Raw genomic sequence first — 57,435 nt, 5'->3', positions numbered from 1 at the left:
TGCTCGCGGTGTGGGAAGTCGCCGACCGCTACCGCCTGTTGCTCTCCCTCGCGCAGCGCAGCGTCACGATGGAGGGCATCCGCGAACGCCTCGGCGCCGTCCACGCGTCCGGCGTGGAGGTCTTCCGACGCGGCCTGGACGACGGCACGTTCGCCTCGCCGCTGCCGCCGAAGGCCTTGAGCTACGTGCTCGAAGGGGTGCTGTTCTCCGTGATGGAGGCCGTCAACGACGGCGTCCTGGAAGCGGAGGAGGCGGGCAGGTCCACCGCGATCACGTTCCTGACCGCGGCGGGCCTGCCCGCCTCGAAGGCCACCGAGCTGGTGGCGGGGCTGGCCGCCCGAAGGCGGGGGCCCGGCTAGAGCGCCCCGAAGGGGCGCGGGGAACTGCGCGGACAACCACGACGCACCCGCGGTCGCCATCCGATCGCCACACGTACGGCGATCCGATCCCCTCTCAGAACACTCACGACACTCACGCGGTCAAGGACTTCTCCCCGGCCCCCGCCTGCTCCGGCACCCCATCCTCGTCGTCCCGCGACGACCCCCCGTGCCCGTCGTCCACCAACGTCCGCTCGTCGAACGGCAGTCGGCCGGCGAGGACCTCCGCGACCCGCTCCTTGTCGACCTCCTTGGTCCACGTCCCGATCAGCAGCGTGGCGACCGCGTTGCCCGCGAAGTTGGTGAGGGCGCGCGCCTCGCTCATGAAGCGGTCGACGCCGATGATCAGGCCGACGCCGTCGACCAGGCCCGGCTTGTGCGACTGCAGACCGCTCGCGAGGACCGCGATGCCCGAACCGGACACGCCCGCCGCGCCCTTGGACGCGATCATCATGAAGAGCAGCAGCGAGATCTGCTCGCCGACACCGAGCGGCTGGTCCATCGCCTCGGCGATGAACAGCGAGGCCATGGTCAGGTAGATCATCGTGCCGTCGAGGTTGAAGGAGTAGCCCGTCGGGACGGTGATGCCGACGACCGGCCGGCTGACTCCCAGGTGCTCCATCTTCGCGATGAGCCGCGGCAGCGCGGACTCGGACGAGGAGGTGGAGAGGATCAGCAGGAACTCTCGGCCCAGGTACCTGAGCAGCTGGAAGAGGTTGACCCCGGCCACCAGCTTCACCAGCGTGCCCAGCACGATCACGATGAACAGCGCGCAGGTGACGTAGAACCCGATCATGATCGTGGCCAGCGCCTTGAGCGCGTCGACGCCGGTCTCGCCGATGACGGCCGCCATCGCGCCGAACGCGCCCACCGGAGCGGCCCACATGATCATGGACAGGATCCGGAAGACCAGCTTCTGGATGTGCCCGATGCCGCGCAGGATCGGCTCCCCCGAGCGGCCCATGGCCTGCAGCGCGAAGCCGACGAGCAGCGCGACGAGCAGCGTCTGGAGCACCTGCTCCTGGGTGAAGGCGGAGACGAGCGTCTTCGGGATGATGCCGAGCAGGAAGTCGACGAGACCCTTGTTCGCCTCCTCGGCCGCGTCGTGGCCCACGCCCTTCTCGGACTCGGTGATGTCCATGCCCGAACCCGGGTGCAGGATGTTGCCGACGATCAGGCCGATGGCGAGCGCGACGACCGACATCGCCACGAAGTAGGCGAGCGCGAGCCCGCCCACCTTGCCGACCTTGGCGGCCTTGCGGACCGAACCGACGCCGAGGACGATCGTGCAGAAGATGATGGGCGAGATCATCATCTTGATCAGGTTCACGAACCCGGTGCCGACCGGCTTCAGTTCCTTGGCGAAGTCGGGCCAGATGAAGCCGACGGCGATGCCGAGCAGGACGGCGCCGATGACGGCGATGTAGAGGTAGTGCGTGCGGTCCCGCTTGGCTGCGGGTGCCGCTTGTGGGTCGGCCGTGCTGGTCACGGGGCCCTCCTTGAACGACGACGTCGGCGTTGTGGTGCCTGTGGTGCGTGCGGCTCACGTCCTGGACGACCGCCTCGTCTCCCGGGCGATCCCGGCGACTATCTCCCGCTCTGTGAGGGCGGTCACCCTTGCGTTCATTTAGTTCGCACTTATACGGCGAGGCAGACTGGCACCATGCCCCGCACCCGACCGTCCCGCCCGCGCCGCCTGCCGCGCAGCCTGGCGGGCCAGCTCTTCGCGATGCAGATCGTGCTGGTCACGGCGGTGGTCGCCGGGTGCGCGCTCTTCACGTATCTGAGCGACAAGCACCAGGCGGAGGAGGGCGCGCGCCGCCAGGCGACCGCGGCGGCGCGGGCGGTCGCGGACTCCCCTTCGGTACGAGAGGCCATACGCGACGGCGACGACCCCTCCGCCCGCCTGCAGCCGTACGCGTCCCGGGTCCAGCGGCACACCGGCGTCGACTTCGTCACGATCATGGACCCGCGCGGCATCCGCTGGACGCACCCCGACGAGCGGCGGATCGGCGAGCGCTTCCTCGGCCACCGGGCGCAGGCGCTGCGCGGCAGGACGTTCGCGGAGACGTACACGGGAACGCTCGGCCCCTCGGTGCGGGTGGTCACACCGATCCGGGCCGGTGCCGCGGACGACGGCGAGATCATCGGCCTGGTCAGCGCGGGCATCACCATCGAGGAGATCACCGCCAAGGCGCGCGGCCAGCTCCTCGCGCTGCTCGGCGTCGCGGCGGCCGCGCTCGTGCTCGGCGGCATCGGTACGTACGTCATCAACGCGCGCCTGCGCCGCAGTACGCACGGCATGAACGCCGCCGAGCTGAGCCGCATGCACGACTACCACGAGGCGGCGCTGCACGCGGTGCGCGAGGGCCTGCTGATGCTGGACGGGCAGCGGCGGATCGCCCTGATCAACGACGGCGGCCGCGAGCTGCTCGGGGTGCCCGACACCCCGGTGATCGGCCGCAACGTAGCCGAACTCGGGTTGCCCGCTCCTCTGACGGGCGCGCTCCTCTCGGCCGAGCCCCGGGTGGACGAACTGCACCTGACCGCCGACCGCGTGGTGGTCGTCAACACCTCGCCCGTGACCGGCGGCGAGCGCCGAGGCACGGTGGTCACGCTGCGGGACCACACCGAACTCCAGGCGCTGACCGGCGAGTTGGACTCCGAGCGCGGCTTCACGCGGGCCCTGCGCTCCCAGGCCCACGAGGCCGCGAACCGGCTCCACACGGTGGTGTCCCTCATCGAACTCGGCCGCGCGGACGAGGCCGTCGACTTCGCCACCGCCGAACTGGAACTGGCGCAGGCCCTGACCGACCAGGTGGTCGCCGCGGTCAGCGAACCCGTCCTTGCGGCGCTCCTCCTCGGCAAGGCCGCGCAGGCGAACGAGCACGGCGTGGAGCTGGTCGTGTCGCAGGACAGCAGCATCGACGACGGCATGCTCCCGCCCTCCCTGCCGGCCCGTGACCTGGTGACGGTCCTCGGCAACCTCGTCGACAACGCGGTCGACGCGGCCCAGGGCTCCCCCTCGGCCCGCGTCACGGTGACGGCCCGCGCGGACGAGGCGGGCCTCCTCCTCCGCGTCTCGGACACGGGCCCCGGGGTGGACCCCGCCCAGCGGGACGCGGTCTTCGAACGGGGCTGGTCGACGAAGGCGGCAACGGGGCGGGGCCTGGGCCTGGCACTGGTCCACCAGACGGTGACGCGCAACGGGGGCGAGCTGACGGTGCGGGAGTCGGCGGAGGGCGGAGCGGAGTTCGAGGTACGCCTCACCACGGCGAACAGCCGCCGGGCCCCTTCACCCACCCCAGCCCTCGCCGCGAGCAACAGTCCCGCTCCCGCTGTGGGCAGGCGTTCCGCACGGCGAGTGGGGTCTCCCCTGCTCGAGCGGAGCCGAGAGCTTGGGGAAGGGCGGGCACAGCCCTTGATGCCGAGTACCGATGAACCAGGCGCCGACCAAGGCACGACTCCAGGCCGGCCGCAGGCTGACGGCACCGGCAAGAGAGGCGCCCAGTGACAATCCGCGTACTCGTAGTCGAAGACGACCCCGTCGCCGCCGACGCCCACGTCCTCTACGTCAACAGGGTCCCCGGCTTCGAGGCCCTGCCCCGCCCCGCCCACTCCGCCGCGGAAGCCCGCCGCGCCCTCGACCGCACCCCCGTCGACCTGATCCTCCTCGACCTCCACCTCCCCGACGGCCACGGCCTCCACCTCGCCCGCTCCCTGCGCGCCGCCGGCAACCCCACGGACGTGATCGCGGTGACGTCGGCCCGCGACCTCGCCGTGGTCCGCGAGGGCGTCTCCCTCGGCGTCGTCCAGTACGTGCTGAAGCCCTTCACCTTCGCCACCCTCCGCGACCGCCTCACCCGTTACGCGGAGTTCCGCACCGCGGCCGCCGAGGGCGAGGCCACCGGGCAGGACGAGGTGGACCGCGCGCTCGCGACCCTGCGCGCCCCGAGCCCCGCCGCCCTCCCGAAGGGCCTCAGCGGCCCCACCCTCGAACGCGTCATCCGCACCCTGCGCGCCGCCCCCGAAGGCCTCACCGCCGCCGCGGCCGCGCAGTCGGCGGGCCTGTCCCGCATCACCGCGCGCCGCTATCTGGAACACCTCGTCGAGACGGCCCGCGCGGCCCGCAGCCCCCAGTACGGCCACGTCGGCCGCCCCGAACTCGTCTACCGCTGGCTCGCCCCGGGCGCCTGAACCGACCGCCTCGGACGACTGAAACCGTGCGCCCGACAACAACGTTGTCACGTTGGTGACAAGCATCAACGCCCAGCCTCCGCACGGGCATTGACCTTGTTCGGAACGCGCCCTTACGTTCACCGGGCAACCCGCGTTGCAGTCCCGTGTTGCAGCCCCGCGTGGCAACCCGGCCGCGTCGGCCAGTAGGAGGTCGTGCCCGTGCGCCCCACCACTCCACTGCTCCTCGCCGCCGCCACCCTGCTCGCCGCCGGCACCCTCACCGCGTGCGGCGGCGGCTCCGGCGACGACCCCGACACCGTGAGGGTCTCCTTCAAGCAGTCCACGGACAACCGGATCAGGGTCATGGACACCTACCTGGCGGACATCAAGAAGCAGTTCGAGAAGGAACACCCCGGCAAGAAGGTCAAGTTGGTGCCGATCAAGGCACCGGACTCCGAGTACTACACCAAGCTGCAGCAGATGATGCGCTCCCCGAAGACCGCGCCCGACCTGGTCTACGAGGACACGTTCCTCATCAACTCGGACATCACCAGCGGCTACCTGAAGCCGCTGGACCCCTACCTGAACAAGTGGAAGGACTGGGACCAGTTCATCGACACCGCCAAGACGGCGGCGAAGGCGGCCGACGGCAAGACGTACGGCGTGCCGGACGGGACGGACACCCGCGGCCTCTGGTTCAGCAAGGCGATCTTCAAGAAGGCGGGCCTGCCCGCGGACTGGCAGCCGAAGAACTGGAACGAGATCCTCGACGCGGCCCGCACCATCAAGAAGAAGGTCCCCGGGGTCACCCCCCTCAACGTCTACACGGGCAAGCCCGCGGGCGAGACGGCCTCGATGCAGGGCTTCCAGATGCTCGCGTACGGCACGGGCAAGGACCCTCTGTACGACCCCGAGTCGAAGAAGTGGGTCACGGGAAGCAAGGGCTTCAAGGACTCGCTCGCCTTCGTGGAGACGGTCTTCAAGGAGAAGCTCGGCCCGGACGTCACGGACGCGCTCGACCCCAACTTCGCCACCCGCGTGCGCGGTGAGCTCCTCCCCGAGGACAAGCTGGGCATCAACCTCGACGGCTCGTGGCTGCCGCAGGACTGGGGCGAGGGCGCGGGCCACGAGTGGCCCCAGTGGTCGGACAAGCTGGGCCTCGCGTACATGCCGACGCAGAACGGCCAGGCCCCCGGCAAGGTGAGCATGTCCGGAGGCTGGACCTGGGCGATCCCGGCCAAGGCGAGCAACCCCGACCTGGCCTTCGACTTCATCAAGACGATGCAGACGACGGACAACGCCAAGAAGTGGTACATCGCCAACTCGGGCATCGCGGTCCGCGAGGACGTCGCGGCCGACCCGTCGTACGTGAAGGCGCAGCCGGGCATCAAGTTCTTCACGGACCTGGTGGCCACGACGCACTACCGCCCGGCGTACCCCGCGTACCCCAAGGTCTCCACCGCGATCCAGGAGGCGATGGAGTCGGTGACGACGGGCGACGCCTCGGTCGACAAGGCGGCCGCCGGCTACGACGAGGAGGTCTCGTCGGCGACGGACGGCGAGGTCACAACCAAGTAGCCCACCACCGTCCCCAAGGGGCGCGAGGACTGCGCGAGCAACCACGACGAACCCGCAGCGACCACCCCACCGCCACCGCCCCAAGGGGCGCGAGGAACTGCGCGACAAGCCCCACCAACCCGCAGACAGGCCCCTCCTCACGCAACCAGAGAGCGAGCACCCGCACGTGACCACCGCATCCCCCGCGGGCCCCGGCGGCGTCGTCAAGACGCCCCCGGGCCCGGCAGGCGGACCGCCGGGCCCGCGGACCCGGCACCGGGTCCGCCGAGGCCTGCTCCGCGCCCTGCCCGTCTCCCCCGCGGTCGTCCTCCTCGCGCTCTTCCTCGCGGGCCCGATCGGCTACTGCGCGTACATCGCCTTCACCGACCTCCAGCTCACCGGCCAGGCCGAGTCGAGCTTCGTGGGCCTGGAGAACTTCCGTACGGCCTTCGGCGACGAGGACTTCCTCAACGCGGTCTGGCTGACCCTCGTCTTCACCGTCCTGTCCTCCCTCGTCGGCCAGAACACCCTGGGCCTCGCCCTCGCCTCACTCATGCAGCGCGCCTCGAAGCCCGTCCGGACCCTCACGGGCGCGATCGTCGTCACGGCCTGGGTCCTGCCCGAGGTCGTCGCCGGCTTCCTCCTGTACGCGTTCTTCCGCCGCGAGGGCACCCTCAACGCCGTCCTGGACTTCCTCCATCTCCCGTCCCAGAACTGGATGTTCACCCTGCCGATCCTCGCGGTGTCGTTCGCGAACGTATGGCGCGGGACGGCGTTCTCGATGCTGGTCTACTCGGCCGCGCTCAACGAGATCCCCAAGGAGATCACCGAGGCCGCCCAGGTCGACGGCGCGAGCGGCTGGCGCCGCATGTGGCACATCACGCTGCCGATGATCCGCCGCTCGATCGGCACGAACCTCATGCTCAACACCCTTCAGACGCTCTCCGTCTTCGGCCTGATCTGGGTGATGACGCGCGGCGGCCCGGGAAACAGGAGCCAGACCCTCCCCCTCTTCATGTACGAGCAGGCCTTCCAGAAGAGCATGATCGGCTACGGCACGGCCGTGGCCCTGCTGCTCCTCCTGGTCGGCTCACTCTTCTCCCTCGTCTACATGCGCCTGCTGCGCACGGAGGTCTGAGTGGCCGTCAACAAGCCTCCACGCACGCTCTATTCGCCCCGCAGGACCCTCCGTTCCCGCCGCGCCGCACGCCGTCTGGCGGCCGACGCGGGCCTGCTGGTCGTGGCCGCGGCGTTCGTCCTCCCGCTGGCCTGGGTGGTCCTGTCGTCCTTCGACCCGAAGGCGGACCTCAGGGTGCGGCTCCCCGACGGCCTCACCCTCGACAACTACGACCAGGTGCTCACCCCGGAGATCACCTTCACGCCGCTTCTGAACAGCCTGCTCCTCTGCGGCGGCGGCACGCTACTCACGGTGGTCTGCGCGGCCCTGGCCGCATACCCCCTGTCCCGCTACCGCTCCCGCCTCAACCGCCCCTTCATGCTGACGATCCTCTTCGCCACGAGCCTGCCGATCACGGCGATCATGGTCCCGGTGTACGCGCTGTTCGTACAGGTCGACCTGATCGACACGATGCAGGGCACGATCTTCTTCTTCGCCGCGTCCCAACTGCCCTTCGCCATCTGGCTGATGAAGAACTTCATGGACGGCGTGCCGAAGGAACTGGAGGAGGCGGCGTGGACGGACGGAGCGTCCCCCTTCCAGTCCCTGCTCCGGATCGTCCTGCCCCTGATGGGCCCGGGCGTGGCGGTGGTGACGGTCTTCTGCTTCGTCATGATGTGGGGCAACTTCTTCGTCCCCTTCATGCTGCTGCTCACGCCGGAACAGATGCCGGCGTCGGTCAGCATCAACGACTTCTTCGGCAACAAGGGAACCGTGATCTACGGCCAGCTGGCGGCGTTCTCGATCATCTACTCGACGCCGGTGATCCTGCTGTACGTCCTCATCTCACGCCGCCTGGGCGGCGGCTTCGCGCTGGGCGGCGCGGTGAAGGGCTGAACGACGCCCGGCGGGACCGGACCCTTTGGCGGACACAGAACTGTGACATGACTTCGCGGAGATACGTCCGCCGCGCCCCATTCATCACCACACATCTCCCTGGTATCAGGCGCGGGCTCGCATTAGCGTGCTGAGCTCGCGCCACTCCCACCTCGCCACCTGCCAGGAGCCGACTGTGAACCGCCCTCTCCGCCTCACAACGGCCGCGCTCGCCACGTCCGCGGCACTGCTGCTGACGTCCTGCGGCAGCGACGACGACAAGTCCAAGGACAGCGACAAGATCGCCGGGGCGGAACAGGGCGACCCGCAGAAGTCGACGGAGCCGAGCAAGCCGACGGATGCGGCCGCCGACCGCCCGAAGATCGAGCTGCCGTCGGACCTGACCATGACTTTCGAGTCGCCCGACACCAGCGACCCGGTGAAGAAGTCCGTACTCGCGGACAACGAACAGCGCATGCGCGCGGTGAACGCGGCGATCACGGGGACCGACCCCAAGAGCAAGGCAGTCGGCTACTACAACACCGGCAAGGCGCTGGGTGCGTCGGTGACATGGGTCGCGAAGTTCAAGGACGCCGGCCTCAGCCTCACGGGGGAAGTGCGCTACTACGACCGCCAGGTGACGCTCAAGGACAAGAAGACGGCCACGCTCTCGTTCTGCGCCGATGAAGGCAAGGGCTTCACCAAGAAGAAGTCGACCCAGAAGATCAACAAGACACCGGTGACGAAGAACAGCTACGTCGCCTACAACACACAGCTGATCAAGAACGCCGACGGAACGTGGCAGACCTCGCAGATCTACTCCGCAAGGGGGGCGGCTCAGTGCCAGCCGTAAGAAGAGCTCAGGCCTTCGCAGCCGTCGTCGCGGGCATCACGCTCGCCACCGGCGGTTCGCCGGCCTGGGCCGACATAGACCCGGGGGACGGTGGCTCCGAGACACAGGTGGACGCCGACGCCGACGAGCAGAAGCTGTCGACCACCGCGGGCGGGATCGTCTACGACCGTTCGAAGAACGGCAAGGGCGGCAGTGCGGGCCCGGTGACTCCAGCCACCAACTGGACGCCGCCGGCGTGCTACTACGTCCCTGCCTACACCCCGGGTCAGCTGCAGAAGAAGCTCGAACCCATCTGGGCCGTGGACTCCACCGGGCACGAATGGGACCTGTCCCAGCGCAACCGCTATGTGAACGGGAAGCCTTACAAGGACTTCAACAAGGAGAAGACCGGCGAGGGCTACTGGTGGGACAGCTACATCCCGGAAGGAAGGGAGAGCGCCCCCGGGGCCTTCGACTGCGACAAGCCTTACTTCTGGGTCGACAAGGGCGAGCCGCCCCCGGCGGACACCCCTGAGGCCGTCACCCCCGAGATCCTCGCGCACCTGGCCTACGCCGAGATCCGCGTCCCCGACACCGAGGTGACCCTCGCCCCCGCCGAGACGACGAAGGTGAACCTGCCGACCTGGGCCTGGCTGGACAAGGCGGAGTTCAAGCCGGTCTCAGTGACGGCCTCGGTACCGGTCCTGAACATCGAGGCAACGGCAACGGCCGTACCGGTCTCCCTCAAGATCGACCCGGGCACGGCGGACGCGGAGACGTACCCTGCTTCCGGCGTCTGCGAGATCGTCGACGGCAGGATCGGCGAACCGTACGCGAAGGGCAAGTCCAAGGAGACCCCGCCCTGTGGCGTGAAGTACCTCCGCTCCTCGGGCGACGGCTCGTACCCGCTGAAGGCGACGGTCACCTGGAAGATCCACTGGACCGGCACGGGCGTGGACGGGGAACAAGGGCTGCCCGACGGCGAGTTCGGCGCGGAACAGGACGTGGTGGTCGAGGAGATCCAGGCCATCAACCGCTAGCCGCAAGGGAGTACGACGCCGTGGTTAGGATCATCGGCGTCGAAGGGGGAACACCGTGCAGGGGCGGTTGCTGAACGGCCGGTACAAGCTGCTCGTACCGATCGGCGCAGGCGGAATGGGCCAGGTCTGGCGGGCCCGCGACACCAGCCTGGACCGTGAGGTCGCGGTCAAGCTGTTCGTGCCGCCGACGTCGGTGCCGATGTCGGGGTCGGCGTCGGCGTCGGCGGACGAGGCCGAGCAAGCCCAACTCCTCGCCCGCTTCCGCCAGGAGGCCCGCGCCGCGGCCGCGCTGGACAGCCCGTACATCGTCGCCGTCCACGACCACGGCGAAGACGACGGCACCGCCTACCTGGTGATGGCCCTGGTGCAGGGCCGCTCGCTCGACCAGGTGCTGCGCGAGCGCGTCCGCGTGCCGGTGGCGGACGCGCTGCGCTGGGCGGCGGACATCTGCCGCGCCCTGGACGTGGCGCACGCGGCGGGGGTCGTGCACCGCGACATCAAGCCGGGCAACGTGATGATCACGGAGGACGGGTCCGCGAAGGTCGTCGACTTCGGCATCGCGACATTCCTGGAGCGCACCGCGGGCGACGCGCGCCTCACCCAGACCGGGCAGATGCCGTTCGGCAGCGTGCCGTACCTGGCGCCGGAACGGTTCCGCCAGGAGCCGGGCGACGGCCGCACCGACCTGTACGCGCTCGGCTGCGTCCTGTACGAACTCCTCGTCGGCAGACCGCCGTTCACCGGCACGGCGGCGGGCGTCATGTACCACCACGTCAACGACGCCCCCCTGCCCCCGAGCCGGGCACGCGCCGAGGTGCAGGCACCGCTGGAACGCCTCGTCCTCGACCTCTTGGCGAAGGCCCCCGCGGACCGCCCGGCGGACGCGGCGACGGCGCTGGACCGCATCCTGGCGGCGGGGTCCCTGCCGCCGGAGACGGAATCGTCGCGGGCACCGGTGAGTCCACCGGAGAACGCCCAAGACGCGGTACCCACCCACTCCGCCTCCTCCGCCTCCTCCACCTCCTTCACCTCCTCCATCAGCAAAGACACCACCACGGCGGTGACCACGACCCCCCGCCGCTCCCGCAACCGCATCCTGCTCCCCGCCGCCCTGATCCTCGCCCTCGGCATCCCGGCGGGCCTGGGCATACGCGCCCTCGCCGCACCGGACACGGACACCACGGCAGACTCACCCTCTTCCACCGACACCGAGCCCGAGGCCGAGACCGCGAACGAGAAGAAGGTCTACGAGATAGGCGTGGCCCACAGCTACCGTCACGTCGGAGCCGACGGTTCCACCGACGAGTACGAGAAGTCGGAGTACGAACAGTTCACGACACAGCAACTCCACACCGTCGAGTCGGCCTTCAAGGAGACGCTCGACGCGAAGAGCCGCAGCCGCTTCCGTCTCGTCCCCGTGACCTCGAACCCGGACACCAGCTCCCGCGAACTCCTCGCCAAGCGCCCGGACATGCTGGCGGTCATCGGCGACACCGTGGACTTCTCCTGGGTGCACGACACAGACGAGGCGTTCCTCCCCGAGATCAGTACGTGCACCGAATACGCGCACCCGGGCGGCGCGTTCGCGATCCCGGCCGACGACGCGCGCCAGGGCGAGGCGATGGCCCGCTACCTCCTCTCGCAGACCACGGCGCGCCGCGTGCTGGTAGCCGAGGACAAGCTCTGGGTGAACCGCGAGGACGGCATCGGCACGGCGCTGCGCAGGGCCGGTGTCACCACGGAGGCCCTGGACGTGGCATCCGACGAGGTGAAGGCGTCGAGCATCCCCTCGCTGGTGGCGTCGGCGCGGGCGGACGCGGTGGTGATCCCCGCCGGCACACCGACGGAGGTATGGGCCAAGAAACTCAAGGCCGACGGCTTCAGGGGCCCGGTGCTCACCCAGGGCGACGCGGAAGGCACCTGCGCCGACTCCAAGGACCGGTCCAACGAGGAGGACGGGGACAAGAACATCCCCGACGGAGTCATCCGCACCCGCAACTACAACGGCGAGCCGGACGACAACCTCCCGGCCAGAGGCAACCAGGAGCTGTACGACGGCGCACTGGCCCTGGCGACGGCCCTCAAGAAACTCCCCACGAACACCACCCCCACCTCGCTCCGCCACACCCTGGACCGCGAGATCCAGAACGTCTCGGTCAACGGCGCCCTGCACGAGGTCTCGTTCGAGAAACGCCGCTCCGCCCGCGGCCGGCCGGTGTGGTTCGACCGCCGCGGCAAAGGCACGTGGAAGGAAGTAGGCAAGCTGGACAAGAAGTTCGAACCGACCCGACAGTAGCCACCGCTCCGACTCGAAGCCCTGACGTCACGGGTCGATGCGCTCGGGCAGATCACAGGCTTCGAGTACGACGCTCTCGGCCGGACCACACCCAAGAATGCCAACGGGCGATGCACAAGCTTTGCTCATGGCCCGGCCGGTCGGCTCATCTCGGCCGTTTCCCCCGACAGCACGGTCGGGAATCAGCGAACCGCCGCGTGGCCCGCGACCCATCCCGGCCATGAAGCCGTCGGCCCCCGGACCTACGTCGGCAGCGGACTCGTCGACGAGCAGGGCGAAATAGCCTGGTGCACACGCAGCACCGTATGGGGCGCCACTGCCTGGAACATCGACTCATCGACCTGCACCCCTCCGATGCCCAGGTCAGTACTACGACCCCGAGTCCGGCCTGCAGTGGGAGAGCAGGCTCGGCAGCGGCTTCCTGGGCGATGTGCGAAAGTCTCGGATGCGGCGGGACTACGGGCTCATCGAGGCCGGGCGCCGGGCTTCCACCGCTCCATGAGCCTCCGTACTTTCCCACCAATCCGCAACCTCGTAGAAACGCACCGTAGTCGCCACACCCCCAGGCGCCTACGGTGTGCCCGTGCAACCCAGCCAACCGCCGCACCAGCCGACGCCCCCCTTCGACTTTCCCGCCGCCCGGCGACTGCGCGAGGCGTTGGGGATGGCGCCCGGGCACGTCGCCTATGGGATGCAGGCCAGTTACGGGCTCACGTACATCACCGCCGACATCATCACCGCCTGGGAGCGGGGGCTCGCCTCCCCCAGCTCCGCCGAACTCACCGCGCTCGCCGCCACCTTGTGGTGCTCGCCGGGTGAACTCATGGGCGCCGCGCGGACGTTGCGCGAGCACCGGCTCGCCCGCGGGCTCGCGCCCGAGGACGTGGCGCGCGGGGCCGGCGTGGAGATCCAGGCGTATCTGCGGATGGAGGAGACCAACTCCTGGCGCGGCAACGAACGGCAGTCCGCCGCCCTCGCCCGGGTGCTCGCGCTCTCCGTGCCCGACTTCGTCACCGTGACCGGACGGTCCGACGCGCTCGCCGAGCTGCTGCGCAACGCCGTGACGACCCGCTGGCAGGGGTACGTGCGCCCCGTCGCCAAGCTGCTCCCCCTGGACCGGCGGCACGTCGAGCGCGCGCTGCGCCGGATGCACGAGGACTACCAGTCACGGATGGCCCGCACGCTGAGCTGGGGCGGCGGGGCGAGCTCGGACGCCTCCGGCGAGGCGGGGCGGGACTTCCTCGACCGCGTCGTCGAGCACTTCTGGACCTTGGTCCGGGAAAGTCGGGCCTGAGGGCCCGACCCTGCCGTGACCAAGGCCACCGCCGCAGCGGCCGAAGTCCCCTAGAAGACCGACTCCGCCTCGTCCATCCGGTCCTTCGGCACCGTCTTCAGCTCCGTCACCGCGTCCGCCAGCGGCACCATCGTGACGTCCGTGCCGCGCAGCGCCGTCATCTTGCCGTACTCCTCGCGGTGCACCGCCTCCACCGCGTGCCAGCCGAAGCGGGTCGCGAGGACGCGGTCGTACGCGGTGGGGGTGCCGCCGCGCTGGACGTGGCCGAGGATGACCGGCTTGGCCTCCTTGCCGAGGCGGGACTCCAGCTCGTACGCGAGGGCCGTGCCGATGCCCTGGAAGCGCTCGTGGCCGAACTGGTCGATCGCGCCCTTGCCGTAGTCCATCGTGCCGTCCTGCGGGTGCGCGCCCTCGGCGACGCAGATCACCGCGAACTTCTTGCCGCGCGCGAACCGCTCCTCGACCATCGCGACCAGGTCGGCGGGGTCGAAGGGCCGCTCGGGCAGGCAGATGCCGTGGGCGCCGCCGGCCATGCCGGACTCCAGGGCGATCCAGCCGGCGTGGCGGCCCATGACCTCCACCACCATCACGCGCTGATGCGATTCGGCGGTGGTCTTGAGGCGGTCCATGGCCTCCGTGGCCACGCCCACCGCGGTGTCGAAGCCGAAGGTGCGGTCCGTGGAGGAGATGTCGTTGTCGATGGTCTTGGGGACGCCGACGACCGGCACACCCGCGTCGGACAGCATCCGTGCCGCCGTCAGGGTGCCCTCGCCGCCGATCGGGATGAGCGCGTCGAAGCCGCTCTTCTCGATGAGCTCCTTGGCGTTGTCGCAGGCCGCGCGGAAGCGGGCGCGCTCGAGACGCGAGGAGCCGAGGATCGTGCCGCCGCGGGCCAGGATGCCGCTGACGGCGTTGAGGTCGAGGGGGCGGTAGCGCCCGTCGAGCAGGCCCGCGTAGCCGTCCTCGAAGCCGATGACCTCGTCGCCGTAGTGCGTCACGGCGCGGTGCACGACCGACCGGATCACTGCGTTGAGGCCGGGGCAGTCGCCGCCCGCGGTGAGAATTCCGATACGCATCGCGCTGTGTCTCCTGCTCGCTGCTGGTACTTGTGAGCCGGTCCGATTGTTCCACGGTCGCAAGGGGGTCGCCGCTCACGGATGTGCGACGGATGTGCGTGCGAGGACCGGGCAGGGGCCTTGGTACCCGCCCTGCCAGGCCTTTCGTCCGGCGGGCGACCTAGCCAGCCGCAGAGGTATTGTCAAGAGGGCACAGCCACGATATCGGGTACTTTGTCCAGCTCACCCGGCGCCCCGCGCCGGGCACCCACAGAGCCAGGCATCCACACCACAGGACTGCGAAGCAGGACAGCGAGAAGGGGAGACCACGCGTGACGCGCAGCGTGTACGTGACCGGGATCGACCGGGGCGACGGACGCCAGGTCATCGAGCTGGGAGTGATGGAGCTCCTGACCCGCCGGGTCGACCGGGTCGGCGTCTTCCGGCCGCTCGTCCACGACGGCCCCGACCGCCTCTTCGACCTGCTGCGCGCCCGCTACCGGCTGTCGCAGGACGCCGCGTCGGTGTACGGCATGGACTACCACGAGGCGTCCGCGCTCCAGGCCGAGCAGGGCACCGACGAGCTGGTCTCGCGGCTCGTGGACCGCTTCCACCAGGTGGCCCGTGACTACGAGGTCGTCCTCGTGCTCGGCACGGACTTCGCCGCCACCCAGCTCCCCGACGAGCTCGCGCTCAACGCCCGGCTCGCGAACGAGTTCGGCGCCTCCGTGCTCCCCGTGGTCGGCGGCAAGAACCAGCCCGCCGAGTCGGTGCGCGCCGAGACGCGGAACGCCTACCGCGCCTACGACTCGCTCGGCTGCGACGTCCTCGCGATGGTCACCAACCGCGTGGCCCCCGCCGACCGCGACGAGATCCACGAGCGGCTCGAAGCCCGCCTGCCCGTGCCCTGCTACGTCCTGCCGGACGAGCCCGCGCTCTCCGCGCCGACGGTCGCGCAGATCACCCACGCGCTCGGCGGCCGCGTCCTGCTCGGCGACGACTCGGGGCTCGCCCGCGACGCCCTGGACTTCGTCTTCGGCGGCGCCATGCTGCCGAACTTCCTGAACGCCCTGACCCCGGGCTGCCTGGTGGTCACCCCCGGCGACCGCGCCGACCTCGTGGTGGGCTCGCTCGCCGCGCACAGCGCCGGTACGCCGCCGATAGCGGGCGTCCTGCTGACCCTGAACGAGCAGCCCGGCCAGGAGATCCTCACCCTCGCCGACCGCCTCGCGCCCGGCACCCCGGTGGTCGCGGTCTCCGGCGGCTCCTTCCCGACGGCGGGCGAACTCTTCGCCCTGGAAGGGAAGTTGAACGCGGCGACGCCCCGCAAGGCGGAGACCGCCCTCGGCCTCTTCGAGCGGTACGTGGACACGGCGGACCTCCTCACGCGGGTCTCGGCGCCGAGCAGCGACCGCGTCACGCCGATGATGTTCGAGCACAAGCTCCTGGAGAAGGCCCGCTCGGACCGCCGCCGCGTCGTCCTGCCCGAGGGCACCGAGGAGCGCGTCCTGCGCGCCGCCGACGTCCTGCTGCGCCGCGGCGTCTGCGACCTGACCCTCCTCGGCCCGGTCGAGCAGATCCGCAAGAAGGCCGCGGACCTCGGCGTGGACCTCGCCGACTCCGAGCTCATCGACCCGCAGACCTCCGAGCTGCGGGACCGGTTCGCCGCCGAGTACGCCGAGCTGCGCGCCCACAAGGGCGTCACCGTCGAGCTCGCGTACGACGTGGTGGCCGACGTCAACTACTTCGGCACGCTGATGGTCCAGGAGGGCCTCGCCGACGGCATGGTCTCGGGCTCCGTGCACTCCACGGCCGCCACCATCCGGCCCGCCTTCGAGATCATCAAGACCAAGCCGGACGCCTCGATCGTCTCCTCGGTCTTCTTCATGTGCCTCGCCGACAAGGTCCTCGTGTACGGCGACTGCGCCGTGAACCCGGACCCGAACGCCGAGCAGCTCGCCGACATCGCCGTCCAGGCGGCCGCCACCGCCCAGCAGTTCGGGGTCGAGCCGCGGATCGCGATGCTCTCGTACTCGACGGGCACGTCCGGTTCGGGCGCCGACGTCGACAAGGTGCGCGAGGCGACCGAGCTGGTGCGGGCGAGCCGCGACGACCTGAAGATCGAGGGACCGATCCAGTACGACGCCGCCGTGGAGCCGTCGGTCGCGGCCACCAAGCTGCCCGACTCGGACGTCGCGGGCCAGGCCAGCGTGCTGATCTTCCCGGACCTGAACACCGGCAACAACACCTACAAGGCCGTGCAGCGCTCGGCCGGCGCGATCGCCGTGGGACCGGTCCTGCAGGGCCTGCGCAAGCCGGTCAACGACCTCTCCCGGGGCGCGCTCGTCCAGGACATCGTCAACACCGTCGCCATCACGGCGATCCAGGCCCAGGCCCAGACGCCCACTCCGTAACCCCCCACAGAAAGCGCCTCGATTCAGTGACCGCCACTCGCGTACTCGTCCTCAACTCCGGCTCCTCGTCGGTGAAGTACCAGCTGCTCGACATGCGCGACAGCTCCCGTCTCGCCGTCGGCCTGGTCGAGCGGATCGGCGAGGAGACCTCGCGGCTCAAGCACACCCCCCTGACCGGCGGTGGCGCCGAGTCGCGGGAACGCGAGGAGCCGATCGCCGACCACGAGGCGGCACTGAAGGCCGTCGCCCAGGAGCTGGCCGCCGACGGGCTCGGCCTCGACTCCCCCGAGCTGGCCGCGATCGGTCACCGGGTGGTGCACGGCGGCCTGAAGTTCACCGCGCCGACGGTGATCACCGACGAGGTGCTCGCGGAGATCCAGCGCCTGGTGCCGGTGGCCCCGCTGCACAACCCGGCCAACATCACCGGCATCCGCACCGCCCAGGCCCTGCGCCCCGACCTGCCGCAGGTCGCCGTCTTCGACACCGCGTTCCACACGACGATGCCGGAGTCCGCGGCGCGCTACGCGATGGACGTGAAGACCGCCGACGAGCACCGCGTGCGGCGCTACGGCTTCCACGGCACCTCGCACGCGTACGTCTCGCGCGAGACCGCGAAGCTGCTCGGCAAGGCGCCCGAGGACGTCAACGTCATCGTGCTGCACCTGGGCAACGGCGCGTCGGCGAGCGCCGTGCGGGGCGGCAGGTGCGTCGACACGTCGATGGGGCTGACGCCGCTTGAGGGGCTCGTGATGGGTACCCGCTCCGGTGACATGGACCCCGCGGTCATCTTCCACCTGGCCCGGGTCGGCGGGATGTCCATCGACGAGATCGACGTCCTGCTCAACAAGAAGAGCGGTCTGATCGGGCTCTGCGGCGACAACGACATGCGGGAGATCCGGCGTCGTATCGACGAGGGCGACCAGGAGGCGGCGCTCGCGTTCGACATCTACGTCCACCGCCTGAAGAAGTACATCGGCGCCTACTACGCGGTGCTCGGCCGGGTCGACGCCGTCGCGTTCACGGCGGGCGTCGGCGAGAACGCGGCGCCGGTGCGCGAGGCGGCGGTGGCCGGCCTGGAAGAGCTGGGCCTCGCGGTCGACGGCGCGCTCAATTCCGTACGTTCCGACGAGGCGCGGCTCATCTCGCCGGAGTACGCCCGGGTCGCCGTCGCCGTGGTGCCGACCGACGAGGAGCTGGAGATCGCCGACCAGACCTACGCCCTGGTCGTCGGCCGCAACGCCTGAGCGCACTTCCGCCCATTTGTAGATTCCACCAGACGGAATATTCCGAAGCGAAACAAACCGATAGGATCGCCCCCATGCGCCGTTCCAAAATCGTCTGCACGCTGGGCCCCGCCGTCGACTCCGAAGAGCAGCTCGTCTCGCTGATCGAGGCCGGCATGAACGTGGCCCGCTTCAACTTCAGCCACGGCACGCACGCCGAGCACCAGGGGCGGTACGACCGCGTCCGCTCGGCCGCCGCGAAGACCGGCCGTGCCGTGGGTGTCCTCGCCGACCTGCAGGGCCCGAAGATCCGTCTGGAGACCTTCGCCGAGGGCCCCGTCGAGCTGGTGCGCGGTGACGAGTTCACCATCACCACCGAGGACGTGCCCGGCGACAAGTCGATCTGCGGCACCACCTACAAGGGCCTGCCGGGCGACGTCTCCAAGGGCGACCAGGTCCTGATCAACGACGGCAACGTCGAGCTGCGCGTCGTCGAGGTGGACGGCCCGCGCGTGAAGACGATCGTCGTCGAGGGCGGCGTCATCTCCGACCACAAGGGCATCAACCTGCCCGGCGCGGCCGTGAACGTGCCCGCCCTTTCGGAGAAGGACGTCGAGGACCTGCGCTTCGCCCTGAAGATGGGCTGCGACATGGTCGCCCTGTCCTTCGTGCGCGACGCAGGCGACGTCAAGGACGTCCACAAGGTGATGGACGAGGAGGGCCGCCGGGTCCCCGTCATCGCCAAGGTGGAGAAGCCGCAGGCCGTCGCCAACATGGAGGGCGTCGTCGCGGCGTTCGACGCGGTCATGGTGGCCCGTGGCGACCTGGCCGTCGAGTACCCGCTCGAGAAGGTCCCGATGGTGCAGAAGCGCCTCGTGGAGATGTGCCGCCGCAACGCCAAGCCGGTGATCGTCGCGACCCAGATGATGGAGTCGATGATCACCAACTCCCGCCCCACGCGCGCCGAGGCGTCCGACGTCGCCAACGCGATCCTGGACGGCGCGGACGCGGTCATGCTGTCGGCCGAGTCGAGCGTGGGCGCGTACCCGATCGAGACCGTCAAGACGATGTCGAAGATCGTCAAGGCGGCCGAGGAGGAGCTGCTTTCCAAGGGCCTGCAGCCGCTGGTGCCCGGCAAGAAGCCGCGTACGCAGGGTGGTTCGGTGGCCCGTGCCGCGTGCGAGATCGCGGACTTCCTCGGCGGCGAGGCCCTTGTCGCCTTCACGCAGTCCGGTGACACCGCCCGCCGTCTGTCCCGCTACCGCGCGGCCCAGCCGATCCTGGCCTTCACCACCGACGAGGCCACCCGCAACCAGCTCACCCTGAGCTGGGGCGTGGACACCTACGTCGTGCCGCACGTCGACAACACCGACGCGATGGTCGAGCTCGTCGACGCCGAGCTGATCAAGCTGAACCGCTTCAACAACGGCGACACGGTCGTCATCACGGCGGGCTCGCCCCCCGGGGTTCCCGGCACCACCAACATGGTCCGGGTCCACCACCTGGGCGGCGGGGAGCGCGACTAGTCGCCGGTTCCTGTTCAAGCGCTGAGGGCGCCCCCTGCGGAAGGGGGCGCCCTCAGCGCTTGTTCAGCCCGTGACCGGCCGCTCGGCCGGAGACCGGCCGCTCAGTCGGTGATCGACTGGTGCAGGCCGGGAATGGTGAGGTTCCCGCCGAACTGGCCCGCCTGCTGCACCTTCACGTCCGTGAAGTAGATCAGCGGGATGTTCAGCGGCGGCGGGTGCTCGGGGTCGAAGGTGATCGGGATGAGCCCGAACAGCTTGCCCGAGATCCGCTCGGTGTACATCGTCGTCTCGCCGTCCCGGATGGTGGACGTGGAGCCCTTGGCGGCCTCGACGTGGTACTTCTTGCCGGCCGGGCCGTCGACGATCTGGTGCAGGTCACCGATGTCCGTCTTCTGCACGACGTACTTCAGGGCCTGCTTGGTCTTGCCGTTGGGCATCGTGAGGTTCACGACGCCCTGGTAGTCGGCGCCCTTGAGGGTGAGCGAGCTGGCTTCCAGGTGCCAGGGCTGGTTCGGGATCGGCACGGGCGTCTGCTCGCCCTTGCCGTCGACCTTCTTCTCGACCACGCAGGGGAACGGCTTCTTGCCGTTCTCGTCCGGCGCCATCGGGTCCTCGGCCTCGGCCCCCGCCTCGTCCTTCGCCTTGTCGGTGGCGTCCCGCGCCGCCTTCTCGGCGTCATCCGTGACCTTGCCGGCCTCGTCCTTCGCGTCGTCGGCGCCGTCCTTCAGGCCGTCCTCGACCTTGCCGGCGGTGTCCTTCGCGTCGTCGGCGCGGTCGGTGACCTCGTCCGTCGTGTCCTTGGCCGCGTCCTCGGGGGACGTGGTCTCCTGCGAGGCGTCCGGCTTCGGCTCCGGGGTCTCGGACTCCTTCTCGTCGGGCGTGAAGGCGTCCTTGATGGCGTCGCCGACACCCAGCGGGTCCCAGGGGTTCCTGGTCTCGGTGGGCTCGGGGTCCGGCTCGGACTCCTTCTCGTCCGCGCCGTCGGACGGCTTCGGCGTGGGCTCGTCCTTGTCGCCGGAGTCCGCCCCGTCGCCCGCGGAGGGCGAGGTCGACGGAGTCGGCTCCTTGTCCTCGTCCTTCTTGGCCTCGTCGTTGTCCGCCTCGTCCTCGGCGGCCTTGTCCGCGGCGTCCTTCTTGGCCGCGTCCTCCTTCGCCTTCTCCTCGGCGGCGTCCTTCTCGGCGTCCTCGGCGTCCTTGTCGGGCGCCGTGACACACGGTCCGTCCTGGAAGGGGTTCTCGGGGACACCCGGCTTCGCCTGCGCGAGGGTCGGGGTCAGCCCCATGCCCATGAGCACGGCGGTGGGCATGGCCGCGATGGCTATGGCCTTGCCCGCGGGCACCTGCAGCCGGGTGAGCAGCGGCTTCCTGGGTGCCGCGTGGCGCGGCCCGGTTCTCGCACGAGGCTCCCCCGCGGAGCTCTCGTGGTGCACCTCGTCAGCCGGCACGGTGCCTCCCGTTCGTCCCGTTCGTCGGGCTCGTTCCTGACAGATCGTCCTGGTCGCCGCTCACCCCGCCCGCGGCTGCCGCGGGCTCGGGAGCCCCGTCGCCCACGGGACCGCCGGACTCCTTGGCCGTACGCCCCTTCGCGGGGTCACCGGCGGGCCGTGCGGGCGCCCAGGAGACGCCGAGGGCGCCGCCGATCAGGGCGAGCAGGAAGCCGATGACGAAGCCGCCGAAGTTGGAGACGACGAGCGAGACCAGGGCGAGCAGAATCGCCGCGACGCCCGCGAAGACCCGGGAGTGCGGCTGGAACCACATGGTCAGGCCGAGCACGACCAACAGCACGCCGATGATCAGCGATCCGGCGCCGGCGGTGGTCGCCATCCGGATCGTCATCGTGCCGAGCGTGAGGTTCGCGTACGGGAAATACATGATCGGGATGCCGCCGAGAAGTGTCAGCAGACCACCCCAGAACGGGCGCTGACCGCGCCACCCTCGGAAACGAAGGCGCATCCGGCCGAGCTTGTCGCCCAGTCCCACTTGCGCTTCGGCGCTCATGTCGTACAGCTCCTCGGGAATGGCGTTGGTTCTGTGTGTCGTGCGGATACGGGCACGGGGACGGCTCCGTCATGTGCCGTCGCGCCCCCGCGCCCGGCCGTTTCAGCGCATCGAGTGCGCACCGGGCCGCGAGCGGCCCGCTAGGGAAGCGTCAACTCCCCTAGTAGCACTCGTGCTTGCCCTTCTTGACCGACATGCCCAGGCCAGAGAGCTTGAAGGTGCCGGCGGTGGTCGCCCACGCACGCTGCTTGACGTCGGTGAACCGCACCGACTCCGCCTGCTGCGCGAACGAGTCCGGGGCGTACTTGTCGCCCTTCGCCGGACCCGGGCCCTTGGTGGTCTGGTCGACCGAGACACCGATGTCGACCTTGTTGAAGGTCGCGTTGGCCTTCAGGTCGTCGGCGTCGATGTAGAGCTTCTTGGCCTCTACCCGCGGGCCGCCCTTGGCGCCGGCCTTCAGGACCATCGACACGTCGCCGAAGACCGGGACCGGCACGACCACGGACTGGCAGAGGTTGGTGATCTTCGCCGAATCCATGCCGACGACGGCTACCGGGTGGTTCCCCGACTTGCCGCTGTCCAGGGCTCCGTACTGGATGAACCCCTGACCGTCGATAGAGTCGGCCGTCACCTTGAACTGCTGACCCGACACACTGAACGATGCCGCGAGCGCACCCTGGGACAGGGCGACGCCTATCGCGGCAGTCGCCGCGACGCTCGGCACCATGACCACGGCGAACCGCTTCCATCTGGTTCCGCCACGAGCCACGGACTCCATGACTTTCCTCCTTCTCGGACGTACATCTCCGGCCCTGGCTGCTCCCGTTCGGGCGGCTCAGCCGGGCAGGGATGGGAGAAGTGCTACGTCCTCGGGAAGGAGAGCGCCCGTATCAAAGGCGCGCACATGCGCCCGAATCACCGGCGATCACCCCCGAGCGACAACCACTGGTCGCGCCTGACGCATCACGCACAACCTCGCGGACAGGCCCTGCCGGGACCGGCAGAGACCCCCCTGTCCTAGACCGGCGACGGCGTCACCGGCCTACTCGGTGGGGACCCAGAAACGCCGCTCCCCGATTGGCTGTCGGGGCTGCGGGCTATTGGACCGAGCGTCGCCGATCGTGGTGCATTCTCGGCCCCCGCACAAGGGGGTTCGTTACTGGCTAGTAACGGCCGGATAACCGAACCGCGACCGCGCGGTATCGGCCGACAACAGACGGTGGCTCAACAGGTGGGAGCAGAACGGGACATGAGGGTGTGTAAGCACACAGAAGGATGCCGGTGTCTTACTCCAAGTAACAGTGGCCGCGTTTACCAAGTTTTGGTAAAGCGCGGCCACTGTGGCGTCCTGGGAACAGAGTTTTCACTCCGGCATCACATGCCCCGGCGTTTAGGGACTGGTCAGCCGAGCGGCCGGTGGACGGACCGGCCGGAGGGTCGGCGCAGACGTCAGAAGAGCACCCGGGCGAGCGCCGTGCGCGCCGCCATGACGCGCGGCTCGTCCGCGCCCACCACCTCGAAGAGTTCGAGCAGCCGCACCCGCGCGGCGTCGCGGTCGTCGCCCGCCGTGCGCCGCACCGTTTCGATCAACCGCCCGAAGGCGTCCTCGACGTGACCGCCCACCAGATCCAGGTCGGCGGCGGCGATCTGCGCGGCGACGTCCCCCGGCTTCTCGGCCGCGTCCCTGCGGACCTGCTGCGGGTCGAGACCCTGGACCCTCTGGAGCAGTTCGGCCTGGGCGAGGCCGAGCTTGGCCTCGGTGTTGGCCGGGTCGTCACTGAGTACGTTCTTGTAGGCCTGCACGGCGCCGGGCAGATCCCCCGCGTCCAGCGCCCGGACGGCCGCTTCGAGCGCCGCGTCGTGCGGACCGGCGGGCATCTCGGCGGGCGCGGAGGGCTGCTGCCCCTCGGCCGCCGCGTCGACCACCAGGCCGGTCAGGCCGAAGCGCTCCTCGCCGACCTGGATGAGCTGGTCCAGGGTCTGGCGGATCTGCGCCTCGGGAGCCGCGCCCTGGAAGAGGGGCAGGGCCTGCCCGGCCACCACCGCGAAGACAGCCGGGATCCCCTGGACCCCGAACTGCTGCATCAGCATCTGGTTCGCGTCGACATCGATCTTGGCAAGGAGGAAACGGCCGTTGTACTCCTGCGCGAGGCGCTCCAGGAGAGGACTCAACTGCTTGCACGGCTCGCACCACTCGGCCCAGAAGTCGATGACGACCGGGACCTCGGTGGAGCGCTGCAGGACCTCGCGCTCGAAACCGGCCTCGTCTACGTCGATGACGAGGCTCGAGGGGGAGATCGCGGCGGCCGCCGCTCCCCCGCCCTGCCGGGCCGCTTCGGCGCGCGCCTGCTCCGCCTTCGCCTTGGCCTCCTGGGCCGCCTTCACCGCGGCGAGGTCGACGACTCCGCTCATGGACATGTTCCGTGGCTGCATGAGTACATCCTCCCCCAAGCCGTGCGGGAACCGCCCACCCTTCCCCTCCCGCCGGATTGCGGGACCGCGAAGGGCGCGGTTCGAGGTCCCGAGGAGGACCGGTGTCCGGCTCGGGGTCCCCACCCCGTGCCCGTGGTCGTGCTGTGTGGTCTGTCGCTCGCAGCGCTCGCTCGCGGGCTCCGGAGGTTCGCCGTTCGCCGTGCCCGCCGCGCTTTCGCTACGGGTCGTAGCGTAACTGCCCCGCCCCCGACGTGGGGAGGCCCCCTCGGTGATCTCCCTCACTCGGCACCCCGACCCGCTCCGTACTGGCCGGTATGGTCGCGGGCATGCAGAGCCGCACCACTCCTCCCGCCCGCACCGGCGGCCGCCCGCGCAGCGCGGCCGCCGACGCCGCGATCCTGGAGGCGACCCGGCAGGGGCTCGTCGAGCTCGGCTGGACCAAGCTGACGCTCGGCGCCGTCGCCGCGCGCGCGGGGGTCGCCAAGACCACGCTCTACCGGCGCTGGGCGGGCAAGAGCGAGCTGGTCGTGGACGCGGTGGCCGAGCTCTTCGACGAGCTGGAGCTGCCGGACCGGGGCAGCCTCGCCGCCGACATCGAGGGCGTCGTCCTGCAGTTCGCGGTGCTCCTCGGCCGCCCCGAGACGAAGACGGCGCTCATGGCGGTGGTCGCGGAGTCGACGACGGACGAGCCGCTGCGGGCCCGCATCCGCACGTCCATCGTCGACCGGCAGAAACGTCTTGTCCTCGCCGGACGGGCGCGGGCCCAGGAGCGGGGCGAACTGCCCGCCGAGTCCGACCCCGTGCGCGCGGCCCACACCGCCGACCTCATCTTCGACGTGATCGCGGGGGCGGTGGTGCATCGGGCGCTGGTCAGCGGGGAGCCGGTGGACACCGAGTGGGCCCGCCGCTTCACGTTGCTGCTGCTGGGAGGCTTGGCGGCGGCCGCGGCGCCGTAAGAGACGCCTCCGCGCCCCTAAAGGGGCGCGACCAGCCCCCACAACCCGCACTCGACACTCAGACCTGATACCGCCCAGGCGCAAACAGCTGCGGATTCTCCGCGACCCAGGCCGACGTCAGCTTCAGCCCCTCGGCAAGGGAAACCTCAGGCTGCCACCCCGCCCACTCCCTCGCCCGGGAGTTGTCCGAAAGCAGCCTCTCCACCTCACTGCCCGAAGGCCGAAGCCGCGCGGGGTCCACGACCACAGAGGCCTCGCGGCCCGACGCCGCGATCAACGCCTCCGCCAGATCCCCGATGGAGATCTCCCGGCCGACGCCCAGGTTCACGGAGTGACCGAGCGCCCGGTCGCACACCGCCATCGCCATGAACCCCCGCGCCGTGTCCGTCACGTACGTGAAGTCCCGCGTGGGCGTCAGCGACCCCAGCTTGATCTCCCGTGCGCCCGCGTGCAGTTGGGCGAGGATCGTGGGAATGACCGCGCGGGCCGACTGCCGCGGACCGTAGGTGTTGAAGGGCCGCACCACCGTCACCGGCAGCTCGAAGGCGTGCCAGTGCGACAGCGCCATCATGTCGGCGCCGATCTTCGACGCGGAGTACGGCGACTGCGGCTGCAGCGGGTGCGACTCACTGATCGGCGCGGTCAGCGCCGTCCCGTACACCTCGCTCGTCGACGTGTGGACGAGCCGCCGCACGGAGTGCCGCCGGCAGGCCTCCGCGACGTTCTCGGTGCCGACGACGTTCGTCTGGACGTACGCGCCCGGGGAGTCGTACGAGTACGGGATGCCGATCAGCGCGGCGAGGTGGAAGACGGTGTCGCACCCGGCGACCGCGTCCATCACACGCCCGGGGTCCCGCACGTCGCCCGCGATCATCTCGACCCGCGGGTCACCGATGAGGTGCGCGAGGTGGCCCTTCTCCGCGTACGGCTTGTAGTGCACGAAGGCGCGGACCTTGGCGCCCGCGTCGAGGAGCAGGTCGACCAGCGTCGAGCCGATGAAGCCCTCGGCGCCGGTGACGAGGACGGTGCGGTCCTGCCAGGAGAAGGGGGCCGGGGCGGAGGTGACGGGGGTGCTCATGCGTACTCCAGGTGAGGGGTGATGTGGGCGAGTTCGAGAACCCGTGCGGCGAGCAGGTCGGCGGCGCGGGCGTGCGGCCCGGGGTCCGCGGCGCCGCTCATCGCGGCGAGGCGAGCCGGGTCGGCGAGCAGCGGGCCGAGGAGCTCGGCGAGGCGGTCGGCCGTCGTCTCGGCGTCGGGCAGCAGGAGGCCCGCGCCCGCGTCGGACAGGACCCGGGCGTTGTGGGTCTGGTGGTCGCCCGGAGCGTGCGGGTAGGGCACGAGGACGGCGGGCACGCCGGTGGCGGCGAGCTCGGCGACCGTCGCGGATCCCGCACGGCAGACGACGAGGTCGGCGGCGGCGTAGGAGAGGTCCATGCGGTCGAGGTAGGGCACGGCGCGGGCGACGGCGCTCCCGCCCTCGTACGCGAGCCGGTCCCGGGCGTCGTCGAGCGCCGCGGGCCCCGTCTTGATCAGCAGGTGCACGTCGGGCCGCCCCTGCCAGCGGGCGGCGAGGCCGAGCGCGGCCTCCGTCAGCCGCGCGGCACCGAGGCTGCCGCCGTTGAAGAGCACCAGGCGGGCCCCGTCCGGCACACCGAGCGTGCGCCGGGCCTCGGCGCGCAGCGCGGCCCGGTCGAGCGCGGCGAGCGGCGCGGCGATCGGCATCCCGGTGGTGTGCGCGCGCTCCCCGCCCGGCAGGTGCGCGCGGCTGCGGTCGAAGGCGACCGCGATGTTCGGGGTGAGGCGGGCCGCGAACCGGTTGGCGCGGCCCGGCACGGCGTTGGACTCGTGGATGAGGCTCGGCAGCCCCGCCATGCGGGCGCCCACGATGACGGGGGCGCTGGGGTAGCCGCCCATGCCGACGGCGACCTGCGCGCCCTGCTCGCGCAGGATGGCCCGGCACTGGGCGCCGGACTTCATCAGCGCGGCGGGCAGCAGGTAGCGGCGGGCGCCGAGCGAGGGATCGAAGGGGATCATGTCGACGGTGTGGAGGCGGTAGCCCGCGTCCGGTATCAGCCGGGTCTCCAGGCCGCGTTCGGTGCCGACGAAGGAGATCACCGCGTCCGGCACGGCCCTGCGCAGCGCGTCGGCGAGGGCGAGGCCCGGATAGATGTGGCCACCGGTGCCGCCCGCACCGATCACGACGGAGAGGCGGGAGCGGCCCGGGGGATCCGAGAGATCGGAGTGAGTGGTTCGCATGGCAGTGGAGCATCACGCGAGGGTCTAAGAGGGTTTTAAGAGCCTCGTTTGGCACCTTTGGTGCATGAGCTTCACGAGCGCGACCAGCAAGGGCGGCCCGCCGGGCGCGTCCGACGCGGTGCCCCACAAGATCCTCGTCGTCGACGACGACCCCGAGGTGCGCGCGGCCGTCGAGGACGCCCTGACCGTCGAGGGCCACCGGGTCAGGGGCGCGTCGGACGGCCACCGCGCGCTGCTCGCGGTGGCCCGCTGGCAGCCGGACCTCGTGGTCCTCGACGTCCTGATGCCGGTCATGGACGGCCTCGCCGTCTGCCGCCAGCTGCGCGCGGCGGGCGACCGCACCCCGGTCCTCGTGCTGACCGCCCTGGACTCGGTCAGCGAGCGCGTCGACGGCCTGGACGCGGGCGCCGACGACTACCTGGTCAAGCCGTTCGCCCTGGACGAGCTGGTGGCCCGGGTGCGCGCCCTGCTGCGGCGCGTGACGCCCGAGCAGCCCGCGCGGGACGGCGACGCCCTCTCGTACGGCGACCTCGTCCTGGACGCCACCACCCGCACCGGCCGCCGCGGCGGGCGCACGGTCGAGTTCAGCCGCACCGAGGCCGCGCTCCTGGAGCTGCTCCTGCGCAACGCGGGCCAGGTCCTGCCGCGCGAGCTGATCCAGCGGACGGTGTGGGGCCGCGACTTCGGCCCCGACTCCAACTCCCTTGCCGTGTACGTCGGTTACCTGCGCCGCAAGCTGGAGTCGGACGGCGAGCCGCGCCTGGTCCACACCGTGCACGGCGTCGGCTACCGCCTGGGCTCCCCGTGACCGCGCGGCGCAGGCTCGGCGCGCGGTGGCGGCGCCGCAGGCCGCTGCGCACCCGCCTCGCGGTGGCCGCCGCCGCGGCCGTGGCGGTGGTGGCGATCGGCGTGTGTCTCGCCGCGTTCTTCGTGATCCGCTACAAGCTCTACCAGCAGCTCGACCAGAACCTCGCCCAGTCGGCCACGCTCATCGCCCAGCAGCACCGCGCCGAAGGGCCCGGCGTCATGACGGGCGAGTGCCGCTTCCTGGGCGCGCCCGCCTGCTCGCAGATCGTCCCCGAGGACTCCGCGGACGATCCCGCGAAGCCGTTCCTGCTGCCCGTGACGGCACAGACGCGCGAGGTCGCGGCGGGCCAACACCCCGCGTATTACTCGAACTTCACGCTGCCCGGCGGGAAGCCGGGGCGGATGTACACCACCACGTTCGGCAAGGAAGGCGAGGCCGTGCAGGTCGCCCTGCGCGCCGACATCGCCGAGCGCGGCGTGCGCCAGGCCGCGTCCCTGCTCGCCGCGGTGGGCGGCGCCGGCGTGCTGCTCTCCGCGCTCGGCGGCTACTGGGTCTCGCGCACCGGCCTCGCCCCCATCACCCGCCTCACGGCCACGGCCGAGCGCATCGCGGCCACGCGCGACGCCCGGCACCGCATCGAGCTGCCGCCGGGGCCGCCGGGCCGCGAAGGCCACCAGGACGAAGTCACGCGCCTGGCCGCCACGTTCAACACGATGCTCGCCGAGCTCGAGGAGTCCGTCACGGCCCGCCGCCGCCTGGTCGCCGACGCGTCGCACGAGCTGCGCACACCTCTGACCGCGCTGCGGACGAACGCCGAACTCCTCGCCAGGGCGGACCGGTTGACGGACGCACAGCGCGAGCGGGCCTCGGGCGCGCTCGCCCGCCAGCTGCGCGAAGTCACCGGCCTGGTCAACGACTTGATCGAGCTGGCCAGGGAGGCGGAGCCGCAGCCGCTGCTCGAAGAGGTGCGGCTCGCCCCGCTGGCCGCCCACGCGGTGGACGCGGCCCGCGGCCACTGGCCCGCCGTCCCCTTCACGCTCCAGGTGGCACCGGAGGCGGCGGAGCTCAGCGTGCCCGGCGTACCGGCGCGCCTCTCCCGCCTCCTGACCAACCTCCTCGACAACGCGGCCAAGTTCAGCCCGCAGGGCGCGCCGGTCGAGGTCTCGCTGACCGCCGCGGCCCTGACCGTGCGCGACCACGGCCCCGGCATCGCGGAGGAAGACCTGCCGTACGTCTTCGACCGCTTCTACCGCGCGGAGAGGGCCCGCGCCCTGCCGGGCTCGGGCCTGGGGCTCGCGATGGCACGCCAGATCGCGCACGCGCACGGCGCGGAACTGACGGCGGAGCGGGCGCCGGGCGGCGGCGCCCTGTTCAGACTGACGCTGCCCGCGCCCTAGCCGGCCGCTTCCCGCGCTAGCCGGCCCGCTTCTCCTTCCAGGCGCAACTGCCCAGCGTGGCCTTGCCCTTGGCGAGGAGCCGGTCGGCCTCGCGGTCGACGAGGACGCGGGTCCTGTCGCCCTTGCACACGACCGTGCGCTCGCCGTGCCCGGCCAGGTCGACCAGGATCTGGTCCCAGTGCCGGTACTGCACGTCGTGCCCGGAGTCCGCGTACGACCGCACCTTCGCCCGGCCCGGCAGCGCCTCCTGCCACGTCTTCAGCGTCGCCGGCGGCACGGTGGTGTCCTTCTTGCCGCCGTAGAGGTAGACGGGGGCGTCGAGCTTCGACAGGTCGGGGCCCGGGCGCTGGCAGTACAGCTTCTGCTCGTGCACCTGCGGGGCGGGGTCGGCCTGCTGCCCGCGCTGGTTGTAGGTGCGCGCCCCTTCCTCGTACGCGGTGTCGGCGAAGCCGGGTATCGACTTCACGGCGCTGTCGTCGGGGAAGGCCCACCACGTGCGCGGGTCCTTGATCTGGTCCTTCACGGCGTCGGTGAGCGCGTCGTCGGACATCCCGCAGTACTCGGCCCTGGGCCCGTAGGGCGGCAGGGCGGCGGCGAGGTGGAGCTGCGTGATCCGCTCGGGAGCCCGCGCGGCGAGCTCGGCGGCGTAGGGGCCGCCGCCGGAGATCGCGACCACGGTGACGTCGTCCACGCCGAGCCCGTCGAGCACCTCGAGGGCGTCCTTCGCGTAGTCGGCCTTGCCGAGGTTCTTGTCGAACGCGGTGTCGCCGAAGCCGTTGCGCTCCACGGAGATGAGCCGCAGGCCCAGGTCCTCACGCGTGCTGCGGAAGAAGTCGGTCATGTGCGAGGCGCGGGCGCTGGTCCCGGTGCCGCCGATGAACAGGACGGGCTTGCCGTCCTTGTTGCCGGTGTCGGAGTAGTGCGCGGTGCGCCCGTCGGAGAGCTTCGCGGCCCGCACCTGCGGCCCGAGCGAGTCGAACTCGTCCTGCACCTTGGGCTCGGGCGACGGACTCGCACTGACCTCACCGGAGCCGCCGACCAACAGCGCACCGAGGACGGTGCAGGTGGCGGCCCCTATGGCAAAGGCGGCGGTGCGGGCGTGACCGTTCGAACTCAAGGGTGACTCCAGGGACAGGACCGGCTGACCGGCGGCGCCTACCCAGACCTCAGAAGTTCACACCCATCACTTTGGCACCCCATAAGGGGCGCGGGGAGCTGCGCGATCAGGGGCGCGGGGAGCTGCGCGCCGGGCCCCGCACGACCCGCAGATCCCCGTGACCCGAAACACCCCGCCCTCAGAACCCCGGCGGCTCCACGTAGATCCCCCACTCGTCCCGCAGCACGCCGCAGATCTCCCCGAGGGTCGCCTCGGCCCGCACCGCGTCGAGCATCGGAGCGATCATGTTCGACCCGTCCCGCGCGGCAGCGAGCATCGCGTCGAGCGAGGAACGGACCCGCGCCTCGTCCCGCCCCTGTTTCCGCCCCGCGAGAACCCGGACCTGCTCCCGCTCGACCTCATGGCTGACCCGCAGGATCTCCAGGTCCCCGGTGACGGAGCCGTGGTGCACGTTGACACCCACGACCCGCTTGTCGCCCTTCTCCAGAGACTGCTGGTACTGGAAGGCGGACTCGGCGATCTCCCCGGTGAACCAGCCGTCCTCGATGCCCCGCAGGATGCCCGAGGTGATCGGGCCGATCGGGTGCTGCCCGTCGGGATGGGCGCGACGGCCCCGCTCCCTGATCTGGTCGAAGATCTTCTCCGCGTCGGCCTCGATGCGGTCGGTGAGCTGCTCGATGTACCAGGAGCCGCCCAGCGGGTCCGCCACGTTGGCGACGCCGGTCTCCTCCATGAGCACCTGCTGTGTGCGCAGCGCGATCTCCGCGGCCTGCTCGCTCGGCAGCGCGAGGGTCTCGTCGAGGGCGTTGGTGTGCAGGGAGTTGGTGCCGCCGAGGACCGCGGCGAGCGCCTCCACCGCCGTACGCACGACGTTGTTGTACGGCTGCTGGGCGGTGAGCGAGACACCCGCGGTCTGCGTGTGGAAGCGCAGCCACTGGGCCTTGTCGGTCTTCGCCCCGTACTCGTCGCGCAGCCAGCGCGCCCAGATGCGGCGCGCGGCACGGAACTTGGCGATCTCCTCGAAGAAGTCGACGTGCGCGTCGAAGAAGAAGGAGAGGCCGGGCGCGAAGACGTCCACGTCGAGCCCGCGCGAGAGCCCCAGCTCCACGTACCCGAACCCGTCGGCCAAGGTGTAGGCCAGCTCCTGCGCGGCCGTCGCCCCGGCCTCGCGGATGTGGTAGCCGGAGACCGAGAGCGGCTTGTACGCGGGGATGTCGCGCGCGCAGTGCTCCATCAGGTCGCCGATGAGGCGCAGGTGCGGCTCGGGCTGGAAGAGCCACTCCTTCTGCGCGATGTACTCCTTGAAGATGTCGGTCTGCAGCGTGCCGTTGAGGACGCCGGGGTCGACGCCCTGCCGCTCGGCGGCGACGAGGTACATGCAGAAGACCGGGACGGCGGGCCCGCTGATCGTCATCGACGTGGTCACGTCGCCGAGCGGGATGTCCTTGAAGAGGACCTCCATGTCGGCGGCCGAGTCGATGGCGACGCCGCAGTGCCCGACCTCGCCGAGCGAGCGCGGGTCGTCGGAGTCGCGGCCCATCAGGGTCGGCATGTCGAAGGCGACGGAGAGGCCGCCGCCGCCGTTGGCCAGGATCATCTTGTAGCGCTCGTTCGTCTGCTCGGCGTTGCCGAAGCCGGCGAACTGGCGGATGGTCCAGGTCCTGCCGCGGTACCCGGTCGGGTAGAGCCCGCGCGTGAAGGGGTACTCGCCGGGCCAGCCGATCCGCTCGAACCCGTCGTACGTGTCGCCCGGTCGGGGTCCGTACACCGGGTCGACCGGGTCGCCGGAGAGCGTGGTGAAGTCCGCGTCCCGCTTGCGGGCCTTGTCGTAACGGGCCTGCCAGCGTCGGCGGCCTTCCTCGATCGCGTCAGCGTCCATGCCTTCGAATTTACTAGGACGTCCTAGTAAATGTCGATGGCAGACCGCCACGGACCTGTCCGTGGCGGTGGTCGTTACGCCTTGGCGGTGACCGCGGAGCCGTCGGTGATCAGCGGCTCGACGTCGCGGACGACGCCGCGCTCGACGAAGAACGCGGCGGTCGGGATGGTGCCGGACACGAGCACCCACAGGAGCTTGCCGAACGGCCACTTCGCCTTGGAGCCCAGGTCGAAGGCGAAGATCAGGTAAATGATGTAGAGCACGCCGTGGACCTGCGACACGACGAGCGTCAGACCCTCGCCCTTGTCGAAGCCGTACTTGAACACCATGCAGGTGCACAGGATCAGCAACATGACGGCGGTGACGTAGGCCATCACCCGGTAGCGGGTCAGCACGCTTCGCTTCATGGCTACGAGCGTAACCGCCGGTTTTGCGCGATCTTCGCCGCCCCCGTCCCGAACGGAACCGGCGGCTCTACTTCTCCTCGAAGTCCTCGGCGGCCACCCGCAGGGGCCGCAGCATCGCGAAGATCTCCGCGCACTCCTCCGCGTCGTACACCCCGAGCCCGAAGTCCATCGCCATCAGCTCGCGCGTGGCGGACTCCACGACCTCGCGGCCCTTCTCCGTGATGGAGGCGAGCGTGCCGCGGCCGTCGTTCGGGTTCGGGCGCTTGTCGACGAGGCCGGACTTCACGAGCCGGTCGACGGTGTTGGTCACGGACGTGGGGTGCACCATGAGCCGCTCGCCGATCTTCGACATCGGCAACTCGCCGGCCTGCGAGAAGGTGAGCAGGACGAGCGCCTCATAGCGCGCGAACGTGAGTCCGTACGGCTTGACGACCGCGTCCACCTCGGCGAGCAGGATCTGGTGCGCGCGCATGATCGAGGTGATCGCGCCCATGGCCGGGACCGACCCCCAGCGCTGCTTCCAGAGCTCGTCGGCGCGGGCGATCGGATCGAAGGGGAGGCTGAGCGGCTTCGGCACGGCAACGACCTTACCCGTCGGTCATATGTTGGTCAGCCCTGTCTCGCAATTCGGGCGTACGTTCCCCTGGAGCCACGGATCCGCCCGTGCGCCGCACCACCACCACCAGGAGGACACACTCGTGGCCTGACGTGATCAGCGGTCTCGAACCTCCGTGGCAGCCGACACTCGCCCATCCGGTGCGGGGCATCGCGGGTCTGTGGGCCGAGCCGTCGGAACGTACGCCCGCGTCCCTCGTACGTCCCCTGGGGCGCGGTCGCGAGCGCACGCCGCTCGGCATCGCGCTCGCCACCGGCGGCGGTGTGGCACAAGAGCTGGATTAGCCCTTTATGCCACGATTGCCGGGCTGACCGACCGTCACCGTCGCCCAAGGGGGCTGGATGCACCGGCTGCTCCGCACGTTCACGGCACTCGCGGCGCTCGCCGCCCTCGGGCTCTGCGCGGGCTGCTCCTCCGACTCCGGGTCCGGCGCGAAGGACACCTCCACCGTCCGCGCCCCCGCGACCGACGGCGCGAAGACCCCGCCCGGCACCTTCTGGGTCGACCCCGACAGCGCCGCCGCCCGGCAGGTCCAGGAGTGGCAGCGGGCTGGCCGCACCCAGGACGCCGAGGCGCTCAAGCGCATCTCGGAGCGGCCGATGGCCGTCTGGCCCGCCGGGGACAACCCGGCGCCCGACATCGCGGAGGCGACGCGGGGCGCGGCCGAGGAGGGCCGCACCGCCGTGCTCGTCGCGTACAACATCCCGCACCGCGACTGCGGCCAGCACTCCGCGGGCGGCGCGGCCAGCGCCGACTACTACCGGACCTGGGTGAACGCCTTCGCCGACGCGATCGGCACCGCCCCCGCCCTGGTCGTCCTGGAGCCCGACGCGATCCCGCACATCGTGGACGGCTGCACGCCCGCCGAGTACCACGCGGACCGCTACCAGCTGCTCTCCGAGGCCATCCAGCGCCTCAAGCGGCAGCCGAAGGTGAAGGTCTACCTCGACGCGGGGAACCCCGGCTGGATCTCGGACGCCCGCAAGCTCACCGAGCCGCTGAAGAAGGCGGGCATCGCGCGGGCCGACGGCTTCTCCCTGAACGTCTCCAACTTCCAGAGCGACGAGGCCACCAAGGCGTACGGGCGCGCCCTGTCGGCCACCGTCGGCGGCAAGCACTTCGTCATGGACACCAGCCGCAACGGCAGGGGCCCGCTGGCGGGCGACCGTCAGGACGCCTGGTGCAACCCGCCGGGCCGGGGCCTCGGCACCCCGCCCACCGACCGCACGGGCGACCCGCTCCTCGACGCCGTCCTGTGGATCAAGCGGCCGGGCGACTCGGACGGCCCGTGCCGGGGCGGCCCGGCGGCGGGGCAGTGGTGGCCGGACTACGCGCTGGGGCTGGCCCGCAACGCCAAGGGAGCGTGAACCGCCCCGGCGCCGCGGTCAGTCCTCCTGGCCCACGTGGATCCACTTCGCCTCGGACGACGTGCCGTCCTTGTCCGTGACGAACAGCATGTACCAGCCCGGCGGCACCAGCGCGGCGTCGTCCCGCGGCACGTCCACCGTCACCGAGTCCCTGCCCTTGTCGACCTTCAGCGCGATCGACCGCTGCTCGACGTCCGTCGTGTGCGTCACCGCGCTCGGCCGCATCAGCCGGGCCGACGCGATCTTCTCGGGGTGGTCGGTCCGGAACGTCGCGCGGCCGTCCGCCGCCAGCTCCTCGGGTCCCTCGCCGAGGACGGGGCGGTCCTTGCCGCCCTTGTGCAGCGCCGGCGGGGTGAAGATCTCCATGCGCTGCTCGAAGTGGCCGAGCTTGGTGTTCTGTTCGTTGTCGAAGAGCGGGTCGGAGCCGAACGTGGCGACCCGGCCGTCGGGCAGCAGCAGCGCCTCGGAGTGGTAGTTGCGGCCGACCTTGGGCGAGGCGGCCTCGCGGAAGACGTTCTCCTTGGGGTCGTAGAACTGCGCCTTGTGGATGTTGCTGGCGCTGCGTCCGCGGTAGTCCGAGGAACCGTTGGACGTGAACACCGAGTCGTCCGGCATGATCACGCTGTTCAAGTAGCGTGTGCCCTGCGGGAGTTCGGGGCCCGTCTTGAAGGACGGGTTGTCCTCCTTGAGGTCGATCACGGCCGTGCGCCGCGTCGACTTCTCCGACTCGCCCACTCCCCCGCCGCCCAGGATCATCACCTTCTGATCCTGCGCGGGCGGCAGCAGCACGGACGCCGACGTCTCGGTCTGGTCCAGGTCCTCAAGGCCCGGGACCTTCTCGAACTTGTTCGTCTCCAGGTCCCACAGGCCGGGCTCACGGCCCTTGTCGGCCGGTCCGTAGCCCGCGTTGGACGCCGGGTAGAAGAGCTTGCCGCCCTTGGTGAGGAAGAGCGCGGGATAGGTCGGGAAGTAGCGCTTGGGGCCGTCCGTCCACTTCTTCGTCTTCGGGTCGTAGATCTCGTTGTCGCCCGGGTCGATCACGCCCACGTCGTCGAGGCCGGAGACCGCGAGCACCTTGCCGTCCTCCAGGCCGACGAGCGTCGGGTACCAGCGGGCCTTGTCCATCGGGTCGACGGGGATGTACTTCTCGGCCTTCGGGTCGAACTCGTACGCCGCCCTGATCCCCTGGAAGTCCTGCTTCTCCATGTCGATCTTCTCGGCGATGCCGTACGTGTTGTCGGCGTCCTCGCCGGTCAGGCCCTCGATCTCGTACTGCGCCGACTTCTCGGTGACCGACTGCCCGCCCGCCTCCTTCGCCTCCACGAAGACGCGCGCCTCGCTCGCCTTGACCGTCGTCTTCCAGGGCTGCATCACCCCGGCCTTGGAGTACGTGATCTCGAACTCCCGCTTGGCCTTGGGGACTTCGACGTCGAACTTGCTGACGTACTCGATGCCGGACGGGGAGCGGAACCTGGTGCCCTTCTTGAGGGTCACCGCCTTGTCCGGGTTCTCGTTCTTCACCCGCATGCCGCCGCCGGCCCGCTCGACCTCGCCGTCGAGCAGTTCGTAGCGCGCGGTGCCACCCGCCACCAGGAGCCGCCCGTCGGGGAGTTGGGCGTGCCCGGAGCAGAAGAAGTCCTCGGGTGTCTCGATCTTCTTGAAGGTGTCGTTCTCCGGGTCCCACAGGACCGTGTCGAACGACCCCGCGTCGAATTTCTTCTGCTCGTTGCCGGAGCCCGCCACGATCAGCACCTTGCCCGTGTGCAGGAGCGCGGCGTGGATCGCGTTGGTGCGGAACTCCTCGGGGATGTCGACCTGCTTCCAGGAGCCGTACTTCGCCTTGTAGCCGGGCCGGGAGATCTTGTACGCGTAGTACTTCTCCTCGGCGAAGGAGAGCGCGGCAGGAGCGTTCAGTCCCACCAGGAGCGCGCCCGCGCCGACTCCGATGAGCGTCTTCTTGGTGCGCTTCGAGGGCCGGTAGGCCATGGCTCAGTTCCCTCCTGTCGTCGTGCCGGTGGCGAACGCCGGCTCCGGCTCGCCCTCCGCGTTCTCGCCCCGCGGCACCGCCTTCGCCTTCTGGCGGGCCTCCTTGCGCTCCCTGACGAGGGTGAAGGTCCAGATCGCGACCGGGGCCAGCGAGATGACGAGCGCGAGGACCGCCCAGGTGCGCATCGCCACGTGGGTGTGGCCGAGCACGAAGGAGGCGACCAGGGAACTGGCGAGCACCGCCGCCCAGAAGAGGTGGATGCGGAAGGTGAGCAGCCGGTCCGGGCTCGCGTCGCCGCCCTTGGGGGTGACCACGAAGCGGCTCGGGCGGCGCAGGAAGGCCGCGCCGAGCGACTTGAGGTAGATGGGCGCGGAGAGCGCCGACATCGCCATGCCCGCGAGGCCGCCGGAGCCCTCCGGTTCGTGCGGGGAGACGTTGTGGCGGCGGTTCCAGAGGTACAGGCCGACCTGGAGGGCGGCCGCGTCGCTGTAGAGCATGAGCCAGACGGAGGCGGCGACCTGGGTGCCGCTGGCGCCGAACCACAGGAACAGCACGCAACTGAGGATGCCGAGCAGCCAGTTGACCGCCGTCATGGGGTAGTAGACGAGCATCAGCGAGTACGAGAAGAGCCGCCCCGGCGGCATCGTGAACGGCGCCTTCCAGTACTGCTTGAGCAGCGTCTCGTACGTGCCGCGGGACCAGCGCATCTGCTGGGTGAAGAAGTCCGTCCAGGAGGCCGGGCCCTCGCCGACGGCCAGCACGTCCGGGGTGTAGACCGAGCGCCAGTGCCGCTTGGTCGCCGGGTTGCGGTGGCGGTGCAGCTCGAAGCCGGTGGCCATGTCCTCGGTGATCGAGTCGTACAGGCCGCCGACCTGGGTGAGCGCGCTGATGCGTACGACGTTGTTGGTGCCGACGAACATGGGGGCCCGGTAGCGGTTGCCCGCGCGCTGGATGAGCGCGTGGAAGAGGAACTGCTGGGACTCGGCGGCCTTGGTGACGGGCGTCTCGTAGTTCCCGTAGACCTGCGGCCCCACGACGAACGCGACGTCCTGGTCCCGGAAGTAACCCATCATCCGCTCAAGGAAGTTGGGGAGCGGGACGTGGTCCGTGTCGACGGAGGCGAAGAAGTCGTACTCCGCGTGGTGCATCGCGAGCCAGGCGTTGTAGTTGCCGTGCTTGGTGCGGGTCTTGTGGGGGCCCTTCTTGCGGTTCCACTCCGGTACGCCGTGGCGGGTGAAGTGGCGTACGCCGAGCTCTTCGCACAGGGCCTTGGCGTCGGCGTCGTCGCCCTCGTCCAGGAGCCAGACGTCGAAGGGTCCTGTGTGGCGGATGCGGACGGCGCCCTCCAGGGTGGCCCGGACCATGGAGAGGGGTTCCTTGCCGGGGACGTACGTGGTGAGGAAGGCGACGCGGGTGCCTTCCTCGGGGACGACGGGGATCGGGTCCCTGGCCACCATCGTCGCGTGGGCGATGGATATGACGTTGACCAGCATGAACAGCTCGATCAGGCCGATCGCGACGAGCATCGTGATGTCGAGGCCGATCAGCCAGCGGTCGCCGCCCTCGCGTTCGGTCCAGTGGGTGGGCCAGACGAGGTAGACCAGGAGGAGGCCGGTGAGCAGCGGGGCCAGCGTCATCAGCAGGACGGCGCGTATTCGGCGCGGCTCGCGGGACAGGAGCTTGCGGTACTGGACCCGGTAGCCGCCGGCGTCCGATCCGCCTTCGCCGTCCGGCTCTGTGAGCGGACCGGCGAGCGTGCTGTGGGTGTCGTAGTCGTAGCCGTCCGGCTGCCGCACAGCGCCCTCCAGGTTCTTGTTCCGGGTGATCGAACGAGCCGATACCCACACAAAAGTGGAGTTTCCCCGGCGTGTCGAACGGTGTTCGCCCGTGCGAGGGGTTTTGGTCTGGGCGGTTTTGGTGGGGTTGCGGCGGGGGGCGTGTGGTGCGGGGGCGCTGCGCTCGGCCGGGGCGGGAGGGCCGACCACCGCCTCCCCCGCCCGGCCCCTGCCCCTACGTGGAGGGGCGGGTGGAGCGGCGGAGGCGGTGGCGGACGGCTCGTTGGGCCAGGGGGCCCAGGTCCTCTACCGCCGTGACCAGCGTCGAGAGCTGCTCCAGCGAGTCCAGGGCCCGCTCCGCGCCCTCCGCGTCCACCCCTTCGTACAGCTCCATGCCCACGAACGACGCCGCCACCGCCCGCGACAGACCGACCGGATCCACGAACTCGCCCAGGGGGGACGCCGCGAGGACCCGCGTGAGGACCTTCTCGATCTCCTCGATCCACAGGGCGAGGCCCGCCGCCGTCGCCACCGCGAGCCTCGGCTGCGTCTGGGAGCCCGCGAGCAGCTGGCCGAGGACCGCGACATGTCCCGCCTCCCGCTCCTCCTCGTGCATCTCCCGCCCGAAGGCCAGGAGTCCGGAAAGGGAGTCGATCCCGGAGAGCCGCTCCCGGTACCGCGCCACCCGCTGCTCCGTGCCGTGCCGGCACGCCGCCGCGAGCAGGTCGTCGACGGAACCGAAGTGATAGAAGACCAGCGCCTGGTTGACCCCGGCGGACGCCGCGATGCTGCGCGCCGACGTCTTGGCGATGCCCTGCTCCGTGAGCGTCCGCAGGGCGCCTTCGAGGAGCTTGGTCCGTGTCTCCTGGCTCTTGGCCGGGTCCTTGGCCGCGCTCACGCCCGCGCCTCCTCGCGCACCGGACGCAGCCCGGGACGCACCCCGCACTGCCGGACGTCCGCGTACGTCGCCGTGAAGGAGCCCTCGTACCCGAAGAGCGGTCCGAAGTGGCGGTTCGTCACCCGAACCTGGATACGGAAGCGCCCCGCCTCGTCGTCGTAGGACTCCCGCACCTCGGCGTCACCGCCGATCAGCCCGGGGACCCGGCAGTCCACGGGCCCCTCGCGGAAGCGGTGCTCTCCGGAGCGGATGAGCAGCGAGCCGTCGGGCTCCGCGCGGAAGTGGAGGTCGCTGGCGAGGTGCTGATGCGTGCCGAGGTAGTCGAGCACGCGGTCACCCTTGGGGCTCAGGACCATCTGGGCGTCGAAGCGGCGTGGGCCGCCGGGGAGGTCGAAAGTGCGCACGAAGGTCACCGTCTCACGGCCGTAGGTGTCGCTGTACGGCACGTTCTCGATGACGAAGGGGACGTTCCTGCCCTGCCGCGGGACGAGGATGTTCCGCGTGCCGCCCACGGCGAGGAACGGCTTCACGAAGCCGCGCCCGTGCCAGATGCGGTCCATGACGCCCCGCCCCGTGCACGCCTGTCCGCTCGCGAGCCCCACGGAGAAGCGGCGCCGGATCTGCGGGTGCAGCCGCTCGAAGTCGGCGCCCATCACGGTCCTGAAGATCGACGACGTCATGACTGCTGCTCCTTGGCGGTGGGCGTGGCGGTGGCGGTGGCGAGGGTCGAGAGGACGCGCGGGGCGCGTGCGCGTTCCGGCGGGGTGCGCAGACAGCGGCGGGCCGCCGGCGTCGTGGGCAGGGGCGGCAGCATCAGCATCAGGGCCGCCGTCGCCAGGGCCGTCATGGGGGCGAAGAGGATCGCGGCCACCACGCACAGCACCCGGGCGGCGAAGTCCCCGGCCGCGTTCAGGAGGCCGCGCTCGGGAGTGATGCCCCGCTCCAGCCAGAGCCGCAGGCGGTCGAAGGACCAGGCGGTGGCCCAGCCCATGAGGGGGCGCAGCACCATGCGGTCGACGGCCTTCCCGAAGCGCCCCCAGCGCGGCCGGTAGTCGTATCCGGTGACGAAGCGGATCCCGTCGCCGTCGTCGGTCGGTACGTAGCGCCAGTAGCCGCTGCCCTCTTCGAGGAGGGAGAGCGGGTGCGGCGACGCGAAGCGCAGGGCGGAGGTCCTGGTGCCGTCGGGGCGCCGCTTCTCGCCCGCGGAGATCCCGGTGCCGGCGATCGTCAGGAAGGGCAGCACGCGCGTGGCGTACCGGAAGTGCTGCGGTTCGCCCTCCGCGTACGGCAGGTAGTCGATCTCGGTGAAACGCAGGTCCCAGCGCTGGTGCGGGCCGGGTTCCTGGGTGCGTGCCCAGAGGTCGTCGAGATCCGCGCGTATCCGCGCCTCGATGTACAGACTCACGGTGAACCCCCACGTCAGCGTGTTTTTGAGCGACTGCTCAAACGGAAGGTACAGGTGTTTGAGCACTCGCTCAAGTCGCGGGAACAAGAAAGCCCCCGCCCAGAAGGGCGGGGGCTTTCGGGGAAGGGTGCAGGCTACTCGGAGAGGTGGCGCTCCACCGTCTCGACCTTGGAGGTGAGGCCGTCCGTCACGCCGGGCCGGATGTCGGCCTTCATGACGACCGAGACGCGGGGCGCCCGCGCCTCGACCGCGGCGACGGCGCGCTTGACGACGTCCATCACCTCGTCCCACTCACCCTCGACGGACGTGAACATCGCGTCGGTCCGGTGGGGCAGTCCCGACTCGCGCACGACACGGACCGCGTCGGCGACGTACTCGCCGACGTCCTCCCCGACGCCGAGCGGGGTCACGGAGAAGGCGACGATCATGCGCTCACGACTCCCTCGCGGCGGGCACGGGAGGCGATCACCGCGGCCTCGGCCTCACGCTTGAGCTTGCGCTCGGCGAAGAAGCCGCCGGTCGGCAGGACGGAGAGGACGAAGTACAGGGCGGCGGTCTTCAGGTCCCACTTCGTGCGGTTCCAGGCGTCGAGCCAGAAGACCACGTACAGGACGAAGAGCACGCCGTGGATCATGCCCATCGCCGGCACGGCGTTGAAGTCCGTGGTCCGCTTGAGCACCGAGCAGACGAGCAGCAGCAGGAAGGAGACGGCCTCGGGGGCCGAGACCAGGCGGAGGCGGCGGAGTGCGGAAGCGGTCTTGATGTCCACGGGTCACCTTCGGGTGGGTGGGCGGCGGGAGGGGGCGGGCGCACGGCGCGCACTGATCTTGTGAACGCGCGCACAAGCGACCCCCATTGTGACATCGGGGTGTTCTCGGGGTTCGTCCAGGGCCCTTCACCCTGTTCTGGGCGGGTACGCGGCGGCTAACGTCGATTCGTGGCTACGTTCCGGCTCCAAGGGAGCAGAGTGCTCGCCGTCGACATGACGGGCGACGCCGTGAAGGCGAAGAACGGCTCGATGGTCGCGTACGACGGCCAGATGGCCTTCAAGAAGATGACCGGCGGCGGCGAGGGCATCAGGGGCATGGTGACCCGCCGCGTCACCGGCGAACAGATGACGGTCATGGAGGTGAAGGGGCACGGCACCTGCTGGTTCGCCGATCGCGCCACCGAGATCAATCTCGTACAGCTGCGCGGCGAGAAGCTCTATGTGGAGGCGAGCAATCTGCTGTGCACGGATGCCGGGCTGCGCACCGGCACCAGCTTCACGGGACTGCGCGGCGCGACGCAGGGGAACGGACTGTTCACCACCACCGTCGAGGGCACCGGCCAGGCCGCGATCGTCTCCGACGGACCGGCCGTGGTCCTGCGCGTCTCCCAGCAGTACCCCCTGACGGTCGACCCGGGTGCGTACATCGCCCACCAGGGAAATGTCCGCCAGAGCTTCCAGTCCGGCGTCACCTTCCGCACCTTCATGGGCGAGGGCGGCGGCGAGGCCTTCCAGATCCGCTTCGAGGGCGACGGCCTCGTCTACGTACAGCCCAGTGAGCGCACGACGATCGCGGGGGACGTCTGACATGCCCTTCCGGGAGATCAACTCGAAGATGGTCGAGGCGACGGTGCAGCCGGGCGCCAAGATCTTCAGCCAGCGCGGCGCCATGCTCGCCTACAAGGGGGACGTCTCCTTCACCCCCAACATCCAGGGCGGGCAGGGCGGTTTGATGTCCATGATCGGGCGCCGGGTCGCGGGCGAGGCCACCCCCCTGATGACCGTCGAGGGCAGCGGCACGGTCCTGTTCGGGCACGGCGGCCACCACATCCAGGTGATCGGCCTCTCCGGAGACACCCTCTACGTGGAGGCCGATCGCCTCCTCGCCTTCGACGGCACCCTCCAGCAGGGCACGATGTTCATGGGCTCCCAGGGCGGCGTCATGGGCATGGTGCGCGGCCAGGTCAGCGGCCAGGGCCTGTTCACCACCACCCTGAAGGGCCACGGCGCGGTCGCCGTCATGGCGCACGGCGGCGTCATCGAGGTCCCGATCACCCCGCAGCGCCCGGTCCACGTCGACCCCCAGGCCTACGTGGCGCACCACGGCGACGTACGCAACAAGCTGTCCACGGCGCTGGGTTGGCGCGACATGGTGGGCCGCGGCTCCGGCGAGGCCTTCCAGCTGGAGCTCTCGGGCAGCGGCGCGGTCTACGTACAGGCCTCGGAGGAGAAGCTGTGAACCCCAACGTCTCGACCCCCGCGGGCGCTCCCGCCGTCTTCGACCCCATGACGCTGCCGAGCGACGACAACGTCAACGCGTACACCTTCTGCGTGGAGCTCAAGGGGAGCCAGTGGTTCCTGCAGAAGGGAAAGATGATCGCCTACTACGGACGGATCGACTTCAACGGCATCGGGCACGGCCGCCTCGACCGCCTGGTCCGGACCAGCTTTCATTCGCCGCTGCATGCGAGCGACTGGGTCGTGGCGGACGGCCAGGGCAAGATGCTCCTCGCCGACCGGGCCTTCGACGTGAATTCGTACGACCTCGAAGAGGGCAACCTGACCATTCGCTCGGGCAACCTCCTCGCTTTTCAGCCAACTCTCGCGCTCAAGCAATCGATCGTTCCGGGCTTTCTGACGCTGATCGGAACCGGAAAGTTCGTCGCCGCGTCGAACGGCCCCGTGGTGTTCATGGAGCCGCCGATCCGCGTCGATCCACAGGCGCTCGTGGGCTGGGCGGACTGTCCTTCACCGTGCCATCACTACGACCACGGATACCTCACAGGGGCGATCGGAGGCGTGCGAGCACTGACCGGCATCGGCGGAACGTCCGGTGAGGAGCACCAGTTCGAGTTCGTCGGCGCCGGCACCGTCCTGCTCCAGTCGACCGAGGCGCTCATGCCCGAGCACGCCTCCGGGGAGGTGCCGCAGCAGGCAGGGGTTCCCGGCAGGCAGGGCGCTCCGGCCCAACCGGGCCGGCAGCCGGGAGCACCGCGCCTTCCCGGACAACTGGGAGACCTCCAGCGTCGCTTCGGGCTGTGAGCGGTAGTCTGCGGAGTGTGACGGCGAACGCCTGTGCCCCTCCGAGAGGCAGGGTGTGCGAGGCGCGTCACATCCCACCGTTCGTTCACCTTTCAACTTCTTAGGTAGAATCGATTCCATGGAGACCGAGACGGCCCCGCAGTGGCTGACCGACGAGGAACAGTGCGCCTGGCGCACCCACGTGGAGGTCAACAGGATGCTGACGTATCAGCTCGAAAAGGACCTTCAGCCGTTCAACCTGACCATGAACGACTACGACATTCTCGTGCATCTCTCAGAATCGGAAGAGCTGCGGATGCGCATGAGTGATCTCGCCGCGGCCACTCTGCAGTCCAAGAGCCGCCTGTCCCACCAGATCACCCGCATGGAGAACGCGGGCCTGGTACGCCGCGAGAACTGCGAGTCCGACCGGCGTGGCCTCTACACCGTCCTGACCGAGGAGGGCATGGAGACCATGCAGAAGGTGGCGCCGCACCACGTCGCCTCCGTACGGCGGCACTTCGTCGATCTCGTCTCCCCGGAGGCGCTCAGCGATCTGCGCAAGGCCCTGACCCCGATCGCGGAACACCTGCGCGCACAGCGCGGCAAGCCCTGACCCGTCCCCACGCGACCGGCAGCGCCGTCCCTCAATCCGCCGACGACTGAGGGCTGGGCAGCCGGAGTTCGAACAGCGCACCACCGGACGGCGCCTCCCGGACCATGAGTGTGCCGCCGTGCCGTACCGCCACGTCCCGTGCGATGGCGAGGCCGAGACCCGCCCCGCCCTCGTCGCGGCTGCGGGCGTCGTCGAGCCGCACGAACCGCTCGAAGATCCGCTCCCGCTCGCTCTCCGGTACGCCGCTCCCGTCGTCGGACACCTCAAGAACCGCCCAGGCGCCTTCGCCGCGGGTGGTGACCGTGACGCGGGAGCGCGCGTGCCGCTGCGCGTTGTTCACGAGGTTGCCGAGCACCCGCGCCAACTGGCCGCGAGAGCCCGCGACTTCGACGCTCTTCAGATCCGCGTCCACCTCGACGCGGTCCCGCGTGCGCTGCGAGAGCTCCTCGCGGACGAAGGCCGCCAGGTCGACCCGCTTCCCGCCGGGCCTCTCCCCCGCGTCGAGGCGGGCCAGGAGAAGCAGGTCCGCGGCGAGCTCCTGCAGGCGCACGGTGTCCTCGACGGCGCCGTCCACATCCAGCAACTCCGGGTGGGCAGCGCCCACTTCGAGCTGCGTGCGCAGCGAGGCGATCGGGCTGCGCAGCTCGTGCGAGGCGTCCGCCACGAAGCGGCGCTGGCGCTCCACCGAGTCCTGCAGGGCGGTGAGCGTCTCGTTCGTGGTGCGGGCCAGGCGGGCGATCTCGTCGTGCGTGTCCGGCTCGGGCACGCGGCGCGCGAGGTCCTCCGACGCGGTGATCGCCGCCATCTCCTCGGTGATGGCGGCCACCGGGCGCAGCGCGCGGCGCGTCACCAGCCAGGTGACGCCGCCGACGACCACGAGGAGCAGCGGGAAGCCGATCAGCATCGAGGTCAACGCCGTGGAGACCGCGCCCTGTTCGGCGGAGAGCGAGGCGCCCGCGTAGACGGTGAGGTCGCCGTGGGTCTCCGTGCTGACCTCGACGGCGGCGAAGCGGAAGTCGGCGCTCTCGCCGTCGACGGTGGCCGTGCCGTCGCTGTACTCGGGTTCGTCGTCGGAGACCTCGCCGCGCTCGGATGACTCCTCGTCGTCCGACTCGCTCTTCTCCTCGTCGCCTCCGGACGGCTTCCCCGCCGCGGAGGCGGGCTTCACCTCGTCCGTGCCGGTGCCGCTGATCTCCTCCAGGTCCTCGCTCGCCGCCACCAACCTGCCGTTCTCGTCGACGACTTGGACCGGCGTTTCCTCGCCGTCGGGCAGCTCCAGATCCGCGTACGGACGGTTCGACGTGAGCTGCAGCGCGACCTCGCGCGCGGTGGAGGCGGCCCGCGATTCGGCCTGCCCGGTGAGGTTGGCGCGCAGCGCGAGCAGCACGGCGGCGCCCGCGGCGACCAGGGCGAGGGCGACGACCAGGCTCGCGCCGAGCGTCGCCCTGGACCGCACGGAGCCGAACAGCCTCTTCATCGCGGGACCTCCAGGCGGTAGCCGGCGCCGCGCACCGTCTTGATGAGGGCCGCGCCGAGCTTGCGCCGCAGCGTGCTGATGTACACCTCGACGATGTTGGGGTCGCCCTCGTACGCGAAGTCCCAGACGTGCTCCAGGATGTCCCCCTTGGAGACCACCTCGCCCGCCCGCAGCACCAGCTGCTCCAGGACCGCGAACTCCTTGGCGGTGAGGGCGACTTCGTCCTCACCGCGCAAGACGCGGCGCGCGGCCGTGTCGACCTTGAGGTCGCCCAGCGTGTGGATCGGGGACGGGCCCGCGGAGCCGCGGCGGCGCAGCAGCGCCTTCACGCGGGCCACGAGCACGACGTACGAGAAGGGCTTGGTGAGGTAGTCGTCGGCGCCCGTGTCCAGGCCCTCGGCCTCGTCGTACTCGCCGTCCTTGGCGGTGAGCATCAGGATCGGCACGTCGTTGCCCGCCGCGCGCAGGGTGGAGCAGACGCGGTAGCCGTTCATCCCCGGAAGCATGATGTCGAGGACGACCAGGTCGTACGTTCCCTCGCTCGCGCGGTGCAGTCCGTCGATGCCGTCGTGGACGACGTCGACGGCGTAGCCCTCGGCGGTCAGGCCCTTGGCCAGGGACAGGGCGAGGCGCTTTTCGTCCTCCACGATCAACAGGCGCATGCGTTCAGGGTCCCAGAGCGAAGCTGAAGAGTTCTTCAGGCGGCTTCAGCTCCGGTTCAGGATCGCTCGGCCAGATTGGTCCTCGTCGAAAGCGAACGGCGGCGGCCCACCGGCCGCGGCCCATTCGCCCACCGTCTCGGGAGGAACCCTCATGAAGCGCAACATCGTCATCGCCACCGTCGCCGCCGTGGCCCTCATCGGTGGCGGTACCGCCACCGCCCTCGCGGTCACCGGCGACGACGAGTCGACCGCGGCCAAGCACTCGAGCGTCCAGCTCAAGGACGACGACCGCGACGACGCCGCGGAGAACACCGTCGAGGCGAAGGCCGCGAAGGTGACGGCCGCGGACGCGATCAAGGCGGCCCTCGCGGACACCTCCGGCACCGCGGTCTCCGCCGAGCTCGACGAGGAGGACGGCGGCCTGGTCTGGGGCGTCGACATCCTGAAGGGCAACACCTGGCACAACGTCGAGGTCGACCCCGGCACCGGCAAGGTCCTCGGCTCCTGGGTCGACAAGGACGACGACGGAGACGACGCCGCCGACGCCGCCCGGGTGAACGCCGCGCTGAAGGGCGCGTCCACCAGCGCCGAGGACGCCGCGCGGGCCGCGGCCGCCAAGGGCGAGGTGACCTCCGTGGACCTGGACGACGACGGCACGGCGACCGCCTGGGACGCGGAGACGACCGGCGCCAAGGGTGCCGAGTCGGACTGGCACGTCGACCTGAAGACCGGCAAGGTCACCGCGGACCGCGCCGACAGCCACGACGACCGTGACGGTCAGGACGACCACGACGGTCAGGACGACGACGGCTCCGACGACTGATCGACCGCCTGACCACCCGACCGCTCCCCTTGGCGGTCACCACAGCCACCCCCGTCCCCTCCCCCTCCAGGGCGGCGTCTCCCCCGGCGCCGCCCTGGCCCCGTGCCGCCGCCCAAGAGGTCACCGCCGAGAGGTCACCGCCGGCCCGTCAGGCCGACGTCACGCCCTCCACCAGCTCGTCCGCCGCCGCGTAGGGGTCCAGCTCCCCCGCCATGATCCGCTCCGCGAGCGCGGACAGGCGGCGGTCGCCGTGGAGGGAGCCGATGCGTTCGCGCAGGGCCGTGACGGCGATCGACTCGACCTCGCGGGCGGCGCGGGCGGCCCGCCGCTCGGCGAGGACCCCCCGCTCCTCCATCCACGCCCGGTGCTTCTCCAGCGCCTCGACGACCTCGTCGATACCCTCGCCGCGCGCCGCGACCGTCTTGACGATGGGCGGCCGCCAGTCGCCGGGGCCGCGGGACTCGCCGAGGCCCAGCATGTGGTTCAGCTCCCGCGCGGTCGCGTCGGCGCCGTCGCGGTCCGCCTTGTTGACGACGTACACGTCGCCGATCTCCAGGATTCCGGCCTTGGCCGCCTGGATGCCGTCGCCCATGCCGGGCGCGAGCAGCACGACCGAGGTGTCCGCCTGACCCGCGATGTCCACCTCGGACTGTCCGACGCCGACGGTCTCGACGAGGATCACGTCGCAGCCCGCCGCGTCCAGGACCCGGATGGCCTGCGGCGCGGCCCAGGCGAGCCCACCGAGGTGCCCGCGCGTCGCCATGGAGCGGATGTAGACGCCGGGGTCGGAGGCGTGGTCCGACATCCGCACCCGGTCACCGAGGAGCGCGCCCCCGGAGAAGGGCGACGACGGGTCCACGGCCAGCACGCCGACGCGCTTGCCGGCCCGCCGGTAGGCGCTCACGAGCGCGGACGTCGACGTCGACTTGCCGACACCGGGCGACCCCGTGAGCCCCACCACGTACGCGTGACCGGCCAGCGGAGCCAGCGCCGCCATCACTTCGCGCAGCTGCGGCGACGCCCCCTCGACCAGTGAGATCAGCCGGGCCACGGCCCGCGGCCTGCCCTCGCGGGCCTGTGCCACCAGGGAGGGGACGTCCTGCATCACAGCTCCGTTCAACACGTACACGTAGGGGACGGGCGAAGGCTCAGGCCTTGGCCACCTTCACGATGAGCGCGTCGCCCTGACCGCCGCCACCGCACAGCGCGGCCGCGCCCACACCGCCGCCCCGTCGCTTCAGCTCAAGGGCGAGGTGGAGGACCAGGCGCGCGCCGGACATCCCGATCGGGTGACCCAGGGCAATGGCCCCGCCGTTGACGTTCACCTTTTCCGAGGACACCCCGAGGTCCTTCATTGACTGCACCGCGACGGCGGCGAAGGCCTCGTTGATCTCGATCAGGTCCAGGTCCTCGACCTGAAGGCCCTCCTTCTTCAGGGCGTGCCGAATGGCGTTGGACGGCTGCGACTGGAGCGAGCTGTCCGGGCCCGCCACGTTGCCGTGTGCCCCGATCTCCGCGATCCAGGCCAGGCCCAGCTCCTCGGCCTTGGCCTTGGACATGACGACGACCGCCGCGGCGCCGTCGGAGATCTGCGAGGCGGTGCCCGCCGTGATCGTGCCGTCCTTGGCGAAGGCGGGGCGGAGCTTGCCGAGGGACTCGGCGGTGGTCTCGGCGCGGATGCCCTCGTCCTTGGAGAAGAGGACCGGGTCGCCCTTGCGCTGCGGGATCTCGACCGGGGTGATCTCGGCCTCGAACAGGCCGTTCTTCTGGGCGGCGGCGGCCCGCTGGTGGGAGAGGGCGCCGATCTCGTCCTGCTCGGGGCGCTTGATGCCCAGACGGGTGTTGTGCTTCTCCGTCGACTCGCCCATCGCGACGCCATCGAAGGAGTCGGTCAGGCCGTCGTACGCCATCGAGTCGATCATCTCGATCGCGCCGTACTTGTAGCCCTCGCGGGACTTGGGGAGCAGGTGCGGGGCGTTGGTCATGGACTCCTGACCGCCGGCCACGACGACGTCGAACTCGCCGGCGCGGATCAGCTGGTCGGCGAGCGCGATGGCGTCGAGGCCCGAGAGGCACACCTTGTTGATGGTGAGCGCGGGGACGTTCATGGGGATGCCCGCCTTGACGGCGGCCTGGCGCGCCGGGATCTGCCCTGCCCCGGCCTGCAGCACCTGACCCATGATCACGTACTGCACCTGGTCGCCGCCGATGCCGGCCCGGTCGAGCGCGGCCTTGATCGCGAAGCCGCCCAGGTCCGCACCCGAGAAGGACTTCAGGGAGCCGAGCAGGCGGCCCATGGGCGTGCGCGCGCCCGCGACGATCACTGAGGTGGTGCCGGTCTTTCCAGACATGTGCCACGGCCCCTTGGGAGGAGAGGAGTTAACGAGGGTTTATCTGAATGTACTGAGCGGTACCTCGCACGTCACCGGGCGGCAAGTGTGATCGCGCGCACGTTGCGTAATCACCGTGACAAGCGCTGCACTTGAAGCATGCTGACGCGAATCGATCACATCGGGATCGCCTGTTTCGACCTCGACAAGACCGTCGAGTTCTACCGGGAGACGTACGGCTTCACGGTCTTCCACACCGAAGTAAACGAGGAGCAGGGCGTACGCGAAGCCATGCTCAAGATCAACGAGACCGGCGACGGGGGCGCCTCCTACCTGCAGCTCCTCGAACCCACCCGCGAGGACTCCGCGGTGGGCAAGTGGCTGAAGAAGAACGGCGAGGGCGTCCACCACATCGCCTTCGGCACGGCCGACGTGGACGGCGACGCCGCGGCCGTCAAGGACAAGGGCGTCCGGGTCCTCTACGAGGAGCCGCGGATCGGCTCCATGGGGTCGCGCATCACGTTCCTGCACCCCAAGGACTGCCACGGAGTCCTTACGGAACTCGTCACTTCGGCACCCTCCGAGTCACCGGAGCACTGACCTCCGTATATCTGGGCCGGTAGGGTTAGTGGCGGCCGTCCGAACTCCGGGCGGCCACGTGCCGGGGTCCGGGTTTCGGGGGACGAGCGTCGGGGCAGCAGCCCATGCTCCGCTGTTGATCTGACACCATTCCCCCGGGGGCCCCGTTCGGCGGATGGACGGGGCTCGTTGGAGAGACTTGCGACCAGGAGTGGGGCGTCCCCTGCTCGAGCGCAGCCGAGAGCTCGGGGAAGGATGGGACCGCGCAGTGCGGGGCTACGAACGCCAAGAGAACTCGCGGGCTGAGACCGACAGCCTCTCGCGGTTCGAGGCCGAGATGGACCGGCTGAGGACCGAGCGGGAGAAGGCCGTCCAGCACGCCGAGGACCTCGGCTACCAGGTCGAGGTGTTGCGCGCCAAGCTGCACGAGGCGCGCCGCAACCTCGCGTCCCGCCCTGCCTACGACAGCGCGGACATCGGCTACCAGGCCGAGCAGCTGCTGCGGAACGCGCAGATCCAGGCCGAACAGCTGCGCGCCGACGCCGAGCGCGAGCTGCGCGAGGCCCGCGCGCAGACCCAGCGCATCCTCCAGGAGCACGCCGAGCAGCAGGCCCGCCTGCAGTCCGAACTGCACACCGAGGCCGTCACCCGGCGCCAGCAGCTCGACCAGGAGCTGAACGAACGCCGCCAGACCGTCGAGTCCCACGTCAACGAGAACGTGGCGTGGGCCGAGCAGCTGCGCGCCCGCACCGAGCAGCAGGCCCGCCGTCTCCTCGACGAGTCGCGCGCCGAGGCCGACCAGGCGCTGGCCGCGGCCCGCGCCGAGGCCGCCCGCGTCACCGAGGAGGCCCGCCAGCGCCTGGCCGGCGACGCCGAGGCAGCGCGCGCCGAGGCCGAGGCGATCCTGCGCCGCGCCCGCGCCGACGCCGAGCGCCTCCTGAACGCCGCCTCCACCCAGGCCCAGGAGGCCACCGACCACGCCGAGCAGCTGCGCTCCACCACGGCGGCCGAGTCCGAGCAGGCGCGCCGCCAGGCCACCGAGGCGAGCCGGGCCGCCGAGCAGCGCATGGCCGAGGCCGAGACGGCGCTGCGCGAGGCCCGCGCCGAGGCCGAGAAGGTGCTCGCCGAGGCCAAGGACGCCGCCGCCAAGCAGCTCTCGTCCGCCGAAGCGGCGGGCGAACAGCGCACGCGCACCGCCAAGGAGCAGGTCGCACGCCTGGTCAGCGAGGCCACCAAGGAGGCCGAGGCCAGCAGGTCCGAGGCCGAGCAGCTGGTCGCCGACGCCCGCGCGGAGGCCGAGAAGCTGATCGCGGACGCCGCCGAGAAGGCGCGCACGATCACCGCGGAGGAGACCGCGGGCCAGCTCGCGAAGGCCGCGCGGACCGCCGAGGAAGTCCTCGACAAGGCCTCCAAGGACGCCAAGGAGACCACGAAGGCCGCCGCCGACGAGGCCGAGCGGATCCGTTCCGAGGCCGAGTCCGAGGCGGACCGGCTGCGCGCCGAGGCGCACGACATCGCCGAGGAGCTCAAGGGCGCGGCGAAGGACGACACCAAGGAGTACCGCGCCAAGACCGTCGAGCTGCAGGAGGAGGCGCGCAGGCTGCGCGGCGAGGCCGAGCAGCTGCGGGCCGACGCGGTCGCCGAGGGCGAGCGCATCCGCGGCGAGGCGCGGCGCGAGGCGGTCCAGCAGATCGAGGAGGCGGCCAAGTCCGCCGAGGAGCTGCTGGCCAAGGCCAAGGCGGACGCGGACGAACTGCGCTCGGCCGCGACCACCGAGAGCGAGCGCGTCCGCGCCGAGGCCGTCGAGCGCGCCACGTCGCTGCGCACGCAGGCCGAGGAGACCCTGGAGCGCACCCGCGCGGAGGCCGAGCGGCACCGCGAGGAGGTCGCCGAGCAGGCCGAGACCACCAGGTCCGAGGCCGAGGACGCCGCGCGCGCCCTGCGCGAGGAGACCGAGCGGGCCATAGCGGCACGGCAGGCCGAGGCCGCCGAGGAGCTGGCGCGCCTGCACGCCGAGGCCGAGGAGCGCCTTGCCTCCGCCGAGCAGGCACTGGCGGACGCCCGCGCCGAGGCCGAGCGCATCCGCAAGGAGGCCACGGACGAGACCGACCGGCTGCGCGCGGAGTCCGCCGAGCGGATCCGCACGCTGCAGTCGCAGGCCGAGACCGAGGCCGAGCGGCTGCGCACGGAGGCCGCCGCCGACGCCTCGCAGGCCCGCGCGGAGGGCGAGTCCGTCGCCGTGCGCCTGCGTTCGGAGGCCGCCGCCGAGGCGGAGCGGCTCAAGACCGAGGCGCAGGAGTCCGCCGACCGGGTGCGCGCGGAGGCCGCTGCCGCCGCCGAGCGCGTCGGCGCGGAGGCCGCCGAAGCCCTGGCCGCCGCCCAGGAGGAGGCCGCACGCCGCCGTCGCGAGGCCGAGGAGACGCTCAACTCCGCACGCGGGGAAGCCGATCAGGAGCGCGAGCGGGCCCGTGAGCAGAGCGAGGAGCTCCTCGCCTCCGCCCGCAAGCGCGTCGAGGAGGCCCAGGCCGAGGCCGTCCGCCTCGTCGAGGAGGCCGACCGCCGCGCGACCGAGATGGTCTCGGCCGCCGAACAGCACGCCCAGTCCGTACGCGACTCCGTGGCCGGCCTGCACGAGACGGCGCAGGAGGAGGTCGCGGGCCTGCGCTCGGCCGCCGAGCACGCCGCGGAGCGCACGAAGACGGAGGCGCAGGAGGAGGCCGACCGCGTCCGCGCGGATGCCTACGCCGAGCGGGAGCGCGCCACCGAGGACGCCAACCGCACCCGGCGCGAGGCGACGGAGTCCTCCGAGGCCGCCAAGGCCCTTGCGGAGCGCACGGTTGCGGACGCCATCGCGGAGGCCGAGCGGATGCGCTCGGACGCCTCGGAGCACGCCCAGCGGGTGCGCACGGAGGCCTCCGACACCATCGCGTCCGCCGAGCAGGACGCCTCGCGTACGCGTGCCGACGCCCGCGAGGACGCCAACCGCATCCGCAGCGACGCGGCGAGCCAGGCCGACCAGCTCATCGGCGAGGCCCGCAGCGAGGCCGAGCGGCTGCAGAACGAGACGGCCGCGGAGGCCGAGCGCGTCCGTACGGAGGCCGCCGAGCAGGCCGAGCGGCTGCGCGCCGACTCCACCGCCGAGGCCGAGCGCCTCAAGACCGAGACGACCACCGAGGCCGAGCGGCTCCGCGCGGAGTCCGTGGCCAAGGCCGAGAAGCTCATCTCGGACGCCTCCGGCGACGCGGAGCGGCTGCGCGCCGAGGCCTCCGAGACCGTCAACTCCGCGCAGCAGCACGCCGAGCGGATCCGCAGCGAATCCGAGCGCGTCAAGGCGGACGCGGCCAGGGAGGCCGAGCGGGTCACGTCCGAGGCGCGCGGCGAGGCCGAGCGGACCCTCGACGAGGCCCGCCAGGCCGCCAACAAGCGCCGCCAGGAGGCCGCCGAGCAGGTCGACAAGCTCATCACGGAGGCCGCGGCCGAGGCCGAGAAGCTCCAGGCGGACGCCCAGGAGAAGGCCCTCAAGGCGACCACGGACGCCGAGGCGCAGGCCGACACCATGGTCGGTGCCGCCCGCAAGGAGGCCGAGCGCCTGGTCTCCGAGGCGACGGTCGAGGGCAACTCCCTGGTGGAGAAGGCCCGTACGGACGCGGACGAGCTGCTCGTCGGCGCCCGCAGGGACGCGACCGCCATAAGGGAGCGCTCCGAGGAGCAGCGCGACCGTCTCACCGCCGAGATCGAGGAGCTGCACGAGCGTGCGCGCCGTGAGTCCGCCGAGGCGATGAAGTCCGCGGGCGAGCGCTGCGACGCGCTGGTGAAGGCCGCGGAGGAGCAGCTCGCCGAGGCCGAGGCGAAGGCCAAGGAGCTGGTCTCGGACGCCAACTCCGAGGCGGGCAAGGTCCGTATCGCCGCGGTCAAGAAGGCGGAGGCGCTCCTCAAGGAGGCCGAGACGAAGAAGACCTCGCTGGTGAGCGAGGCCGAACGGATCAAGGCGGAGGCCCAGGCCGAGGCGACGCGCATGGTCGAGGAGGGCAAGCGCGAACTGGAGGTCCTGGTGCGGCGCCGCGAGGACATCAATGCGGAGATCTCCCGTGTCCAGGACGTGCTGGAAGCGTTGGAATCTTTCGAGGCACCGTCGAGCGGTTCGAAGTCCGGGTCCGGCGGATCCGGTGCGGGCGGCGTCAAGGCCGGGGCCGCGGCAGGGTCGACTCGTTCGGGTGGCAAGCAGTCAGAGGGCTAGCCAAAGAGCATTTCCCGTGCTCCGTAAGGACCTTCGGCCCTGTCGCTGGCAAGCGCTCTGGCGGTTAGCCACTCAAAAGGGGTGTCATTCTCCAGATCAAACGGGCATCTGCTCGATGACACGCCGCCTTGACCCCTAGGATTCCCTCTATCACCTCACCGGTCTCTTTCGACAGGAACCCCATGAGCGACACTTCCCCCTACGGCTTCGAGCTTGTGCGGCGTGGGTACGACCGCGCTCAGGTGGACGAACGTATCTCCAAGCTCGTCTCCGACCGTGACAGCGCTCTTGCTCGTATCACTGCTCTGGAAAAGCGCATCGAGGAACTGCATCTCGAGACGCAGAACGCCCAGGCCCAGGTTGCCGACGCCGAGCCGTCGTACGCCGGTCTCGGTGCCCGCGTCGAGAAGATCCTCCGCCTCGCCGAGGAAGAGGCGAAGGACCTGCGCGAGGAGGCCCGTCGCGCGGCCGAGCAGCACCGCGAGCTTGCCGAGTCCGCCGCCCAGCAGGTGCGCAACGACGCCGAGTCCTTCGCCGCCGAGCGCAAGGCCAAGGCCGAGGACGAGGGCGTCCGGATCGTCGAGAAGGCCAAGGGCGAGGCGAACGCGCTGCGCGCGGAGGCGCAGAAGGACGCGCAGTCCAAGCGCGAGGAGGCGGACGCCCTCTTCGAGGAGACCCGCGCCAAGGCCGCCCAGGCCGCCGCGGACTTCGAGACGAACCTCGCCAAGCGCCGCGAGCAGTCCGAGCGCGACCTGGCCTCGCGTCAGGCCAAGGCCGAGAAGCGCCTCGCGGAGATCGAGCACCGTGCGGAGCAGCTGCGCCTGGAGGCGGAGAAGCTGCGCACGGACGCCGAGCGCCGCGCCCGCCAGACGGTGGAGACGGCACAGCGCCAGGCCGAGGACATCGTGGCCGACGCGAATGCCAAGGCGGACCGTATCCGCAGCGAATCCGAGCGGGAGCTGGCGGCGCTCACCAACCGCCGCGACAGCATCAACGCGCAGCTGACGAACGTGCGGGAGATGCTGGCGACGCTCACCGGTGCGGCCGTGGCCGCCGCGGGCACGCCGGCCGAGGACGAGCCCATTTCTCGTGGGGTTCCGGCGCAGCAGACCCGCTGAGGCCTGACGGGAGCTGCGGACCGGTCGCGGCTGGTCGCGCAGTTCCCCGCGCCCCTTCGGGGCGCGCCACCTGACGTAGGCCGAACAGGTCAGGGCCCCTTGCCGCTCCGGTGGCAGGGGGCTTTGTCCCGTTTTAGCGTGGCCGCATGATCGAGCTCGAGGGGCTGACCAAGCGGTACGGCGAGAAAGTCGCCGTCAACAATCTGACGTTCACCGTCCATCCCGGCATCGTCACCGGCTTCCTCGGCCCGAACGGCGCGGGGAAGTCGACGACCATGCGCATGATGCTCGGGCTCGACAACCCGTCCGCCGGGGCCGTCCGCATCGACGGCAAGCACTACTCCCAGTTGAAGGACCCGCTGAAGTACATCGGCGCCCTGCTCGACGCCAAGGCCATGCACGGCGGCCGCAGCGCCTTCAACCACCTGCTCTGCCTCGCCCAGAGCAACGGCATCCCGCGCAGCCGCGTCAGCGAGGTCCTCGACACCGTCGGTCTGACCGCCGTGGCCAGGAAGAAGGCCAAGGGCTTCTCGCTCGGCATGGGCCAGCGGCTCGGCATCGCGGGCGCCCTGCTCGGCGACCCCGAGATCCTGATGTTCGACGAGCCGGTCAACGGCCTCGACCCCGAGGGCATCCACTGGATCAGGAACCTCATGAAGTCCCTTGCCGCGCAAGGGCGTACGGTCTTCGTCTCCTCGCACCTGATGAGCGAGATGGCGCTCACCGCCGACCACCTCGTCGTCATCGGCCAGGGCCGGCTCCTCGCCGACACCTCCATGTCGGACTTCATCCGGCAGAACTCGCGGTCGTACGTCCGACTGCGCTCCCCGCAGCGCGAGCGGCTCCTCGACGTGCTGCACGAGGCCGGCATCACCGCCGTCGAGGCGGGCAACGGCACCCTCGAAGTGGACGGCGCGGCATCGGAGCAGCTCGGCGAGCTCGCCGCGAGCCATCAGCTCGTACTCCATGAACTGAGCCCCCAGCAGGCCTCGCTGGAAGAGGCGTTCATGCAGCTCACCGCGGAGTCCGTGGAGTACCACGCGCACGCGGACCACGAAGGCGCCCCGCCCCCGGACACCACCGGCTGGGGCGAGGGCTGGCAGCAGCGGAAGGAGGCCTGAGCGATGGCCGCGACGCAGGTACTGAAGTCGGAGTGGACCAAGATCCGCTCGGTCTCCTCGACCGTCTGGACGCTCGGCCTCGCCGTCGTCGTCACGATCGCCCTCGGGATGTTGATCAGCATCCTGTCCAAGAACGACTACGACAAGCTCGACGCCCAGGACAAGCTGACCTTCGACCCGACCTTCATCAGCTTCGCCGGGATGTCCCTCGGCCAGCTCGCGATGATCGTCTTCGGGGTGCTCGTCGTCTCGAACGAGTACAGCACCGGCATGATCCGCACCTCGCTCGCCGCGGTCCCCCAGCGCGGCACGTTCCTCTTCAGCAAGGTCCTGGTCGCCACGCTGCTCGCGTTCGTGGTGGGCCTCGCCACCAGCTT

Annotated in this window: 51 protein-coding genes (2 of these 51 running past the window's edge); 28 read left to right on the top strand and 23 right to left on the bottom strand. The window is 70.8% G+C overall.

What is annotated here, in order from left to right; genetic code table 11:
• On the top strand, positions 1-359 hold the 3' portion of the coding sequence (locus ACZ4D5_RS21395; RefSeq protein ID WP_467773940.1) for a TetR/AcrR family transcriptional regulator. Its footprint begins 280 nt before the window's first position; only the last 359 of its 639 coding nucleotides appear in the window; the start codon falls outside the window, past its left edge; it ends in the stop codon at positions 357-359.
• Between the two features lie 112 nt (positions 360-471).
• Here the strand turns inward: ACZ4D5_RS21395 and ACZ4D5_RS21390 are convergent, their stop codons facing one another.
• Positions 472-1,866, bottom strand: coding sequence for a cation:dicarboxylate symporter family transporter (locus ACZ4D5_RS21390; protein ID WP_467773939.1), 1,395 nt, complete (start codon positions 1,864-1,866; stop codon positions 472-474).
• Between the two features lie 174 nt (positions 1,867-2,040).
• Here ACZ4D5_RS21390 and ACZ4D5_RS21385 point away from each other — a divergent pair, with 174 nt between their 5' ends.
• The 9 genes from ACZ4D5_RS21385 (at position 2,041) to ACZ4D5_RS21345 (ending at position 13,568) form a co-directional block, all read left to right on the top strand.
• The gene (locus ACZ4D5_RS21385; protein ID WP_467773938.1) at positions 2,041-3,891 is read left to right on the top strand and encodes a sensor histidine kinase; all 1,851 of its coding nucleotides are present in this window, start codon (positions 2,041-2,043) and stop codon (positions 3,889-3,891) included.
• On the top strand, positions 3,888-4,574 hold the full coding sequence (locus ACZ4D5_RS21380) for a response regulator (protein ID WP_467773937.1): 687 nt from the start codon (positions 3,888-3,890) through the stop codon (positions 4,572-4,574). The genes ACZ4D5_RS21385 and ACZ4D5_RS21380 overlap by 4 nt, the downstream gene beginning before the upstream one ends.
• Before the next feature lie 201 nt (positions 4,575-4,775).
• The gene (locus ACZ4D5_RS21375) at positions 4,776-6,134 is read left to right on the top strand and encodes an extracellular solute-binding protein (protein WP_467773936.1); all 1,359 of its coding nucleotides are present in this window, start codon (positions 4,776-4,778) and stop codon (positions 6,132-6,134) included.
• Between the two features lie 166 nt (positions 6,135-6,300).
• Positions 6,301-7,251, top strand: coding sequence for a carbohydrate ABC transporter permease (locus ACZ4D5_RS21370; protein WP_467773935.1), 951 nt, complete (start codon positions 6,301-6,303; stop codon positions 7,249-7,251).
• Positions 7,252-8,127 carry a carbohydrate ABC transporter permease gene (locus ACZ4D5_RS21365; protein WP_467773934.1) on the top strand — a complete coding sequence of 292 codons (876 nt, stop codon included), beginning with the start codon at positions 7,252-7,254 and terminating at the stop codon, positions 8,125-8,127.
• A 175-nt stretch (positions 8,128-8,302) separates the two neighbouring features.
• Positions 8,303-8,959 carry a hypothetical protein gene (locus ACZ4D5_RS21360; RefSeq protein ID WP_467773933.1) on the top strand — a complete coding sequence of 219 codons (657 nt, stop codon included), beginning with the start codon at positions 8,303-8,305 and terminating at the stop codon, positions 8,957-8,959.
• Between the two features lie 35 nt (positions 8,960-8,994).
• Positions 8,995-9,978 (top strand): hypothetical protein, encoded by a 984-nt coding sequence (locus ACZ4D5_RS21355; protein WP_467774046.1) that lies wholly within the window; start codon positions 8,995-8,997, stop codon positions 9,976-9,978.
• Positions 9,979-10,033: 55 nt separating this feature from the next.
• A complete protein-coding gene (locus ACZ4D5_RS21350) occupies positions 10,034-12,274 on the top strand; it encodes a protein kinase domain-containing protein (RefSeq protein WP_467773932.1) in 2,241 nt (746 codons plus the stop codon).
• Between the two features lie 577 nt (positions 12,275-12,851).
• Positions 12,852-13,568: a helix-turn-helix domain-containing protein gene (locus ACZ4D5_RS21345; RefSeq protein WP_467773931.1), complete on the top strand. Its 717-nt coding sequence runs from the start codon at positions 12,852-12,854 to the stop codon at positions 13,566-13,568.
• A 50-nt stretch (positions 13,569-13,618) separates the two neighbouring features.
• Here the strand turns inward: ACZ4D5_RS21345 and ACZ4D5_RS21340 are convergent, their stop codons facing one another.
• A complete protein-coding gene (locus ACZ4D5_RS21340; protein ID WP_362328934.1) occupies positions 13,619-14,644 on the bottom strand; it encodes a 6-phosphofructokinase in 1,026 nt (341 codons plus the stop codon).
• A 311-nt stretch (positions 14,645-14,955) separates the two neighbouring features.
• Between ACZ4D5_RS21340 and pta the strand changes: the two genes are divergently transcribed.
• The 3 genes from pta to pyk all read left to right on the top strand — a co-directional run bounded on the left by pta (position 14,956) and on the right by pyk (position 19,786).
• Positions 14,956-17,037 (top strand): phosphate acetyltransferase, encoded by a 2,082-nt coding sequence (gene pta, locus ACZ4D5_RS21335; protein WP_467773930.1) that lies wholly within the window; start codon positions 14,956-14,958, stop codon positions 17,035-17,037.
• A gap of 26 nt (positions 17,038-17,063) precedes the next feature.
• The gene (locus ACZ4D5_RS21330; protein ID WP_467773929.1) at positions 17,064-18,281 is read left to right on the top strand and encodes an acetate kinase; all 1,218 of its coding nucleotides are present in this window, start codon (positions 17,064-17,066) and stop codon (positions 18,279-18,281) included.
• Positions 18,282-18,355: 74 nt separating this feature from the next.
• The gene (gene pyk, locus ACZ4D5_RS21325) at positions 18,356-19,786 is read left to right on the top strand and encodes a pyruvate kinase (RefSeq protein ID WP_467773928.1); all 1,431 of its coding nucleotides are present in this window, start codon (positions 18,356-18,358) and stop codon (positions 19,784-19,786) included.
• Positions 19,787-19,887: 101 nt separating this feature from the next.
• Here the strand turns inward: pyk and ACZ4D5_RS21320 are convergent, their stop codons facing one another.
• The 4 genes from ACZ4D5_RS21320 to ACZ4D5_RS21305 all read right to left on the bottom strand — a co-directional run bounded on the left by ACZ4D5_RS21320 (position 19,888) and on the right by ACZ4D5_RS21305 (position 24,217).
• Positions 19,888-21,231, bottom strand: a complete 1,344-nt coding sequence (locus ACZ4D5_RS21320) for a hypothetical protein (protein ID WP_467773927.1) — start codon at positions 21,229-21,231, stop codon at positions 19,888-19,890.
• A complete protein-coding gene (locus tag ACZ4D5_RS21315; protein WP_467773926.1) occupies positions 21,221-21,784 on the bottom strand; it encodes a DUF6114 domain-containing protein in 564 nt (187 codons plus the stop codon). Before ACZ4D5_RS21315 ends, ACZ4D5_RS21320 begins: the two co-directional genes overlap by 11 nt.
• 160 nt (positions 21,785-21,944) lie before the next feature.
• The gene (locus ACZ4D5_RS21310) at positions 21,945-22,562 is read right to left on the bottom strand and encodes a DUF6230 family protein (protein WP_467773925.1); all 618 of its coding nucleotides are present in this window, start codon (positions 22,560-22,562) and stop codon (positions 21,945-21,947) included.
• Positions 22,563-23,233: 671 nt separating this feature from the next.
• The gene (locus tag ACZ4D5_RS21305; protein WP_467773924.1) at positions 23,234-24,217 is read right to left on the bottom strand and encodes a tetratricopeptide repeat protein; all 984 of its coding nucleotides are present in this window, start codon (positions 24,215-24,217) and stop codon (positions 23,234-23,236) included.
• A gap of 326 nt (positions 24,218-24,543) precedes the next feature.
• On the opposite strand from ACZ4D5_RS21305, the gene ACZ4D5_RS21300 reads away from it, so the two are divergent.
• Positions 24,544-25,173: a TetR-like C-terminal domain-containing protein gene (locus ACZ4D5_RS21300; protein WP_467773923.1), complete on the top strand. Its 630-nt coding sequence runs from the start codon at positions 24,544-24,546 to the stop codon at positions 25,171-25,173.
• Between the two features lie 58 nt (positions 25,174-25,231).
• On the opposite strand, the gene ACZ4D5_RS21295 is transcribed toward ACZ4D5_RS21300, so the two are convergent.
• Both ACZ4D5_RS21295 and ACZ4D5_RS21290 read right to left on the bottom strand, forming a co-directional pair.
• Complete coding sequence (locus tag ACZ4D5_RS21295) at positions 25,232-26,251, bottom strand: GDP-mannose 4,6-dehydratase (RefSeq protein ID WP_467773922.1); 1,020 nt, start codon at positions 26,249-26,251, stop codon at positions 25,232-25,234.
• On the bottom strand, positions 26,248-27,429 hold the full coding sequence (locus tag ACZ4D5_RS21290) for a UDP-N-acetylglucosamine--N-acetylmuramyl-(pentapeptide) pyrophosphoryl-undecaprenol N-acetylglucosamine transferase (protein ID WP_467773921.1): 1,182 nt from the start codon (positions 27,427-27,429) through the stop codon (positions 26,248-26,250). The genes ACZ4D5_RS21295 and ACZ4D5_RS21290 overlap by 4 nt, the downstream gene beginning before the upstream one ends.
• 64 nt (positions 27,430-27,493) lie before the next feature.
• On the opposite strand from ACZ4D5_RS21290, the gene ACZ4D5_RS21285 reads away from it, so the two are divergent.
• Positions 27,494-28,237 (top strand): response regulator transcription factor, encoded by a 744-nt coding sequence (locus ACZ4D5_RS21285; RefSeq protein ID WP_467773920.1) that lies wholly within the window; start codon positions 27,494-27,496, stop codon positions 28,235-28,237.
• Positions 28,234-29,634, top strand: a complete 1,401-nt coding sequence (locus ACZ4D5_RS21280) for a sensor histidine kinase (protein WP_467773919.1) — start codon at positions 28,234-28,236, stop codon at positions 29,632-29,634. Before ACZ4D5_RS21285 ends, ACZ4D5_RS21280 begins: the two co-directional genes overlap by 4 nt.
• A 16-nt stretch (positions 29,635-29,650) precedes the next feature.
• On the opposite strand, the gene ACZ4D5_RS21275 is transcribed toward ACZ4D5_RS21280, so the two are convergent.
• From ACZ4D5_RS21275 to ACZ4D5_RS21260, 4 genes are all read right to left on the bottom strand, one after another.
• Positions 29,651-30,751: an alpha/beta fold hydrolase gene (locus ACZ4D5_RS21275; RefSeq protein ID WP_467773918.1), complete on the bottom strand. Its 1,101-nt coding sequence runs from the start codon at positions 30,749-30,751 to the stop codon at positions 29,651-29,653.
• Between the two features lie 178 nt (positions 30,752-30,929).
• Complete coding sequence (locus ACZ4D5_RS21270) at positions 30,930-32,630, bottom strand: acyl-CoA mutase large subunit family protein (protein WP_467773917.1); 1,701 nt, start codon at positions 32,628-32,630, stop codon at positions 30,930-30,932.
• A 74-nt stretch (positions 32,631-32,704) separates the two neighbouring features.
• The gene (locus ACZ4D5_RS21265) at positions 32,705-33,037 is read right to left on the bottom strand and encodes a DUF3817 domain-containing protein (protein ID WP_467773916.1); all 333 of its coding nucleotides are present in this window, start codon (positions 33,035-33,037) and stop codon (positions 32,705-32,707) included.
• Positions 33,038-33,104: 67 nt separating this feature from the next.
• Complete coding sequence (locus ACZ4D5_RS21260) at positions 33,105-33,614, bottom strand: MarR family winged helix-turn-helix transcriptional regulator (protein WP_362328902.1); 510 nt, start codon at positions 33,612-33,614, stop codon at positions 33,105-33,107.
• Positions 33,615-33,700: 86 nt separating this feature from the next.
• Between ACZ4D5_RS21260 and ACZ4D5_RS21255 the strand changes: the two genes are divergently transcribed.
• Both ACZ4D5_RS21255 and ACZ4D5_RS21250 read left to right on the top strand, forming a co-directional pair.
• Entirely contained in the window at positions 33,701-33,937 is a 237-nt protein-coding gene (locus tag ACZ4D5_RS21255; protein WP_467773915.1) for a hypothetical protein, read from the top strand.
• Positions 33,938-33,994: 57 nt separating this feature from the next.
• Positions 33,995-35,020: a glycoside hydrolase family 6 protein gene (locus ACZ4D5_RS21250; protein WP_467773914.1), complete on the top strand. Its 1,026-nt coding sequence runs from the start codon at positions 33,995-33,997 to the stop codon at positions 35,018-35,020.
• 18 nt (positions 35,021-35,038) lie between these two features.
• Here the strand turns inward: ACZ4D5_RS21250 and glxA are convergent, their stop codons facing one another.
• From glxA to ACZ4D5_RS21215, 7 genes are all read right to left on the bottom strand, one after another.
• Positions 35,039-37,006, bottom strand: coding sequence for a radical copper oxidase GlxA (gene glxA / locus ACZ4D5_RS21245; protein WP_467773913.1), 1,968 nt, complete (start codon positions 37,004-37,006; stop codon positions 35,039-35,041).
• Positions 37,007-37,009: 3 nt separating this feature from the next.
• On the bottom strand, positions 37,010-38,803 hold the full coding sequence (locus ACZ4D5_RS21240; RefSeq protein ID WP_467773912.1) for a glycosyltransferase family 2 protein: 1,794 nt from the start codon (positions 38,801-38,803) through the stop codon (positions 37,010-37,012).
• A gap of 214 nt (positions 38,804-39,017) precedes the next feature.
• On the bottom strand, positions 39,018-39,680 hold the full coding sequence (locus ACZ4D5_RS21235; protein ID WP_467773911.1) for a TetR/AcrR family transcriptional regulator: 663 nt from the start codon (positions 39,678-39,680) through the stop codon (positions 39,018-39,020).
• A complete protein-coding gene (locus tag ACZ4D5_RS21230) occupies positions 39,677-40,360 on the bottom strand; it encodes a DUF4166 domain-containing protein (protein ID WP_467773910.1) in 684 nt (227 codons plus the stop codon). The genes ACZ4D5_RS21235 and ACZ4D5_RS21230 overlap by 4 nt, the downstream gene beginning before the upstream one ends.
• Positions 40,357-41,085 (bottom strand): hypothetical protein, encoded by a 729-nt coding sequence (locus ACZ4D5_RS21225; RefSeq protein WP_467773909.1) that lies wholly within the window; start codon positions 41,083-41,085, stop codon positions 40,357-40,359. The genes ACZ4D5_RS21230 and ACZ4D5_RS21225 overlap by 4 nt, the downstream gene beginning before the upstream one ends.
• Positions 41,086-41,219: 134 nt before the next feature.
• On the bottom strand, positions 41,220-41,513 hold the full coding sequence (locus tag ACZ4D5_RS21220) for an MTH1187 family thiamine-binding protein (RefSeq protein ID WP_467773908.1): 294 nt from the start codon (positions 41,511-41,513) through the stop codon (positions 41,220-41,222).
• Entirely contained in the window at positions 41,510-41,854 is a 345-nt protein-coding gene (locus ACZ4D5_RS21215) for a DUF3817 domain-containing protein (RefSeq protein ID WP_467773907.1), read from the bottom strand. Before ACZ4D5_RS21215 ends, ACZ4D5_RS21220 begins: the two co-directional genes overlap by 4 nt.
• Before the next feature lie 168 nt (positions 41,855-42,022).
• Between ACZ4D5_RS21215 and ACZ4D5_RS21210 the strand changes: the two genes are divergently transcribed.
• From ACZ4D5_RS21210 to ACZ4D5_RS21195, 4 genes are all read left to right on the top strand, one after another.
• Positions 42,023-42,661, top strand: a complete 639-nt coding sequence (locus tag ACZ4D5_RS21210) for an AIM24 family protein (RefSeq protein WP_467773906.1) — start codon at positions 42,023-42,025, stop codon at positions 42,659-42,661.
• A gap of 1 nt (position 42,662) precedes the next feature.
• On the top strand, positions 42,663-43,313 hold the full coding sequence (locus ACZ4D5_RS21205; protein WP_467773905.1) for an AIM24 family protein: 651 nt from the start codon (positions 42,663-42,665) through the stop codon (positions 43,311-43,313).
• Positions 43,314-43,360: 47 nt separating this feature from the next.
• On the top strand, positions 43,361-44,116 hold the full coding sequence (locus tag ACZ4D5_RS21200; protein ID WP_467774045.1) for an AIM24 family protein: 756 nt from the start codon (positions 43,361-43,363) through the stop codon (positions 44,114-44,116).
• Between the two features lie 118 nt (positions 44,117-44,234).
• The gene (locus ACZ4D5_RS21195; RefSeq protein ID WP_362328876.1) at positions 44,235-44,711 is read left to right on the top strand and encodes a MarR family winged helix-turn-helix transcriptional regulator; all 477 of its coding nucleotides are present in this window, start codon (positions 44,235-44,237) and stop codon (positions 44,709-44,711) included.
• A gap of 31 nt (positions 44,712-44,742) precedes the next feature.
• On the opposite strand, the gene ACZ4D5_RS21190 is transcribed toward ACZ4D5_RS21195, so the two are convergent.
• Positions 44,743-46,188, bottom strand: coding sequence for a sensor histidine kinase (locus ACZ4D5_RS21190; RefSeq protein WP_467773904.1), 1,446 nt, complete (start codon positions 46,186-46,188; stop codon positions 44,743-44,745).
• Entirely contained in the window at positions 46,185-46,850 is a 666-nt protein-coding gene (locus ACZ4D5_RS21185; protein ID WP_467773903.1) for a response regulator transcription factor, read from the bottom strand. Before ACZ4D5_RS21185 ends, ACZ4D5_RS21190 begins: the two co-directional genes overlap by 4 nt.
• A gap of 151 nt (positions 46,851-47,001) precedes the next feature.
• Here ACZ4D5_RS21185 and ACZ4D5_RS21180 point away from each other — a divergent pair, with 151 nt between their 5' ends.
• On the top strand, positions 47,002-47,673 hold the full coding sequence (locus ACZ4D5_RS21180; protein ID WP_467773902.1) for a PepSY domain-containing protein: 672 nt from the start codon (positions 47,002-47,004) through the stop codon (positions 47,671-47,673).
• Between the two features lie 148 nt (positions 47,674-47,821).
• Here the strand turns inward: ACZ4D5_RS21180 and meaB are convergent, their stop codons facing one another.
• Positions 47,822-48,778, bottom strand: coding sequence for a methylmalonyl Co-A mutase-associated GTPase MeaB (gene meaB / locus ACZ4D5_RS21175; RefSeq protein WP_467773901.1), 957 nt, complete (start codon positions 48,776-48,778; stop codon positions 47,822-47,824).
• 43 nt (positions 48,779-48,821) lie between these two features.
• A complete protein-coding gene (locus ACZ4D5_RS21170; RefSeq protein WP_467773900.1) occupies positions 48,822-50,024 on the bottom strand; it encodes an acetyl-CoA C-acetyltransferase in 1,203 nt (400 codons plus the stop codon).
• A 138-nt stretch (positions 50,025-50,162) separates the two neighbouring features.
• Between ACZ4D5_RS21170 and mce the strand changes: the two genes are divergently transcribed.
• The 5 genes from mce to ACZ4D5_RS21145 form a co-directional block, all read left to right on the top strand.
• Entirely contained in the window at positions 50,163-50,603 is a 441-nt protein-coding gene (gene mce / locus ACZ4D5_RS21165) for a methylmalonyl-CoA epimerase (protein ID WP_467773899.1), read from the top strand.
• A gap of 247 nt (positions 50,604-50,850) precedes the next feature.
• On the top strand, positions 50,851-54,819 hold the full coding sequence (gene scy / locus ACZ4D5_RS21160; protein ID WP_467773898.1) for a polarized growth protein Scy: 3,969 nt from the start codon (positions 50,851-50,853) through the stop codon (positions 54,817-54,819).
• Positions 54,820-55,001: 182 nt separating this feature from the next.
• Positions 55,002-55,937 (top strand): coiled-coil domain-containing protein, encoded by a 936-nt coding sequence (locus tag ACZ4D5_RS21155; protein WP_362328860.1) that lies wholly within the window; start codon positions 55,002-55,004, stop codon positions 55,935-55,937.
• A 146-nt stretch (positions 55,938-56,083) separates the two neighbouring features.
• Positions 56,084-57,058: an ABC transporter ATP-binding protein gene (locus tag ACZ4D5_RS21150; RefSeq protein WP_467773897.1), complete on the top strand. Its 975-nt coding sequence runs from the start codon at positions 56,084-56,086 to the stop codon at positions 57,056-57,058.
• A 3-nt stretch (positions 57,059-57,061) separates the two neighbouring features.
• Positions 57,062-57,435: the beginning of an ABC transporter permease gene (locus ACZ4D5_RS21145; protein WP_467773896.1), read on the top strand. It continues 397 nt past the right edge of the window; only the first 374 of its 771 coding nucleotides appear in the window; it begins with the start codon at positions 57,062-57,064; the stop codon falls past the right edge of the window.

Source organism: Streptomyces sp. NPDC025651 (assembly GCF_055558735.1).
Note: the sequence above shows the minus strand (reverse complement) of the source record. Positions and strands in the feature narration are given on the sequence as shown.

What these genes read in the sequence shown, in the direction of transcription:
- ACZ4D5_RS21340 (WP_362328934.1), bottom strand. Translation starts at nt 14,644, where the DNA reads ATGCGTATCGGAATTCTCACCGCGGGCGGCGACTGCCCCGGCCTCAAC.
- glxA (WP_467773913.1), bottom strand. Translation starts at nt 37,006, where the DNA reads ATGGCCTACCGGCCCTCGAAGCGCACCAAGAAGACGCTCATCGGAGTC.
- ACZ4D5_RS21305 (WP_467773924.1), bottom strand. Translation starts at nt 24,217, where the DNA reads ATGCAGCCACGGAACATGTCCATGAGCGGAGTCGTCGACCTCGCCGCG.
- ACZ4D5_RS21270 (WP_467773917.1), bottom strand. Translation starts at nt 32,630, where the DNA reads ATGGACGCTGACGCGATCGAGGAAGGCCGCCGACGCTGGCAGGCCCGT.
- ACZ4D5_RS21315 (WP_467773926.1), bottom strand. Translation starts at nt 21,784, where the DNA reads ATGAGCGCCGAAGCGCAAGTGGGACTGGGCGACAAGCTCGGCCGGATG.
- ACZ4D5_RS21285 (WP_467773920.1), top strand. Translation starts at nt 27,494, where the DNA reads ATGAGCTTCACGAGCGCGACCAGCAAGGGCGGCCCGCCGGGCGCGTCC.
- ACZ4D5_RS21300 (WP_467773923.1), top strand. Translation starts at nt 24,544, where the DNA reads ATGCAGAGCCGCACCACTCCTCCCGCCCGCACCGGCGGCCGCCCGCGC.
- ACZ4D5_RS21220 (WP_467773908.1), bottom strand. Translation starts at nt 41,513, where the DNA reads ATGATCGTCGCCTTCTCCGTGACCCCGCTCGGCGTCGGGGAGGACGTC.
- ACZ4D5_RS21295 (WP_467773922.1), bottom strand. Translation starts at nt 26,251, where the DNA reads ATGAGCACCCCCGTCACCTCCGCCCCGGCCCCCTTCTCCTGGCAGGAC.
- ACZ4D5_RS21155 (WP_362328860.1), top strand. Translation starts at nt 55,002, where the DNA reads ATGAGCGACACTTCCCCCTACGGCTTCGAGCTTGTGCGGCGTGGGTAC.
- ACZ4D5_RS21180 (WP_467773902.1), top strand. Translation starts at nt 47,002, where the DNA reads ATGAAGCGCAACATCGTCATCGCCACCGTCGCCGCCGTGGCCCTCATC.
- ACZ4D5_RS21170 (WP_467773900.1), bottom strand. Translation starts at nt 50,024, where the DNA reads ATGTCTGGAAAGACCGGCACCACCTCAGTGATCGTCGCGGGCGCGCGC.
- ACZ4D5_RS21265 (WP_467773916.1), bottom strand. Translation starts at nt 33,037, where the DNA reads ATGAAGCGAAGCGTGCTGACCCGCTACCGGGTGATGGCCTACGTCACC.
- ACZ4D5_RS21205 (WP_467773905.1), top strand. Translation starts at nt 42,663, where the DNA reads ATGCCCTTCCGGGAGATCAACTCGAAGATGGTCGAGGCGACGGTGCAG.
- ACZ4D5_RS21190 (WP_467773904.1), bottom strand. Translation starts at nt 46,188, where the DNA reads ATGAAGAGGCTGTTCGGCTCCGTGCGGTCCAGGGCGACGCTCGGCGCG.
- ACZ4D5_RS21310 (WP_467773925.1), bottom strand. Translation starts at nt 22,562, where the DNA reads ATGGAGTCCGTGGCTCGTGGCGGAACCAGATGGAAGCGGTTCGCCGTG.
- ACZ4D5_RS21150 (WP_467773897.1), top strand. Translation starts at nt 56,084, where the DNA reads ATGATCGAGCTCGAGGGGCTGACCAAGCGGTACGGCGAGAAAGTCGCC.
- pyk (WP_467773928.1), top strand. Translation starts at nt 18,356, where the DNA reads ATGCGCCGTTCCAAAATCGTCTGCACGCTGGGCCCCGCCGTCGACTCC.
- ACZ4D5_RS21185 (WP_467773903.1), bottom strand. Translation starts at nt 46,850, where the DNA reads ATGCGCCTGTTGATCGTGGAGGACGAAAAGCGCCTCGCCCTGTCCCTG.
- ACZ4D5_RS21290 (WP_467773921.1), bottom strand. Translation starts at nt 27,429, where the DNA reads ATGCGAACCACTCACTCCGATCTCTCGGATCCCCCGGGCCGCTCCCGC.
- ACZ4D5_RS21250 (WP_467773914.1), top strand. Translation starts at nt 33,995, where the DNA reads ATGCACCGGCTGCTCCGCACGTTCACGGCACTCGCGGCGCTCGCCGCC.
- ACZ4D5_RS21385 (WP_467773938.1), top strand. Translation starts at nt 2,041, where the DNA reads ATGCCCCGCACCCGACCGTCCCGCCCGCGCCGCCTGCCGCGCAGCCTG.
- ACZ4D5_RS21200 (WP_467774045.1), top strand. Translation starts at nt 43,361, where the DNA reads ATGACGCTGCCGAGCGACGACAACGTCAACGCGTACACCTTCTGCGTG.
- ACZ4D5_RS21195 (WP_362328876.1), top strand. Translation starts at nt 44,235, where the DNA reads ATGGAGACCGAGACGGCCCCGCAGTGGCTGACCGACGAGGAACAGTGC.
- mce (WP_467773899.1), top strand. Translation starts at nt 50,163, where the DNA reads ATGCTGACGCGAATCGATCACATCGGGATCGCCTGTTTCGACCTCGAC.
- meaB (WP_467773901.1), bottom strand. Translation starts at nt 48,778, where the DNA reads ATGCAGGACGTCCCCTCCCTGGTGGCACAGGCCCGCGAGGGCAGGCCG.
- ACZ4D5_RS21230 (WP_467773910.1), bottom strand. Translation starts at nt 40,360, where the DNA reads ATGACGTCGTCGATCTTCAGGACCGTGATGGGCGCCGACTTCGAGCGG.